At 69.0% G+C, this 57,551-nt stretch carries 54 protein-coding genes and 3 pseudogenes (2 of these 57 cut by a window edge); 36 read left to right on the top strand and 21 right to left on the bottom strand.

All coding sequences use genetic code 11. The features are described 5' to 3' along the window. The 6 genes from ACO0M4_RS10005 to ACO0M4_RS09980 form a co-directional block, all read left to right on the top strand. Positions 1–5,925: the 3' end of a DEAD/DEAH box helicase family protein gene (locus tag ACO0M4_RS10005; RefSeq protein ID WP_430369451.1), read on the top strand. Its footprint begins 10,557 nt before the window's first position; 5,925 of the gene's 16,482 nt are visible here — the last part of the coding sequence; its start codon lies off the left edge, out of view; it ends in the stop codon at positions 5,923–5,925. A 20-nt stretch (positions 5,926–5,945) separates the two neighbouring features. Further along, positions 5,946–6,179 carry a hypothetical protein gene (locus tag ACO0M4_RS10000; RefSeq protein ID WP_430369450.1) on the top strand — a complete coding sequence of 78 codons (234 nt, stop codon included), beginning with the start codon at positions 5,946–5,948 and terminating at the stop codon, positions 6,177–6,179. A 55-nt stretch (positions 6,180–6,234) separates the two neighbouring features. Further along, the gene (locus ACO0M4_RS09995; RefSeq protein ID WP_430369449.1) at positions 6,235–6,867 is read left to right on the top strand and encodes a hypothetical protein; all 633 of its coding nucleotides are present in this window, start codon (positions 6,235–6,237) and stop codon (positions 6,865–6,867) included. A 245-nt stretch (positions 6,868–7,112) separates the two neighbouring features. Further along, the gene (locus tag ACO0M4_RS09990) at positions 7,113–9,269 is read left to right on the top strand and encodes a 2'-5' RNA ligase family protein (protein ID WP_430369448.1); all 2,157 of its coding nucleotides are present in this window, start codon (positions 7,113–7,115) and stop codon (positions 9,267–9,269) included. Between the two features lie 136 nt (positions 9,270–9,405). Beyond that, positions 9,406–10,698: a phage major capsid protein gene (locus ACO0M4_RS09985; RefSeq protein WP_430369447.1), complete on the top strand. Its 1,293-nt coding sequence runs from the start codon at positions 9,406–9,408 to the stop codon at positions 10,696–10,698. A gap of 179 nt (positions 10,699–10,877) precedes the next feature. After that, positions 10,878–11,288, top strand: coding sequence for a transposase (locus ACO0M4_RS09980; RefSeq protein ID WP_430371325.1), 411 nt, complete (start codon positions 10,878–10,880; stop codon positions 11,286–11,288). Here the strand turns inward: ACO0M4_RS09980 and ACO0M4_RS09975 are convergent. Further along, positions 11,266–12,321: a hypothetical protein gene (locus ACO0M4_RS09975; protein WP_430369446.1), complete on the bottom strand. Its 1,056-nt coding sequence runs from the start codon at positions 12,319–12,321 to the stop codon at positions 11,266–11,268. The genes ACO0M4_RS09980 and ACO0M4_RS09975 overlap by 23 nt on opposite strands. Before the next feature lie 287 nt (positions 12,322–12,608). Here ACO0M4_RS09975 and ACO0M4_RS09970 point away from each other — a divergent pair, with 287 nt between their 5' ends. From ACO0M4_RS09970 to ACO0M4_RS09885, 18 genes are all read left to right on the top strand, one after another. Continuing rightward, on the top strand, positions 12,609–13,085 hold the full coding sequence (locus ACO0M4_RS09970) for an IPT/TIG domain-containing protein (RefSeq protein ID WP_430369445.1): 477 nt from the start codon (positions 12,609–12,611) through the stop codon (positions 13,083–13,085). A gap of 123 nt (positions 13,086–13,208) precedes the next feature. Then, positions 13,209–13,676, top strand: coding sequence for a hypothetical protein (locus ACO0M4_RS09965; RefSeq protein WP_430369444.1), 468 nt, complete (start codon positions 13,209–13,211; stop codon positions 13,674–13,676). 342 nt (positions 13,677–14,018) lie between these two features. After that, the gene (locus ACO0M4_RS09960; RefSeq protein ID WP_430369443.1) at positions 14,019–14,552 is read left to right on the top strand and encodes a hypothetical protein; all 534 of its coding nucleotides are present in this window, start codon (positions 14,019–14,021) and stop codon (positions 14,550–14,552) included. Positions 14,553–14,572: 20 nt separating this feature from the next. Further along, on the top strand, positions 14,573–14,761 hold the full coding sequence (locus tag ACO0M4_RS09955; RefSeq protein ID WP_430369441.1) for a hypothetical protein: 189 nt from the start codon (positions 14,573–14,575) through the stop codon (positions 14,759–14,761). Between the two features lie 3 nt (positions 14,762–14,764). Beyond that, positions 14,765–15,097, top strand: coding sequence for a hypothetical protein (locus ACO0M4_RS09950; RefSeq protein ID WP_430369440.1), 333 nt, complete (start codon positions 14,765–14,767; stop codon positions 15,095–15,097). A 1-nt stretch (position 15,098) separates the two neighbouring features. After that, positions 15,099–15,629, top strand: a complete 531-nt coding sequence (locus ACO0M4_RS09945; RefSeq protein ID WP_430369439.1) for a hypothetical protein — start codon at positions 15,099–15,101, stop codon at positions 15,627–15,629. A 41-nt stretch (positions 15,630–15,670) separates the two neighbouring features. Next, on the top strand, positions 15,671–15,910 hold the full coding sequence (locus ACO0M4_RS09940) for a hypothetical protein (RefSeq protein WP_430369438.1): 240 nt from the start codon (positions 15,671–15,673) through the stop codon (positions 15,908–15,910). A 3-nt stretch (positions 15,911–15,913) separates the two neighbouring features. Then, on the top strand, positions 15,914–16,357 hold the full coding sequence (locus ACO0M4_RS09935; protein ID WP_430369437.1) for a hypothetical protein: 444 nt from the start codon (positions 15,914–15,916) through the stop codon (positions 16,355–16,357). Positions 16,358–16,449: 92 nt separating this feature from the next. Then, positions 16,450–17,043, top strand: coding sequence for a hypothetical protein (locus ACO0M4_RS09930; RefSeq protein WP_430369436.1), 594 nt, complete (start codon positions 16,450–16,452; stop codon positions 17,041–17,043). Positions 17,044–17,377: 334 nt separating this feature from the next. After that, on the top strand, positions 17,378–17,893 hold the full coding sequence (locus ACO0M4_RS09925; protein ID WP_430369434.1) for a hypothetical protein: 516 nt from the start codon (positions 17,378–17,380) through the stop codon (positions 17,891–17,893). Between the two features lie 273 nt (positions 17,894–18,166). Further along, complete coding sequence (locus tag ACO0M4_RS09920; protein ID WP_430369433.1) at positions 18,167–22,156, top strand: hypothetical protein; 3,990 nt, start codon at positions 18,167–18,169, stop codon at positions 22,154–22,156. Further along, the gene (locus tag ACO0M4_RS09915; protein ID WP_430369432.1) at positions 22,146–23,087 is read left to right on the top strand and encodes a hypothetical protein; all 942 of its coding nucleotides are present in this window, start codon (positions 22,146–22,148) and stop codon (positions 23,085–23,087) included. Before ACO0M4_RS09920 ends, ACO0M4_RS09915 begins: the two co-directional genes overlap by 11 nt. A 79-nt stretch (positions 23,088–23,166) precedes the next feature. Next, the gene (locus ACO0M4_RS09910) at positions 23,167–24,138 is read left to right on the top strand and encodes a hypothetical protein (protein WP_430369431.1); all 972 of its coding nucleotides are present in this window, start codon (positions 23,167–23,169) and stop codon (positions 24,136–24,138) included. 3 nt (positions 24,139–24,141) lie between these two features. Then, complete coding sequence (locus ACO0M4_RS09905; RefSeq protein ID WP_430369430.1) at positions 24,142–25,344, top strand: hypothetical protein; 1,203 nt, start codon at positions 24,142–24,144, stop codon at positions 25,342–25,344. Positions 25,345–25,386: 42 nt separating this feature from the next. Further along, positions 25,387–26,871: a hypothetical protein gene (locus tag ACO0M4_RS09900; protein WP_430369428.1), complete on the top strand. Its 1,485-nt coding sequence runs from the start codon at positions 25,387–25,389 to the stop codon at positions 26,869–26,871. A gap of 312 nt (positions 26,872–27,183) precedes the next feature. Then, positions 27,184–27,594 carry a hypothetical protein gene (locus ACO0M4_RS09895; protein ID WP_430369427.1) on the top strand — a complete coding sequence of 137 codons (411 nt, stop codon included), beginning with the start codon at positions 27,184–27,186 and terminating at the stop codon, positions 27,592–27,594. Positions 27,595–27,668: 74 nt separating this feature from the next. Continuing rightward, on the top strand, positions 27,669–27,992 hold the full coding sequence (locus ACO0M4_RS09890; protein WP_430369426.1) for a hypothetical protein: 324 nt from the start codon (positions 27,669–27,671) through the stop codon (positions 27,990–27,992). Positions 27,993–28,269: 277 nt separating this feature from the next. After that, the gene (locus ACO0M4_RS09885) at positions 28,270–29,103 is read left to right on the top strand and encodes a hypothetical protein (RefSeq protein WP_430369425.1); all 834 of its coding nucleotides are present in this window, start codon (positions 28,270–28,272) and stop codon (positions 29,101–29,103) included. A gap of 442 nt (positions 29,104–29,545) precedes the next feature. On the opposite strand, the gene ACO0M4_RS09880 is transcribed toward ACO0M4_RS09885, so the two are convergent. The 8 genes from ACO0M4_RS09880 to ACO0M4_RS09845 form a co-directional block, all read right to left on the bottom strand. After that, positions 29,546–29,914: a hypothetical protein gene (locus ACO0M4_RS09880; protein WP_430369423.1), complete on the bottom strand. Its 369-nt coding sequence runs from the start codon at positions 29,912–29,914 to the stop codon at positions 29,546–29,548. A 724-nt stretch (positions 29,915–30,638) separates the two neighbouring features. Further along, complete coding sequence (locus ACO0M4_RS09875) at positions 30,639–32,249, bottom strand: hypothetical protein (protein WP_430369421.1); 1,611 nt, start codon at positions 32,247–32,249, stop codon at positions 30,639–30,641. A 138-nt stretch (positions 32,250–32,387) separates the two neighbouring features. Continuing rightward, positions 32,388–32,801 (bottom strand): hypothetical protein, encoded by a 414-nt coding sequence (locus tag ACO0M4_RS09870; protein WP_430369419.1) that lies wholly within the window; start codon positions 32,799–32,801, stop codon positions 32,388–32,390. Positions 32,802–32,870: 69 nt separating this feature from the next. Beyond that, a complete protein-coding gene (locus ACO0M4_RS09865) occupies positions 32,871–33,851 on the bottom strand; it encodes a hypothetical protein (RefSeq protein WP_430369418.1) in 981 nt (326 codons plus the stop codon). Between the two features lie 140 nt (positions 33,852–33,991). Next, positions 33,992–34,792 carry a hypothetical protein gene (locus tag ACO0M4_RS09860; protein WP_430369417.1) on the bottom strand — a complete coding sequence of 267 codons (801 nt, stop codon included), beginning with the start codon at positions 34,790–34,792 and terminating at the stop codon, positions 33,992–33,994. A gap of 18 nt (positions 34,793–34,810) precedes the next feature. Continuing rightward, positions 34,811–35,818: a hypothetical protein gene (locus ACO0M4_RS09855; protein ID WP_430369415.1), complete on the bottom strand. Its 1,008-nt coding sequence runs from the start codon at positions 35,816–35,818 to the stop codon at positions 34,811–34,813. Beyond that, entirely contained in the window at positions 35,815–36,105 is a 291-nt protein-coding gene (locus ACO0M4_RS09850; protein ID WP_430369414.1) for a FaeA/PapI family transcriptional regulator, read from the bottom strand. Before ACO0M4_RS09850 ends, ACO0M4_RS09855 begins: the two co-directional genes overlap by 4 nt. Positions 36,106–36,177: 72 nt before the next feature. Beyond that, complete coding sequence (locus ACO0M4_RS09845; protein ID WP_430369413.1) at positions 36,178–36,759, bottom strand: hypothetical protein; 582 nt, start codon at positions 36,757–36,759, stop codon at positions 36,178–36,180. A 226-nt stretch (positions 36,760–36,985) separates the two neighbouring features. Between ACO0M4_RS09845 and ACO0M4_RS09840 the strand changes: the two genes are divergently transcribed. The 5 genes and pseudogenes from ACO0M4_RS09840 to ACO0M4_RS09820 form a co-directional block, all read left to right on the top strand. Continuing rightward, positions 36,986–37,222, top strand: coding sequence for a hypothetical protein (locus tag ACO0M4_RS09840; RefSeq protein ID WP_430369412.1), 237 nt, complete (start codon positions 36,986–36,988; stop codon positions 37,220–37,222). Between the two features lie 245 nt (positions 37,223–37,467). Next, positions 37,468–38,109, top strand: coding sequence for a ParB N-terminal domain-containing protein (locus tag ACO0M4_RS09835; protein WP_430369411.1), 642 nt, complete (start codon positions 37,468–37,470; stop codon positions 38,107–38,109). Positions 38,110–38,120: 11 nt separating this feature from the next. Next, positions 38,121–38,765: a hypothetical protein gene (locus ACO0M4_RS09830; protein WP_430369410.1), complete on the top strand. Its 645-nt coding sequence runs from the start codon at positions 38,121–38,123 to the stop codon at positions 38,763–38,765. 96 nt (positions 38,766–38,861) lie between these two features. Continuing rightward, entirely contained in the window at positions 38,862–39,905 is a 1,044-nt protein-coding gene (locus ACO0M4_RS09825; RefSeq protein WP_430369408.1) for a peptidoglycan-binding protein, read from the top strand. Between the two features lie 63 nt (positions 39,906–39,968). Further along, positions 39,969–40,337 (top strand): annotated as a pseudogene (locus ACO0M4_RS09820) (single-stranded DNA-binding protein); the annotation flags it as partial. Positions 40,338–40,466: 129 nt separating this feature from the next. Here ACO0M4_RS09820 and ACO0M4_RS09815 read toward each other — a convergent pair. The 3 genes from ACO0M4_RS09815 to ACO0M4_RS09805 form a co-directional block, all read right to left on the bottom strand. Beyond that, on the bottom strand, positions 40,467–41,963 hold the full coding sequence (locus ACO0M4_RS09815) for a hypothetical protein (RefSeq protein ID WP_430369407.1): 1,497 nt from the start codon (positions 41,961–41,963) through the stop codon (positions 40,467–40,469). A 64-nt stretch (positions 41,964–42,027) separates the two neighbouring features. Next, entirely contained in the window at positions 42,028–42,330 is a 303-nt protein-coding gene (locus ACO0M4_RS09810) for a hypothetical protein (RefSeq protein ID WP_430369406.1), read from the bottom strand. A 67-nt stretch (positions 42,331–42,397) separates the two neighbouring features. Continuing rightward, positions 42,398–43,063 (bottom strand): RNA polymerase sigma factor, encoded by a 666-nt coding sequence (locus ACO0M4_RS09805; protein WP_430369405.1) that lies wholly within the window; start codon positions 43,061–43,063, stop codon positions 42,398–42,400. Between the two features lie 263 nt (positions 43,064–43,326). Between ACO0M4_RS09805 and ACO0M4_RS09800 the strand changes: the two genes are divergently transcribed. From ACO0M4_RS09800 to ACO0M4_RS09790, 3 genes are all read left to right on the top strand, one after another. Continuing rightward, positions 43,327–43,539 (top strand): hypothetical protein, encoded by a 213-nt coding sequence (locus ACO0M4_RS09800; protein WP_430369404.1) that lies wholly within the window; start codon positions 43,327–43,329, stop codon positions 43,537–43,539. 147 nt (positions 43,540–43,686) lie between these two features. Beyond that, positions 43,687–43,941, top strand: coding sequence for a hypothetical protein (locus ACO0M4_RS09795; protein WP_430369403.1), 255 nt, complete (start codon positions 43,687–43,689; stop codon positions 43,939–43,941). A 125-nt stretch (positions 43,942–44,066) separates the two neighbouring features. After that, on the top strand, positions 44,067–45,305 hold the full coding sequence (locus ACO0M4_RS09790) for a tyrosine-type recombinase/integrase (RefSeq protein ID WP_430369402.1): 1,239 nt from the start codon (positions 44,067–44,069) through the stop codon (positions 45,303–45,305). 201 nt (positions 45,306–45,506) lie between these two features. On the opposite strand, the pseudogene ACO0M4_RS09785 reads toward ACO0M4_RS09790, so the two are convergent. Both ACO0M4_RS09785 and ACO0M4_RS09780 read right to left on the bottom strand, forming a co-directional pair. Continuing rightward, a pseudogene (locus tag ACO0M4_RS09785) lies at positions 45,507–45,887 on the bottom strand (transposase); the annotation flags it as partial. A 25-nt stretch (positions 45,888–45,912) separates the two neighbouring features. After that, positions 45,913–47,157: an IS110 family transposase gene (locus ACO0M4_RS09780; protein ID WP_430369401.1), complete on the bottom strand. Its 1,245-nt coding sequence runs from the start codon at positions 47,155–47,157 to the stop codon at positions 45,913–45,915. A gap of 287 nt (positions 47,158–47,444) precedes the next feature. Between ACO0M4_RS09780 and ACO0M4_RS09775 the strand changes: the two genes are divergently transcribed. Further along, positions 47,445–47,780 carry an ArsR/SmtB family transcription factor gene (locus tag ACO0M4_RS09775; RefSeq protein ID WP_430369399.1) on the top strand — a complete coding sequence of 112 codons (336 nt, stop codon included), beginning with the start codon at positions 47,445–47,447 and terminating at the stop codon, positions 47,778–47,780. 2 nt (positions 47,781–47,782) lie between these two features. Then, on the top strand, positions 47,783–48,502 hold the full coding sequence (locus tag ACO0M4_RS09770) for a cation transporter (RefSeq protein ID WP_430369398.1): 720 nt from the start codon (positions 47,783–47,785) through the stop codon (positions 48,500–48,502). A gap of 137 nt (positions 48,503–48,639) precedes the next feature. Here ACO0M4_RS09770 and ACO0M4_RS09765 read toward each other — a convergent pair. The 3 genes and pseudogenes from ACO0M4_RS09765 to ACO0M4_RS09755 all read right to left on the bottom strand — a co-directional run. Then, positions 48,640–49,635 (bottom strand): annotated as a pseudogene (locus tag ACO0M4_RS09765) (IS1380 family transposase); the annotation flags it as partial. 168 nt (positions 49,636–49,803) lie between these two features. After that, positions 49,804–50,121 carry a hypothetical protein gene (locus ACO0M4_RS09760; protein ID WP_430369397.1) on the bottom strand — a complete coding sequence of 106 codons (318 nt, stop codon included), beginning with the start codon at positions 50,119–50,121 and terminating at the stop codon, positions 49,804–49,806. Between the two features lie 39 nt (positions 50,122–50,160). Beyond that, the gene (locus ACO0M4_RS09755) at positions 50,161–51,597 is read right to left on the bottom strand and encodes an MFS transporter (RefSeq protein WP_430369396.1); all 1,437 of its coding nucleotides are present in this window, start codon (positions 51,595–51,597) and stop codon (positions 50,161–50,163) included. A 54-nt stretch (positions 51,598–51,651) separates the two neighbouring features. On the opposite strand from ACO0M4_RS09755, the gene ACO0M4_RS09750 reads away from it, so the two are divergent. Beyond that, a complete protein-coding gene (locus ACO0M4_RS09750) occupies positions 51,652–52,011 on the top strand; it encodes an ArsR/SmtB family transcription factor (RefSeq protein WP_430369395.1) in 360 nt (119 codons plus the stop codon). Positions 52,012–52,018: 7 nt separating this feature from the next. On the opposite strand, the gene ACO0M4_RS09745 is transcribed toward ACO0M4_RS09750, so the two are convergent. The 3 genes from ACO0M4_RS09745 to ACO0M4_RS09735 all read right to left on the bottom strand — a co-directional run bounded on the left by ACO0M4_RS09745 (position 52,019) and on the right by ACO0M4_RS09735 (position 56,177). After that, on the bottom strand, positions 52,019–52,306 hold the full coding sequence (locus tag ACO0M4_RS09745; protein ID WP_430369393.1) for a hypothetical protein: 288 nt from the start codon (positions 52,304–52,306) through the stop codon (positions 52,019–52,021). A 916-nt stretch (positions 52,307–53,222) separates the two neighbouring features. Continuing rightward, entirely contained in the window at positions 53,223–54,245 is a 1,023-nt protein-coding gene (locus ACO0M4_RS09740) for a DNA-directed RNA polymerase subunit alpha (protein WP_430369392.1), read from the bottom strand. A 705-nt stretch (positions 54,246–54,950) separates the two neighbouring features. After that, positions 54,951–56,177, bottom strand: a complete 1,227-nt coding sequence (locus tag ACO0M4_RS09735) for a S1 family peptidase (RefSeq protein WP_430369390.1) — start codon at positions 56,175–56,177, stop codon at positions 54,951–54,953. A gap of 137 nt (positions 56,178–56,314) precedes the next feature. Here ACO0M4_RS09735 and ACO0M4_RS09730 point away from each other — a divergent pair, with 137 nt between their 5' ends. Beyond that, the gene (locus ACO0M4_RS09730; protein WP_430369388.1) at positions 56,315–56,848 is read left to right on the top strand and encodes a cell wall hydrolase; all 534 of its coding nucleotides are present in this window, start codon (positions 56,315–56,317) and stop codon (positions 56,846–56,848) included. 39 nt (positions 56,849–56,887) lie between these two features. On the opposite strand, the gene ACO0M4_RS09725 is transcribed toward ACO0M4_RS09730, so the two are convergent. Further along, positions 56,888–57,551, bottom strand: the 3' portion of a protein-coding gene (locus ACO0M4_RS09725) for a hypothetical protein (RefSeq protein WP_430369387.1). 683 nt of this gene lie beyond the right edge of the window; only the last 664 of its 1,347 coding nucleotides appear in the window; its start codon lies off the right edge, out of view — the gene reads right to left on this strand; its stop codon occupies positions 56,888–56,890.

The raw sequence follows: 57,551 nt of genomic DNA, 5'->3' as shown, positions 1-57,551 counted from the left end.
GAGCCGCCGCTTCCCGAGGACCGCCAAGGCGATGAGGAGCAGCGCGACGACAGCGCGACGGAGCGACGGAACAACGAGGCACCGAGGCGGCGTCGCGACCGGGACGGCCATGACAGGGATGGCCACGCGCCGGATGCTCCCAACGACGTCCCTCACACCCCGCTGGACGAGCACCGGCAGGACGACGCATCCGGTGACGACGGCGAGCGTGGCAGGGGCCGGGGGCGCCGCAACCGTCGTCGCCGGCGGGATCGCAACCAGCCTGGCGACGGTATCGCCGGCCCTGGGCGCCCCCACGTTCCGCACCTCCCCCAGACGCCGGGCGACAACGGTGGTCAGGACAACGGCGGCGGACAGGAGCGCCGCGGCGAGTCGCCCGAGCTGACCGGACTTCGCGACAGCTACCGCTCCGGCGAGTCCCTGCCCAAGAACGTGGCTACCCCCGAGCACCGGGACTTCTTGCGTCGTCTCGCGGACAATCCGACGCTCACCCTGTCCAGCGGCGGAGGGCTGGTGACGTGGACCGACGACCACGACACGCTCGCCGACGGTCGCCCCGCCCAGTGGTATTTCGCTCACGCCCGCACGGGAGCGAGCATGGGTGGCGCCGGGAACACCTCCGTCAGCACGCACAGTCAGGCCGAGGCGCGTGAACTCGCCGACCGGTACGAGCGACTTGCCGGGTCCGACGGCACGCCGTTCGACTGGAACAGTGAGCTGGATCCGACGTCGGTGCGCTCCTGGCGCGACGGGCGGGGCCGAACCTTGCCGCAGGCCATGCGCGCTGAGCGCGATGCCTTCGAGGCCGGTGCAGTGCGTGAGGAGCCGTCAGGTCTGCCGGAGGACCTGACGAACCTGTCGGCCCCCGAGCTGGAGTCGTTGACGCGCCAGGACCTCACCGCGGAGGACTGGGAGCGCCTCGCAGGCGAGATGGATCGGCGCTTCCCGCCGGCCGAGCGGCTCCAGGCTGTCCTGACGCCGCAGCCGCCCGTGACCGAGGAGGAGCGTGCCGCGGAGAACGCGGCGATTGATGAGGCCCTGGGCTTCGGTAGCACCGATGTGGCGTCCGAGATCGTACGGCCGAAGCGCCGGTCCAAGGATCAGATGCTGCATGACGAGTACCAGCTCTGGCACGAGGAGCGCTTCAATCGGGCCGAGGAAGCGATGCGCGGCGGCTCGATGGTCAACCGCGAGGGCCAGCGCCGCGGCTACACCGATGAGGACGTCTTCAACGGCGGGTTCCTGTCGTCCAACGACAACTGGCGCCGCTACGCCTCCGACGAGCTGATCGACTGGTTCGATGCGAACGGCGGGCGCGTCACCTACAACCAGTGGCGCGAGACCATGCGCCGGTCGGAGCGCGTCGATCGGGACCAGCACGACGCAACTCGCGATCAGCACGAAGGAGAGCAAGGCAGCACTCGAGAGGCGGCGAGCCCTTCTGGCGGCGGTGAGGCCGCGTCGGGCGAAGGTGGTCGGCGGGCGCCGGCGGACGATCCCGAGCGCCGTGTGCCGGCGGCACGGCCGGCGCCAGCTGCGGGGTCACCCAACGACGTGTCCCAGCCCCGTTTCGCGGACGCCGCTGCGCTGCGCACGCATCTGCGCGAGGGGCCCCTGGACGAGCCGAGCGCGTCCGGCACGGTCCCCTCGCGGAAGCAGTTGGACGAGTTCGCGCAGAGCCCTGCGCTGGAGATGAGCCCTGGCGGCCGCCTGGTCATCGCGCCGGACCGTCCCGACCGGCGCGACGGCCGCGCGTGGCAGGTTCTGGCGCCGGGGTCGATGGAAGTGCTGTCCGTCGCGGCCGATCGCGATCAGGCGGTCCGGTACGCGGACGCGCTGGAGGGCATCAGGGACCGTGAGGGCACCCCGTTCCCCTGGGACGCCCGGGAAGTTCTGGAGCGGGCCCGCGCCTTCCGCGGACCGCAGGGCGAGTCTCTCGGGGAGTCCGTCGCCCGTGCCTTGGTAGCCACGTTCGGTTCCGAGGACGGCGGCGGCTTCGACCGGGCCGGTGCGCAGCGGGTGCTGGACGACGCTGAGACGCTGCGCAAGCACTACCCGGCTTGGCGGGCTGCCCAGGAGCAGGCCGGATACAGCATTGCGGTGCACGATCCGCGTCAGGTGCAAGCCGGTGACGAGGTCGCGTCGGTGCGTGTCGGAAGGGACGGCGCCGCGCCCCTTTCCACGGAGCGGGGAACCATCGCGCAGGATCATGTCGCCCACGACTCCCCGGGCTCGGTCGGCGGGCGTGGTCTGCCCTTGGGCCTGCTCGGCGGCTACACCGCTGCCACCGGGCAGGGTGAGGACCGCGGCGTCTACGACCTTGATGGCACGAAGATCGGGGACCTTCCCGGCCGCGGCGGGCCCGTGCACCTGGTCGACGATCCGGCGCGGCCCCGGGCCATGCGGCGGCCGCGTCCGGGCGAGTCGGCTCCCGGCGGCGCGCAGCGCCGAGGAGCGGCAGACACGCCGACGGCGCGGCCGCGCCGGGCCGTCGCTTCACCGACATCGGCAGCATCCGCCGCGGCGGCGCAACCTGTGCCGGAGCCGATCGGCGGCCGCCCGGCCGAATGGGTGGGGGTCGATCAGCTTTCGCTCGGCGACGTCGTCCGGATCGAGGGCACGACCCGCAAGGGCAAGCCGCGGACGCTGTCGGGGTACGTGATTCAGGCTCCGCAGCGGCGTGAGGTTACTCAACGGGGCCGCAGCACCGAGATGTTCATGACGCTCGTGTCGCAGACCCGTGACGGCAGCAGCGGCGATAGGTCGCCGGTGTGGACCCCGGTCGATGCGTCGGCGGCCCGAGCAACGGCTGAGCCTGACCTCGACCGGCCGGACGGCGCGCTGGTCACGGGGGCGGAGAGCGACGTGCTCACCGGCCAGCTCTCGGACCGCGTCGTCAGTGACCCGGCCGGGCACGGCCTGTTCCCCGGCACGCTCGTCCGGGACGGCGCAGGCCGCGAAGGCGTCGTCTCGGGAGCCAACTCGGCTACGGCGTCGGTGCACTGGTCGGACGGCAAGGAGGAGCCGGGGCTCGCTCCGACGTCGCTGACGGTCATCGACGGTGGGGCCGCCCGCCCGGCCGGCTGGACGCCGGAGGGCCAGCGGGTCCGTGAGGGGCACGCGGTCAGCGACCGCGCTGGCAACCTCCTGGGCACGGTGGAGGAGGTCGACGGTGACACCGCGCGCGTCGCCACCCGGGACGGCATGAAGCCGATGCCGGCGGCAGACCTGCGGACCGTCGGCGAGGTGCGTGACACCGATGGCTCGCACGGCGCCGGCCACGTGTCGGTGGATCCGACCACGGCCGGTGATCTCCACGAGGGCGACGTCATCGTCCACGAGGGCGACTCGGCTCCGAGCCCGGTGACCGTGGTCGGGCACCAGGAGAACGGGGACCGCGTCCAGCTCGACGTCGCCGATCCGCGGACCGGCGAGGTGCAGCACGTCGAGACAGCGGCGGACGCCCCCATCACCCGCCTCGTCGATCCGTACGGGCAGCCCCCCGCCTCCGACGGCCCGTCCGACGAGGACGTGCAGGTGCTCGACCCGGTCCCGTCCGTCGATCCGGTCATCGGCGACACCGTCGACCCATGGCTCTCGCCCGAGGAGCGGGACGCTATCGCCGACCACGGCGCCGCTCCGTCTGACGACGAGGAGGTGCAGCAGGCCGTCGCCCGCATCGGTCGCGACCTGCCCGTCACGCCCGAGCAAGCGGCCGCCCTGGCTGACACGCTGCGTGCCACGTCGTCTCCGAGCACCGCCGACGGCCGGGCCGCGCGCCGGGCCGCTGACCACCTGGACGAGGCAGCCGGCCGCGCCGGCACGGGCGCAGAGACCCGCCCGAGGCCGGGGACAGTGGATGACCTGGGGGTCGGTGACACGGTCGGCTTGCCCGACGCCGATGCCCCCGACAGCGTCTCCGCCTACACGGTCGTGGGCATCGACGACCTGCTGGGTGGTGTGCGGCGCATCACCGTGGAGGACGCCGCCGGCGCCCGCCACAGCCGCACACTGTCCGGCGATCAGCCGCTGTGGCAGCTTCCGGAACTGCCTGCGGCGGAGGGCATCGACGCCCCGCGCCGGGACCCCAACGTCCCGGTCGCCGTCGGGGAGATCGTCGCGGCTCACCCCGACCAGGTGGCGCGAGCGGTCGTCGAGTTGGCCATCGCCGGTACCGCTGCCCCGGGCAGCATCCACCAGTTGCGGCAGCAGATCGCCGAACGCGTCACCGCTGAGGCCCTGTTGAGCCCGATGCAGCGGGCCCGTCAGGAAGCGGTCGACGCGCTCAACGCCGCCGAGATCCGGGGCAGCGAGCGCGCGGACGCCTTCCGGCAGCTCAAGCGAGAACGGCTGCGTGCCCGCGCGGTCGCCATCCGGGCCGTCCTGCGCACCATCAACGACCTGGAGCCGCTCGACGGTGAAAGTGAGCAGGACACGGCCAACCGTGCCGCGGACCTGTTGCGGCTGATCCCGGAGCAGATCGCGGGCCGGGGCCGGTCTGCGGACACCGGGGAGACCGGGCAGAGCGTGGCGCGGCACGTCGATGACGCGCTGGCCAACGCCGTCCGCGCGGCCGTGGGTGCCAACCTGAGTGACGCCGATGCCGTGCGGTTGGGACGGCTGCTGTCGGGGCGGATGGACGCGACCCGACAGGCCACGGCCCGCCGGATCCTGCGGCACCTGGAGCCCGCCCAGCGGGAGCGGCTGCTGCCGCAGGTCCTCGCGCTCCTCGTCCGGATCGCCCGGCGAATCGCGGACGTGGTCCGCGCGAACTTCAAGGCCGCGGGGCGGATCTGGAACGCCGAGTCGTTCCGCCGGTTCCGAGAGCGCCTGGTCGAGCGGGTGAAGTCCTGGCCGGAGTCGCGTCGCCTCCACCGCCTGTCGCAGGGCGGTGACCTGCCCTCTCCGAACGCCGGTGCGGGCCTCGGTGAGCGCATCGCGCACTGGGCGCGGCTGCTGCCGGCGCCCGGCCGGTTCGGGCAGACGTCACGGCGGGCCCGCTGGTACCAGCGCACCGCCCGGCGGGCCCTGTCCGCCGGAGAACTGCCCGCCGTCCAAGACGGGGTGCGCTGGGCGCCGGACCGGGCAGCGGACCGCGGCCCCGGGGCGACGGCGATGCGGCATCTGGCCGCGCTCCGCGCGGCCGGCGCCGATCTGGACAGCGAAATCAACCAGCGGCTCGCTGACGCTCTGCCGCAGCTCGGCGACGACCCGCACACCAACCTGCGGTTCGCCTCCGAGTACGCCAGCACCACCGAGCGCCGGGCCCGGGATCTCGCTGCACACCCGGTGGGGCACAGCGTCGCCCCGGACTACCCCCTGGAGTTGGCGGCCGCCCGGGCGGAGGCTGCGGACGCCCGTGCGGAGATGGACCGGATGCGGACGGCGTACGCGGCCGCGTTGCCGGACGTCGTTGCCGAAGCACTGGCTTTGGTGCGGGAGATGGGCCCCGAGGGCGCGTCGGCTCTGGTCCTGTCGCCTGACAGCGACCGTGACGCGGCCCGTGCGGTCGCCGACGTGCAGCGGCTGGTCCCCCGGGACTGGCTCGCCCCCGCCGGGCGACGGTTGCTGACCGCACGGAACGCACAGGTCGGAGGGTACGACGCGGCGGGCCGGACCGCGTCCGTCGCCGACCTGGGCGACGGCGGCCGCGGCACCGCACTGTACGCCCTGCTGATGCACCTGCAGCAGGCACAGCCGGACCTCCTCGCGGCCCAGGAGATATACCGGTTCGCCCGCACCCACACCGGCCGCATCGGTGCCCGCCGCCGTAGCGCTATCGACGAGCTGCTCGCTCGCCTGTTCAGCGGCGGAGGCCGGGCGGATCTGATCGTGCCGCTCGCTGTGAAGTCCCTGTTCGACGGCGACTGGTACGAGGACGATGACCTCAGGGCCTTCGTGCTCGGGCTGCTCGCCACTCGGTAAGGATCGGTAAGGAGAAGACGATGATGGTGACCGGGATCATGGACGATGGATGCCCCTACCAGGTGCAGATCACCGGGCGATCCGACCGGCCGGTGGTCGGCTCCGCCCGGGTCCGCGCGTTGGTCGAGCAGTACACCGGCACGCCGGTTCTGCTCCACCCGCTCGGGCCGCTGCGGGACCTGGACCCGGGTGACCCTCAGACGGTACTCGCGCTGCTACGGGGCCACAGCCGTGTGGTGGAGCATCGTGCGTAGCCGGCGGCCGGCCCTCGCCGGGACACAAGGCGGCCGCGGCCCGCACTCTCCCGGCGTGACGATTCACTACGCGTACTCGATCAAGGCGCTGCCCGCCGCGCCGCCTGAGGATGCCCCAACGGCTTCTCCCCCCGAGGAGCCTCAGCCGCCTGCCCACGACGACGCTCGGCCGTGGGCGGGTGATGCGTACGACGGCGGTGACGAAACCGATCCGGCGGCCGCGTTCGCCCGCTTCGCCGGGACGGACGGCACGGACGGCGAGGAAGCGTGGCTGGACCGGGCGCCGGACGGCACGTTGACGGGCTGGGTGCGGGACCGCACAGGGCAGGTGTGGCGCTACTCGGACGACAGGGCCTGGGCATTGGACGTGGACAGGGCGCAGATGCAGCGCGTCGGCGCACCCCACAGTGACAATGCTCCGAGCGGCACGCCAGGGACGGCCAGGCCGGGAAGCGGCGAGGTGCCCGACCCGAGCAGTGACAGCTCGGCGAACGAGCCGCCGGCCGATGCGCCCGCGCTGGAGGATGATGTGTCGGCGGCCGCCGACGAGGCGGTAGACGTCACCGGCTTGGATGCGGCCGATCCGAACGTGGGAGAGTCGACGGACGACCCGCAGGATGACCAGGACGACGACCCTGATGTGCCGTTCCCTGGCGCGAGGAAGCCCAAGAAGAAGGGAGCGAAGTAGTGCCGCTCGATCGCACAACCGCGCTCACTGTGGCTGCTGAAGGACACCGGGCGGCCGCGGCCGGCCAGTCCCTCAGCGACTGCCCCTACAACGCCAACGGGGGCCCGGAGGACCGCTTCCGGGCTCACGTGTGGAAGCGCGGCTACCAGGCCGCCACACAGGCCCCTAGGGGCAGCGCAGGACGGTAAGGCTCCGGCGGGGGCACGGTGCGCGGGTTGTCCGCCAGCGCCATGGAGGTCCCCGCCGTGCCGAGCCCACCCCGAAAGCCGCCGCCGATCCGCCACGGCACCGTTCGGGCCATCTTCGCCGTGACCGGCGTGACGGACGAGGTCAACGACCTCATCCTGCCGGGCGCCTTCACCAAGACCCTCGCCACCCGCCGGGTGAAGACCGTCTTCCACCACGAGTGGAAGGACCCGATCGGGGTCGTCCTCGACATCGAGGAGTGGCAGCCCGGTGACCGCCGCTTCGCCTCCGTTCCCGGGGGTGCCGTCTGGCCCAAGGAGGCTGGGGCGCTGGTCGCCACCGTCGCGTTCAACCTGCGCACGCAGCGCGGCCGCGATGTGTACGAGCAGGTCAAGCAGTGGCACGAGTACAGCGAGGCGCAGTTCTCCATCGGCTACAAGGTCCCCGCCGGCGGTGCCTCCCGCCGCCACGACGGTGTCCGGATCATCCACGCTCTGGACCTGTACGAGGTCAGCCCGGTCCTGCACGGCGCCCACCCCATGACCCGGTCGTTGGAAGTCAAGGCAGCGCCAGCCGACGGATCCGTCGAGCGCAAAGCCGTCTGGTCCCCTGTCCAGTTGGAGCACAAGGACGGCGAGCCGCAGGTGGGCAGCGGCGCCATGGTCGCTGTCTATCCGCCGCGGGACGTCGCCGAACGCCTCGCCCAACCCGACGGCACCGACCCGCGGCACCTGCACGTGACGCTCGCCTACCTCGGCGACGCCTCCGCGCTCGGCGCCCACCCCGACGACCTCGTCAGCGTCGTACGGAACGCCCTGGCCGACGCCAACCCCCTCGAAGGCACCGTTGGCGGCATCGGCCGTTTCCCCGACACCGGCGACGGCGACGTGACCTGGGTACCTGTTGATGTGCCCGGCCTGAGCGAGCTCCGCAACCGCATCGCCGACGCCCTCCGCCTGAGCGCATACGCAGACGCCTTCCACGAGGACCACGGATTCACCCCGCACATCACCCTCGGCTACCGGCTGCCGGACGTATCACCGTTCCCGTCCATCCCCGTTCGCTTCGACGACGTGGTCGTGGTGCAGGGCGACAAGCGCACCCCCATCCCGCTGTCCGGCCCGCCGACAGACACCGATGAACCGGCGCAGGCCCCCGTCGAGGCCAAGACCGCGGCCGCCGTGCGCCTGGAGGCCAAGGCGGGTGGGCTCGACCGCAACCGTGGCAACGCCGAGCAGCTGCGCCACTGGTACACGCGCGAGGGAGGCGCAGCCCGCATCGGCTGGGGCGCCGAAGGCGACTTCGACCGCTGCGTGGCCCTGGCCAGCCAGCACATGTCCCCCGAGGACGCCCGCGGCTACTGCAACCTCCGCCATCACGAAGCCCTCGGCATCTACCCCGCCACCCACGCCGCACAGAGCAAAAGCGCCCGCGCCGCCGTGCTCGAAGCCAAAGCCCTCCCCTTGGAGACCACCATGCCCGCACCCACCCCGTACTCCTACGAGCAGCTCCGCGCCCGCATCGCCGAAGCCGCCCGGTCCCTGTTCGACGACGACGAGCACACCTTCACCGGCGTGGAGGCGACCTACCCCGACCAGGCCATCGTCGTCGTGTGCAGCAGCGGCGAAACGCACACCTACGCCATCCCGTACACGGTCGACCAGTTCGACGTGGACCTGGGCTCCCCGCAGCCTGTCGAGCTCACCACCGTCGCCATCCCGGTAGACGGGGAAAGCCGGGACGCCGACGACGTCGAAGAGGTGGAGGAGCGATTCATGCGGCCATCCGCGCAGGCCATCAACGACGCGACCGCTCTGATCAGCGTCTCCGATGCCACCCCCGACGAGGTCGGCACCCTTCAGCCAAGCGTAGAGCGGCTCTTGGAGGCCCTGGCCAAGAAGGGCGCGCCGATGCCGGCGGCCGCGAAGGACAGCGACCACAGCCACCTCCCGCAGGCCGACGAGGAGGACGACTTCCTTCCCGACGAGGACGTCCCCGCGAACGCCGACGAAGAGCCGCAGGATGCTGTGGACGAGCCGACCTCCACGCCCCCAGTCGATCTGTGGGCAGACGAAGACGGCGCGGAGAGCTGGGACCCGTCCGACGAAGATGGGGAGGACCAGGACGAGGATCCGTACACGCCGATCAAGCCGAAGAACCGCGCAGTGCTGGACGTCGACGAGGTCAAGGCGCAGCTCGCGGCACTGCGCACCTGAGCCCTCGGTGTGCTGACCACGCGACGTTAATGGTGTCGGTGTTCTCCAATGCCCGCGCGCTTCGCGGTCGTCCCGGTGCTGGCCGGGCGAGCGGACGCAGTCCATCGCCACGCCCAGCACTGGGAGATACACCATCATGGCTGACAAGAGCCTGCTCAAGAACCTCCAGTCCCAGCTCGCCGAGAAGTCGGCGGAGGCCGACCGCATTGCGGGGACCTTCAAGGAGGAGAACGGCTCCTTCGTCATCAGTACCGATCAGCGCAACGCCTACGTCAAGGTCGTCCGCGAAGCCGAGGAAATCAAGGGACTCGTGGATGCTGCGCAGGGCGCCGACTCCTTGACCACCTACCTCAACGCGCCGGAGGAGGCATCGGCAGCCGGTCAGTTCTATGGCTCCGGCACTCCTGAAGTAGAGGCCAAGTCCCTCGGCGACCTGTTCGTCGCGTCTGATGCGTACAAGCACGCTGCTCAGGCAGGCTTCCGCGACCGCCCATACGTCCGTGCGGAGATTGAAGGGAAGTCCATCTTCAGCCTGAGCGCCGGCAATGTCACGCACCAAACTCTCGGCTCCGCTCAGAACTTGGGTATCGCCGAGCGCGAATACCGTAAGTTCCATATCCGCGATCTCTTCCCCAAGAGCAGCACGAAGCAGCCGGTCCTCTACGGTGCGCGTGAGACCGGCTGGACCAACAACGCCAGGCAGGTGAAGGAGCGTTACGGCGCCGACGGCACCAGCCCGGCGACCGGAACCGACACGGACACCTGGGGCCGAGCACCGCGGTCTAAGCTCTCCCTTGTCCCCGTGATGTACCCGGTTAGCGAGATCGCCCACCTGCTCGATGCACATAAGAACATCCTGTCGGACGAGCCGCGTCTGAAGACTTTCATCAATTCGCGCATGATCGAAGGCGTCAAGTACCAGGAAGACTGGGACCTTTTGCACTCCGTCGGCGACGGACAGTCTTTGACGGGAATTTTCAACACCCCCGGCGTTCAGCAGTACCACGGGATCAACACCGACCAGTACAGCGTCCAGATCAGGCGCGCGATCACCAAGGCTTTGCTCGCCGAGTACGACCCGACCGGCATCGTCCTGTCGCCGACGATGTGGGAGCACGTCGAAGTCGAGGAGGACAAGACCGGCGCGTTCAGGGTCGCTTTGCAGATCGCGGTCGGCGCGACCAAGAGGGTCTGGCGCCTCGATGTGGTTGAGACGACGGCGATGGCGGACGAGAACTTCCTCATCGGCGCCTTTGGGTTGGGCGCCCAGCTCCACGATCGTGAGTCCGTCTCTGTCACGGTTTCCAGCGAGAACAGCGACAACTTCGAGAAGGGCCTGATTACCTTCCGAGCGGACGAGCGGGTCGCCTTGGAGGTCCCGCGCCCCGAGTCCTTCGTGATAGGCACCTGGACCCAGCCCACCAGCTGATCCTGCTGAAGGGGAGGCGCCGCCCATCGTCCTGGCAGGCGCCTCCCCTTCGCCCTCTTCTGCACGATCTGACACGGAGGCACTCGGTGACGGACAAACAACTCGTCGGACTCGCGGCAAATTGGACGCGCTGACCGAGGCGCCGGCCGTGCGCAAAGGCCCGCCATACAGCGTCGGCTCTGTCCTTACGTCGGTCGACGAGGAGACCGTCGAGCCCGCCGATCACGGACTCGGACCGCTCCCGGGGCGGCCTGACCAGCAAAATCCTCCTTGCCGTCGAGCAGGGGCAGAAACCCCTGTCCGTCGTGATCACGGCCGGTCAGCGGGGGGATTCCCCACAGCTCGAACCGGTTCTGGAAGCGATCCGGGTACCCCGGCTCGGACTGGGCAGGCCGCGCAAGCGCCCGGACCGGGTCCGGGCCGACAAAGCGTACGACTCGCGCAGTAGCCGGTCCTACCTGCGCAGACGCGGAATCATGGCCACGATCCCGGTTCCACCGACCGGGTCCGTAACCGGCTCAAGCGCGGGTCGCGCGGCTGTCGGCCGCCGAAGTTCGACAAGGACGACTACAAGCCGACCATGCTCTTGAAGCACCGCGTGATCTGGTTTACAGCCCCCTTGCACCACGCTTCGATGGCCTGGCAGAAATTCTTGACCTTCTGCCATAGGTCCTGGAACTGGGCGGCGATGGCGGCGACGGCCTGCGAGATGAAGTCCAGCGCTGCCACGCTGAAGGCGGGGGCCCCCTTCTTGATCTCGATGGTCCGCAGGTTCAGCTTCCAGTCGGGCTTGAAGTGAAGGACGTTGAACCGGAAGACGTCGGCTGGATCGGTGGGCTTCGGCACTACCGGCACGATGGGTCCGAGCTGGGTGACCCCGTCCAGAGCCGGCCACGTCGTACCGGTGACCGGGGTGTCGGGTGCGATCAGGCTGTCCTCGTGGCCGGAGCTGTCCTTGATGCCGATGGTGCGCACCATGAGATTCCAGTCGGGGTCGAAGGAGAAGACCCGGAGCCGGTTCACGTCGCCGGTCTTCTCCCACTCGGGCATGGGCATGAATGAGGTGATCAGCCCGATGCCGTCCAGCGACACCCAATCGCCGGCGACGGGGCGGTCGTCCCGCTTGATCGAGTCGGTGTACCCGCCGCCGTGCTTGATCTCGATGTTCCGGTACACCAGCTGGTCGTTCTTGATGTGGAACGCCCAGTAGTGGCTGGCGCCGTCCTTGCCCTGCATGTTCGGGATCGCCAGGAAGGCGAGGAGCTGGCCCAGTCCTGTCAGCGAGGCCCACTCGCTCAGCGGGCGGGCGTTGCGCACGATGCGGCTCTCGCCGTTCAGCCCGGGATCGACCTCGATCAGGAAGTAGTCGGGGTCCTTGACGAGCAGCTCGCCCTCCCCCTTCTCCTTCCCCTCCTTCAGGTAGGACTCGTACCGGAACACCCACTGCCGATTGGGGTTGCCCGGCACCGGCAACACGGCCCGGAGCCCGATGAACGGCACGAGATGCCGAACGGCCACGGCCACCGGGTCGGTGTGCGCCTGGGGGCCGTTGGGATCGACGCGGAAGTACTCCCCGGGATGCCGCGGAGGCCCGTACTGCGTGCGAGAGGAGGTAGCGGTCATGCTGGTGCCCGTTCTTCGGGTGGAGTAGCCGACGACCACACGCTATCCACGCCATGACCAGCAGAGACGATTCTCCGGATGAGCGCCACGCCGATCCGACACCGCCGACGCGACGCCGACGTGCACCACGTTGCGCGCCAGCAGGCATCTTGCTGATCGCGATCCTCAACGAGTGGCTGGACCAGCACTTTCACAACAGGCCCTAGCCCAATGCCGCTCGCAGCACGCGACCCAAGCCGACCGCGGCGCGCACCCTCGCTCGACCACCGCACCGGAAGAAGGACATCATGGGCCTGTATCGCCACGACAGCTCCCGCATCACCAAGGCGACGTTCCCCGCTGCCGCGCTTGACGACCCGCTCGTGCGGGTCACTGAAGACGTCTACATCTCCGAGCCGTACGGGCGCGGAGATGGGCAGCCGGAAGGCTCCAAGCGCTTTCTGCTCTACCCGGCCGGGACGATCGTCCTGCGATCCGCCGTTGACCACCTGTTCACCGCAGCGACCATCGCCAGCATCAACCCCACCAAGGGCCCGGCAGCAGGCGGCATCACAGTCACAATCAGGGGCGACAACCTCGACGGGATCTCCACGGTCAGCTTCGGCGGGAGCGCCGGCACCGACCTCCACATCCGCTCGGCAGGTGAGCTGACAGTGAAGACGCCCGCGGGCGAGGCCGGGCCCGTCACCGTCGAACTCGCCGACGACAGCGGCGGCATCTCCAAGTCCAACGGCTTCACCTACGAGGCTCCGGCCGGAGGCTGACCGGAGCAGCGGCGCCCACATGGTGTGTGTGCCCCCGCGCCATTGTCCCGCACCGTGCGACACAAGCCGATCTTCTTGCGCAGGCTGCGCGCGATCGGACAGATACCTCTTGAGGAGCCACGCATGGCCAGCACGACCCGCACCCGCAAGACTGCCGCGAAGGTAGCCGCCGAGGAGACCCCAGCCGACGCAACCGCCTCCGAGCCCAAGGCAGCCGACTCCGCCCCCGCGGCGCCGGACACAGCCCCGCTGGAGCCGCCGCACGTCGACGATGCCCCGGAGCCTCCGGCACCGAGCCCGTACGTCACACCGACCGAGGTCATCCCAGACGAAGAGAACCTGTCCGACGTCATCCTCGACGACGCCACCAACCAGCCGCCCGCCAACCTCGACGAGGTGTTCGTACCGCTCACCCCGTTCGGCTCGACCCTGCAGTGCACCGTCCGCCTGGTCGAGCGCACGGTCCTCGGACCGCACCGCACCCCCATCACCCGGCTCCTCCAGCCCAAGGGCGCCGTGGTCTCCGAGCGCATCGCCACCCTCATCCGTGAACGTCTCGACGCGCAGGCCGCGCGCACCGGCAACCAGTAAGGGAGACACAGGGTGTCGGTCTACAACCACAATCCGCTGTGGGCCGGGGCACACTGCGACCCGGTCCCGGCCGGCGGCGAGGTATCCCGACTCGACTTGTACGCCACTCCCGAGCTTGACGGACCGGTGGTCGCATCAGTCGCGCCCTCTGTCCGCCTCCGCGCCGGGGTGTACCGGTTCGATCTGCCGACCGTTGCGCCAGGCAGATACTGGGGCGCGGTGACCCTCACCCCGAACTCGGCGGCACAGCCCGTCATGGACACATCGGTGCGTCTCGACCTACCTACCGGCCAAGGACTCGTTGCGTCACCGGAAGCGGTCGGTGACGCACTCGGTGTCCCATTGCCCCTCACGTCCGCGCAGCGCAGCACCTACGAGCAGGAGGTCCGCAACGCGCAGGCCGATGTTGCCGCGTACCTCAACCGCTCCTTGGTGCCAACCGCGACAATGCTGCGCGGCCTCACCCCTCGCTGGGCGGATGCACTTGACGACATCGACGCCTGGTCCCTGGACCTCAACGACATCGCCGAAGTCGTCTCGTACCGAAGCAACAGCGACGGGACGTACGACGTAGACCTGCTCGTGGGGCTCAACGGCGCTAAGGAGGAGGCCGTAGTGCGGTACGTCGTCGCGCACGCCGCCGAGTCCGTACGGCAGCGCCCCGATCAGACCACTGGGCCGGGACGTCGTGTCTCCTCGGTCAGCGCCGAAGGCCAGTCCATCTCGTACGACTCCTCCCCTACCACCGGGCAGGCGGGCGCCCCGCCCACGATCAACAGCCTCAACCGGCTGCGTCGCCTCGTGTTCCAGCCTTTGTCCCGCCCGCCTCGCGCACCTTGGCCGTACTCGTCCAGTCGCACCCAGCGTTGGCGCTGACGAAAGGAGATCGGGCTGCGATGGGCGACCTGTACCAGTCGTACGCCAAGCTGGCGCTCGAACTCACCAATGCCCAGCGGACGGCGTTCTTCGCGAACGGCGACATGAGCCGCGCGAAGAGAGAGAACACCACCACGGCGTTCACGACGTACGTCACAGAGGTGACCGCGGGGATCTGGCAGGCCCTGGTCACCCCAGGGAAGGGCTGAGCCGTGGCTGTCGTCCTGGCCAACCGGATGCTGACGTTGTACGCGCTTAAGCACCCGTGGGTCCGAGACCTGAACGGCGTCCCGGTGCCGCCGAACCCGAGCCAACTGCCGCAGCTGCGCGGTACCTGGCCCGGCTCCGCACTGGAACAGTCAGACGACACTTGGTCGCTACGCCTGGACCCGGTCGCCTGGCCTGTGGAGCCCGGTGATGTCGTCGGCGACGAGACGGGCACGAAGTGGACCATCACGACCGCCCGCCTCCACCAAGTGCCCGGCTGCCCGGCAGTCGACTACGTCCAGGCCACCGGAACCCGAAATCCACCCAAGGTTCCCTGAGTTGGCGAAGTTCACCCCCAACCCCGCACTGGAGACGATGCTCGCGTGGATGATCGCCCCGCACATCCAGCGCATCGCCCATCAGGTCGAGATCGAAGCCAAACGGTTGGCGCCGCCCACGAAGCAGTGGGTCACGGTCGCCGACGACAAGGTCCGCCCCACCCATAACCGGGCCCAAGGCCAAGTCGTACCCGACAACCTTCGGTTCACGATCAACAGCATGGACTGGGACCGCCGGCACCGCGGGGTTGGCCCCCTCACCTACATGAAGGCCCCGCGCGACGAGACCTCCCGGGCCGTGGCCAACCTCAAGAACTGCCGGTGCACCACGCGCACCATCCCCGACGGCATCTCCCGGAACATCCGCACACTGCCGCCCGTCATCACGGGCAGCACCGTCACGGCGAAGGTCGTCGCCAGCGGCGAGTTCGTCGTCGAGGCCGAGGTCGGCACCGTCTACCCCGGCAACCTCGAAGCGACCGGCACCTTCTACATGGCACGCGCCGCCGCAATCGTCGCCGCCCGCCGCTGAGCCCGCGACAGTAACGCGCGCCACTCTCCACCCTGCGCGCCATGACCACGAACATCAAGAAGACCACCACCGCCGCGAACACCACCGACGTGCCGGCCGCCGACACCATCAACCTCGTCGGCCCGCCGCTGCGCCCCGGCCAGAAGCCCGAGAAGGTCACCTTCGCCCACCACCTGCGCGTGGCCGGGAAGGAGGTGACGCCGGGCGACTCCGCGCACGTCTCCCCTGACTACGCCCGCCAGCTCCGCAGCAGCGGCTACATCGCCCGCACCCGAGCCTGACCCGTGAGCGACCCATACCCGATCGCCGGCGCCGACCCGGTCGCCGTCGTCCTGGCCTGGCTCGCCGAGCACCCCAAGGTGGCAGAAGCGCTCGGCGGGCCCGGCCGCGTCTCCGGCATCGCCGAGGCCCCTTGGCCGCACTTGCGCGTCACGACCGGCCCCGGAGGTGACATGCGCACCCTGGAGTGGGCGACCGAACCCGAAGTCACACTGGAAGTCTACGGCGACCCCGGCGGCTGGCCCGGCCCGGCCGCACTCCGCCGCATCGCCCTGACCGGCGCGCTCGCGGCGAAGGAACTCCCCGACGCCCCGGCGAAGCCCGGCCAGCCCGTCGTCAGCTCCGTCCGGCCCTCCGGCGCCCTTATCGACTCCCCCCTCGCCGACGGGCAGCCCCGCCACATCTTCGGCCTGCTCGTCACCGTCCACCCGTCTGCCCAAGCACCCTGATCGTCCCGCGCGGGACGAGCACGCGACGTTAACCCGCTCCACTCTCCATCGTGGCCCGGCCCTGAACCCCGGCCACAAGGAGAGCCCCCGTCATGGCAGGCGAGATCACAAACGCCGCGCAGATCGTCGTTCCAGCCCGTACCCGTGTCTGGCTCGCTCCGGTGGGTACCGAAGCGCCGGCCGATGCCACGGTCACCATGCCCGAGGGCTGGTCCAGCGTCGGCCTCACCACCGAGGATTCGCTGAAGTTCTCGGAAGAGCCCCAGTTCGAACAGGTGAAGTCTGCGCAGACCGACTTCCCCAGCCGGACGTTCCAAACCTCGGACGCGGCCACCATCGAAGTGGACCTCCAGCAGTGGTCCGGGAAGAACTTCAGGTCCGCCTTCGGCGGCGGCGCCATCACCGAGATCACCCCGGCCGGCGGCGGGGCCAGCCCGCCGAAGCACTACAAGTTCACACCGCCGCGCATCGGCGGCCGCACCGAAGTCGCCGCGATCATTGAGGTCATCGACGGCGCCAAGTCCTACCGGTACGTCATGCCCCGCACCATGCAGATGGAGGGCGTGAACACCGATCTGCAGAAGTCGAAGGAAGCCATCCTCCCCCTCAGGCTCGCGGTCCAGGGCGGCGACGACGCCGACGCCTGGTATCTGCTCACCAACGACCCGAGTTTCGCCGCAGCGTAAGGTCGGCCAAGGCCCCTACCGAGCACGGGAGATGTCGCCTTCCTTGATCGGTACGGGCCTCTTGGCTGCCCGAGAGAGCTGCCCGTGCTGCTCCTCCGTGCCTTCTTCTTGCGGCGACGCGCTCTCCCGAAGGCGCCCCGACACCAGAGACATGTCCAGGCTGACCTGGATCAGGCCGATATTCGGCGCCCCATTGACGACTGCGGCCCCGGCCGCGGCGCCGCGGGCGGGCGGGCGTGGCGGTGTTGCCATTTGTCAACACCAGGAGCGCGCGACGTAAGCCGTCTCGGCTCCCTACCTTCCGGCGGAGCTCACACCACCGGAAGGAACGACGATGACCTACGCCCTTGACCTCGACGCACAGCGCCGCGAGGTCCAGTACCCGGACGGAATCCCCGTCAGGCTCCGCGGCGAGCAGTTCCTCTTCCCCGCAGAACTGCCGGCCAAGGCCCTGGATCCCCTGCTCTCGGACGACCTCGACCTGCTCGGCCTGCTCCGTGATGTCTTGGAGGCGACCGAGAATCCGACCACCGCCACCATCGTCGAGCTCATCTTCAAGCGTCCGCACCTGCCGCGCCGGTTCATCAACGCTGTCTACGCGATCCACCGCCTCCTGCTCGGCGACGACGAGTACGAACGGCTGGAGGCGCTGAACCCCTCGTTTCCGGACTACGTGCGTCTCACCACCGGGCTCGCGCGGGTGTACGGCGTCGACCTGGGAAAACTGCTTGGCTTGGGCAGCTCCTCCGAGAACGGTGGGGAGACGTCGAGTTCGACCTCAGCCGGTACCACCGACTCGACGCCCGAGGCATCTGGCGTGAGCCCGGCGAACGCGGCTTCATCGGTGTAAGGCGATTGATCGTTTTGGTCGATGGGCTTCCGGAGGAGTCCAAGGTCAAATCCAGCGCTGTGAAGGGTTGGACGACCCACACCGAGCTGCTGGCCCAAGTCGTCGAGGAGATCAGCATCTTGGCCGCTGATCGACGGCGCGAGTCCCCGCGGTCCATCCCGCGGCCGTTCGACTCGGCTCCCGAGTCGCGGCAAGGCACTCAGGAGTCGTCGGCGTCGCCCACGGCGGGACATCGGCAGATGCTCGCGGCCGCGATGAGAAGAGGGATGGTTCGTGGCTGAGGGAATGCAGGCCGGCCGGCTCGAAGTGCCGGTCGTCGCCGACCTTGCCGGCTTCGCTCGGGAACTGCGAACTCGCGTGGAGGAAGCGGCCGCAGGGGTCTCGGCCAAGATCAAGCTAAAGGTCGACGAGACGGGTCTGCGCGAGAAGGTCGAAGCCGCCGTTGAAGAGGCTTCAGCCGGTGTGAGCGCCAAGATCAAGGTCAAGGTGGACGACTCCCGCCTGCGCACCGAGCTGGAGTCGATCGCGCACCGCATCTCCGGCACCGAGATGCGCATTCCGGTGAGCCCGGACGGTGAATCCCAGCGCCGTGGCGGCGGTCTGCTGTCCCGACTACGCGGTCTGATCAGCAGCGCCCAGGCCGAGGCCGATCGGACGCCGATCGGCGTTCCGGTCCAATTCCAGATGCCTCACCGACGGCGTGGTTCGCTGCGGACCATGGCTATGGGGGCGCTGATCTCCCTCGCTCAGCCGATCGGCTCGGCGTTGACGCAGCTCGGTGCAGGGTTGACGTCGATCGTATCGGCAGCCGCACCTGCTGTTGGCGTGCTCGGCGCGATCCCTGGTCTGATCGCCGGTGCCGGCACCGCGGCGATGGGCGCCCGGGTCGCCTTCTCGGGGTTCGGGGAAGCGTTGAAGCAGACCCTCTCCGCGCAGCAACAGCTCGCCAACGGGACCAAGCTGACGGAGGGGGAGCAGCAGAAGCTCGCTGCGGCGATGGACAACCTGTCGGCTTCAGCCGGTAAGACGGTCGTGGCGGTCGCTGGCGTTCGTGGGAAGTGGCGCGAGCTGCGGGTCAACGTCCAGGAGAGGCTGTTTCGGCAACTCGCGGATGAGGTCCGGCCGCTGTCCAGCGCCGTGTTGCCGATGCTGTCCCGGTCCCTGGGCGATGCTGCCGATCAGATCGGTGGACTGGTGCAACGGGCCAGCCAGTTCATGCGCTCTGGGCCATTTCGCTCGGACTTCCGGCAGATCGCTGGGGCGAGCAGCCGGGTCATCACCAGCCTCGTCAACGCGATCGGCGATCTCGGTCACGCCACGGTCGATTTCCTCGTCGCGGCCGGGCCGTTCACCGAGCGGATCGCTCGGGCAACCGCGCACACCACCGCGTGGTTGCGCGCCGTCGTCTCGGTGGGCCGGGAGACGGGCACGTTGGCCCGGTTCCTGGAACGGGCCGGTGACAAGGCGGCGCAACTGGGCCGGATGACCCGCGACCTGACCGGGGGTCTGATGGGGATGGGGCGGGCATCGACGGCTGCCGGCGAGAGCTTGCTGGGAGGCATGGAGACGCAGCTCGCGCGCTTCAACGTGTGGGCGAACAGTGCGTCCGGGCAGAAGAGCATGGCGTCGTTCTTCGAGCAGGCGAAGCCGGGCTTCCGTGAGCTGGTGGGACTGGTGGGCGATCTCGGCCGCGGGATGGCGAAGATCGCCCGTGACCCGGGGCTCGCCACACTGGTGGCGCAGATCCGGACCGAGCTGGTGCCCGCCCTCGGTGGGTTCTTGGACACGCTCGGCCGGCAGATCGGACCGTTGGTCATCTCGCTGTTCTCCGGGATTGCTCGGGTCATTCAGCAGCTCTCCGGCGCCGCAAGTGGCTTGGCCGCGGTCGGCTTGGCCTTCTCCGGGCTGGTGAACGTGGTCGGTGAGCTGCTGCGGGTGGTGCCGGGCTTGTCAACGGCCGTGGCGGTGCTGCTCGCGTCGATGCTGGCGCTGAAGGTGGCCCGGAGCGTCACCGGGATACTCGGCGGGCTCGGCACGGCGATTCGGTCGGTCGGCACCGCTTCCGTTGGGGTGTCCGGGGCGATCGGCCCGCAGATCAGCACGTGGCAGCGGATGGGCCTGGCCTACCGGGCTGCGGTCCAGGACGCCGATGGCGTCTCGGGCGCGATGCGGGGCGTCAGCGCCGCTGCTGGCGCCGGCGGCCGCGGGCTACGCGGTGTCCTTGGCGGGTTGGTCGGCTTCATGGGCGGGCCGCTGGGCATCGCGGTCACCGTCGCTGGTGCTGCTCTGGCCCTGTTCGCCAACAAGCAGCGCGACGCCGCCGAAGCGGCCGCTCGTCACAAGGAGAACGTCCAGACGTTGGCGGACGCGCTCAAGGAGTCCGCGGGCTCGATCGACGCCAACGTGCGGGCTACGACGATCAAGATGCTGCGGGACAACGGGCTGGCTGAGAGCGCCAAGCGGGCCGGGGTCAGCCTGAAGTCGCTCACCGACGCGACGTTGGAGCAGGGCGGCAGCATCGAAGCGCTGCAGCAGAAGATGCGGGCCCTGGCGAAGGACGAGCCGTTGGCGCGCAACGGTTGGGGGCAGATCGTCGTGTCTGATCGGCAGAAGGCGCTGGAGGCGTTCGCCCGCGATTTGGAGAGCCAGAAGGGGTTGTTGAAGGAGGCGCAGGGCGTCAACCGTGAGAACGCGGAGGCGATGGAGAGTGCCGGCACGCGGGGCCGTAGTGCGTACGCGAAGCTGACGGCCGCGATCAACGAGATGTCGAAGAGCACGTCGGATGCGGACTCCCGGGTCCAGTCCCTCAAGGACGCGCTCGACGGTCTCACCGGCGGCAGTCGCTCCGCGCAGGAGGCTCAGGCCCGGCTCAACGCGACTCTGCTGGACGTCAAGGACAGCATCAAGGCCGGGTTCGAGAAGAACGACGGGTGGGGTGCGACGGACCTCCTCAGCAGCATTGACGGGTCCCTCCAGACGACGACCCGCAACGGCCAGAAGCTCCAAGAGACCCTGTTCAAGCTGAAGGATGACGCCGCAGACACGGCGACGAAGGCGTTCGACTTGGCTCGCGCCCAGGGTGAGGGGCTGCCCGCGGCCTTGGCGAAGGGGCAGGCGGCGATGGAGAACGCCCGCGCTTCCGCGGTCAACATGGCGATGGCCATGGGCCTGAACAAGGACCAGGCGGCCGCGCTCGCCACGCAGATGGGCCTGGTGCCGCAGAACCTCACGATGGTGCTCCAGGCCCAGGGCATCACCCAGGCTCAGGCCGAGATCATCGGACTCAGCTCGCAACTGGCCAACCTCGATGGTCAGAAGACAAAGACCATCACCATCAGCGCGCCGACGGCCGGCGCGACAGCGTCCCTGCGAGCGCTCGGCTTCGAGGTGCAGGCCCTCCCGGGCGGGAAGCAGGTGGCCGTGTCGGCGCCGACCAGCACGGCCCGTGCGCAGCTTCAGGCCCTGGCCGCGGACATCGCGGCGACGCCGGGCAGCAAGAAGGTCACTGTGCAGGCGATCGTCAAGCAGGCGACCGGGGATCTGGAGTACGTCCGGAACTACATCGGGCAGATGACCGGCAAGAAGTTGGTGATGGAGGCGCCGACCGAACTCGCGCAGCAGGAGCTGAAGTCCCTCGGCTTCAAGATCACGAGCCTGAAGGGCAAGAAGGTCGAGATCACGGCGCCGACGGGAACGCCACTGAGCCAGGTGCATGCGATCCAGTCCCGCATCAACGCGCTGACGGGGAAGACCGTGGAGGTCTTCATCAAGTACACGCCGATCGGGAAGCCGTACGTGGACACCAAGGCGGACGGCGGCATCGTGCAGTACGCCCAGGGCGGGATCCATCGGGCTGGCGGGCGCCTCGCGCGGTTCGCCGCCGGCGCGGAGCGGCACATCGCGCAGATCGCGCGGGCCGGCGAGTGGAGGCTGTGGGCCGAGCCGGAGACAGGTGGGGAGGCGTACATCCCGCTCGCCGCGGCCAAGCGGCGCCGCTCGAAGGCCATCTTGGAAGAGGTCACGCGGCGGTTCGGCGGCACCCTGCTGTGGAACTCCGTCACCGGGCCGCAGGCTCTCCACCAGGCCGGCCAGTCCGCGCCCTCCAGCAGCTCCCGTTCCGATGCCCCCGCCGTCAGCCCGGCGCTGATCGGCGGAGACCTGCACCTGACGATGACCCGCGCTGCGGTGTCGCCGGGCGACGCGCTGGCCGACGCGATGTTCGAACTGCGCAGGATCCGCCAGGGAGGAGCGCATGTTGCATGAGGGCGAATGGAACGTGAGCTACCCGGCGTACGGGGTGCATCCGGGCGCGGACCTCACCTTCGGCTCGATGCGGTCGGGCATCTACCTGATCGAGCCGTACGAGATCACCTCGGACGCGGCTGATACCGGCGATGTGCGGCTGCCGGGGCAGGACGGGGTGCGGCTGGGCCAGGACTTCAGGGGGCAGTCCACCGTCACGTTCGAGCTGGGCGTCGACAGCGTGGACGCCGCCGTTGACCAACTGGGCCGGCATGGTGCGAACCTCGCGGCCCTCTCGCGGCTCGCCGGGGTCTGGGATGCCGAAGCGGTTCGCCTACGCTTCGGGCAGCCGGCCGTGCTGCGCACCGTCCAGGGCGCCCGGGCCCGGCGCCTGTACGGCCGGCCCCGCAAGCTGGCTGCTTCGGGCAGCCGGCTGACCCGCCAGGGCTACACCCCGGTCGTCGCCACCTTTACCGCGGTGGACACCAGCGCCTACGACGACGTCGAGCAGTCGGTCCGGGTCGGGTTGCAACCGCCGCCGCACTACGGGCTGGTCGGCCCGCTGACGACGCCGCTGACGATGGTGGGCGAAGGCGCCACGCGGGTGCCCGGCGAGGTCTACATCGGCGGGGACCGGGCCACGTGGCCGGTCATGACGATCTACGGGCCGATCACCAAGCCTGCGATCGACCTGGTCGGCCGGTGGACGGTGGCGCTGGACATGACGCTCCGAGACGGTGAGCGGGTCACCATCGACCCGCGGCCCTGGGCCATGACGGTGCTGCGCAACGGGACCGCCAACGTCGCCGGCTACCTGACGCGTTCCACGCCGCTGATGCGGGACATGCGTCTGCCGGCCGGCGCCCGCCAGGACATCGTGCTGCGCGGCACAGACGCGACGGGCAGGTCGTACGCCACGGTGGCCTGGCGCGACGCCTACTCCTACCTCTGACGCCGCGGCGGCAGACACAAGGGGCCGGCCTGGACCACGCTCCGCACCGATGCGTTCGACCAGTGGAGGTGGAGGACTGATGTGGGACAACGTGCCCTGGTTCGTGGAAGGCGGGGCTGAGCACTCCAGCGAAGTGGCCCGGCTCCTGGCCTACGCCGCGTTCGGCGGCGCGGAGGGAGTGGTGGGCGTCGGGGACCTCCAGGTGCAGGCGCTGCCGGCGCCCGGCTCGGCCGTCCAGGTCACCACGGGGGCCTGCGCCGTCATCAACCGCGCCGCCGGGGCGCCCTACCAGGCATACGCCGGCCGGCTGATCGCGGGCGAGCAGGTGCCGATCGCAGCCACCGGGCCGAGCGCCCGCAGCGACCTGATCGTGGCGCGGGTGGAGAACCCCTACAGCTACGGCGAGTCATGGCCGCAACCGACGGACCCGAAGGTCGGGCCGTACATCTACACCCGGGTCGTGTCCGGGGTGCCGAAGACGACGACGAACGTGCGGCAGGTGCGCTCCGGGGACTCCGCGATCACCCTGGCCCGGATCGACCTGCCGCCGAACACCAGCAGCATCACGCAGGCGATGATCACGGACCTGCGGTCGATGGTGCGGCCGCGCCGAGACCGCCGGCTGCACACCACATTCCCGTCGACCCTGAGCCGGCTCGTGTACTCCGACAACACCTGGAAGCGGTGGCCGATGGAAGCCCGGTGGGACATCGCGGTCCCCGAATGGGCCACCAGGGCGAAGATCGTGACGACCATCGCTGGGCTGCGCCTGTCCTTCGCCAACGTCTTCGCCGACATGCAGCACGTCTTCGCGGGCGTCAAGGGCCAGGACACCGTGATTGACGACGACCAGGGCAGCGGCACCCGACGCAACACCGTCGTGATCGCCGACAACATGTATCTGCCGGCGGCCATCCGCGGCACCACGCAGTCCCTGTACCTCCAGACGCTGATCTCCAAGGCCGAGGCCGGCGACGTGGGCGTCGACGCAGCCACCTCCATCGTCTGCGACGTCGAGTTCGTCGAGTCGCCGGACTCCAGCGAGGTGTGAGCGATGAAGAGCTGGCGATTCATCGCTCAACGCGCTCTGCCGGAGACGATCCTGGACTGGGACGTACCGCTCACCCTGACCTCCAACCCGAAACGGGATCTGTCCGGGCCGGGGTCCCTGACTGCCACCGTCGAGCCCGAATACTCCCGGCTGATCGGCACGGACGGGCACCCGATCCTGCAGGAGTGGGGAACCAAGCTGTACCTGGAGGTGGACGGCATGCTCCGCTGGGGCGGCATCATCACCCGCACCACCTACGAGGGGCCGAAGGCGACCATCATCGCTGAGGGGCTCAGCAGCTACCCGCACGGGCTCCCGTTCGAAGGCATCCTGCGCTCCGGGGAACTCCTGCGCCTGCCCGATCCCAACGCGGGCAGGGACCGAAACCACGACGGCTGGATCGACGGCGAGAAGGGCAAAACGCCAACCCCGCCGCCGCCGAAGCCGATCGCCGGCCCGCGGTTCGACACCTACGACATCTTCCGGTGGATCTGGGCCCACGTGCAGTCCCGCCCCTACGGCGACATCGGCATCGTGCTGGACGCCCACCAGCTCGGCGAGAAGCTGGGGGCCACCGACGGCTCGGACCCCTGGCGGCTGCTGTGGTGGGACAACCCCGACTGCGGCACCGCACTGGATAACCTGGCCCGCACCGCGCCGTTCGACTGGCTGGAGACGCACGCCTGGGCGGGCGGCCCGGACTCCACAGCGATCGAGCACCGTATCCGGCTGGGCCGCCCCCGCCTGGGCCGTCGCCGTGACGACCTGCGCTTCGTCGAGGGCGAGAACATCGTGGCCCGCGCGAAGGCAGAAGCGATGGGCGACGAATACGCCAACGAGGTCGTGGTCTTGGGCAAAGGCGAGGGCCAGAAAATGGCGCGGGCCCAGGTCCACCGGTACGACGGGCGCCTGCGGCGCGTCGCCACCGTCGCTGACAAGACCCTCTCCTCCGACAAGGCGCTGCGCACCCGAGGGGAGCGGGAGCTCGCCGGCCGCACTCAGGCCCTGCAGATCCCCGCGATCCAGGTCCGGGACCATCCCAACGCGCCGTTCGGCGCCTGGCAGTTGGGCGACGACGTCCGTATTCAGGCACACCTGCCGTGGGTCGGAGACGTGGACGTCTGGCATCGGATCGTCGGCGACGAGATCAGCGCGGACGGTCTGTGCACCCTGGCCCTGAAGCGTTCGGACAGCTTCCACTACTGAGCGCGCGACGCAAACCGGCCGGCCCCCGCAGCATCCGGGGCCATGAGCAACGCACTCGACGCCCAGGTCGAGGCCCGGCGCCTGGCCCAGGTGCTGGCCGATCTCGATCGTCGCCTCCAGGCCCTGGAGCGGAGCACCCAGGCCGCCTACACCAGCATCGAGGGCGGCTCGATCGACATCTACGACACCGACGGGCAACTGCGGGGCCAGCTGGGCGTCCAGCCGGACGGCGGCGTCGCGCTGGTCCCGCACAACACCACCCCGCCACCGACGCCCACCACCCCCGCGGTGGAGCCGGTACTCGCGGGCCTGATCGTGGGCTGGGACGGGCAGTGGGAGGACTCGTACGACACCCCCTCCGACTGGTCCCTCATCGAGGTTCACCTCGGGCCGGCCGCGGACTTCGAGCCGGCGGCAACCACGTTGGTCAGCACGATCACCGCGGCGGCGGGCGGAACGATCACCGTAGCCACCGGCGACTACACCACCGCGTGGGTCCGGCTCCGGGCGCTGAACACGGCGCAGGTCGCCGGGCCGCCATCGGCGGCCGCCGCAGGAACACCGCGGCAGGTCGAGGGACCGGACCTCTCCGCGCTCGTGGACCTGGCTCAGTGGCTCAAGGACGAAAGCGTGCCGGGCTCGAAGCTGGTCCGGCAGACCATCGGTACCGACCTGCTCGCCGCCAACGCGGTCGTCGCCGGCAAGGTCGATGCCGGCGCCATCACCGGCCGTGAGGTCCGTGCCGAGACGCTGGAGGGCACGCACCTGAAGGCGGGCACCCTCGATGCCACCCGCATCAAGGCGGGCACCATCACCGCGGACCTCATCGCGGCCACCGCCCTGAACGGGAAGACCATCACGGGGTCCACCGTGCAGACGGGCACCTCCGGGGCCCGCATCGTGCTGGACACCGCTATGCGACTGTTCGACGGGGCGGGCGCGTTGGCGGCTGAAGCAAAGCTCCAGGACGCCCATACCGACGTCGGGTTCGTCGCGTACAACACATCCGGTCTGGGCCGCTACTACGCCATGCTGAGCCGCGGCTACGTCCAGTTCGGCAAGGAGGGCACTGCCTACCGCGGGGTGCCCGGCGCCGACCACATGTTGGCCGGGGGCACTGTAAGCGCCCTGACCCTCAGCTCCGGCAACACCGAGGACTACGGCCAGGCCCGGCTGCTCCTCACGGCCGGCATCAGCGGGCGACGGCCGAGAGCCGAGCTGGCCTCGGACACCCTGGACACCCGGGCGGACCTGGTCGTCAACGGCATGATCAGCTCGGGGAACATCGTCACCGGCACCATCGCGATTACCCCTTCCGCCGCCAGCACTCCTCAGTCGGCGACCATCACCGGTCTGAACGTGGCCGGAACGACGGTCCGCGCGTGGGTGAGCCCGATGAGCTCCGTGCCGGGGACCGGGCTGCTCGGGTGCGCGGCAACGGACGTCACCAACACCGGCATGACGGTCTGGCTGACCCGCAAAGACCTCGTCCGTACCACCGTTCACTGGATGATCATCGGGAGCTGACATGGGAGCCGAGGGCATAGAGCTGACCCCACCGTCGGTCCACCGCGTCGCGCGGTGCCGCACAACGGACTGCCCTGCCAAGGACCAGCCCTTCGAAGTCGAGCTGTACGAGAATGCTGGGGATCCGAAATACGTCGCGGTCTGCGGTCGGTGCGGTGACACCATCACCGACCTCTCCGAAGTCGAACCGGCGGCATAGCAGAGCAGGACACAAACGGCGCGGCCCTGCACTGTACGGCGTGCGGGGAGCCGCGGTCCCTTCGCTGGGTCCCGGCTCCCGTGCACCGATGACCCGACGACGAGGGAGTGCCAGTGGATGGGCTCGTCTCTCTGGCCCCCGTGCTCGCGCCCCTGTTCGGGATGATCGGCGCACTGGGCGGCGCGTGGCTGGTGTACCGGCAAGGCCGACGCAAGACAGACAGCGACGCCCAGGTGGCAGCGGTGAAGACTGTCACCGACGGGTTCACCTCCCTCTTGGAGCAACAGCGCTCATCGGCGGCCCAGACCTTGGAGCGCATGGCGTCGCTGGAGGCCAAGTACAGCGATCTCGAACACCGCGTCGAGCGCCTGCAAGAAGAACAGCGGCAGTGGCGGCGCTGGAAGGCCGCGGCCGTCGACTACATCCAGGACCTGCTCGGTCTCGTCCGCGATGTGCTCCACCAGCCGGCGCCCGAACCCCCCGAAGAGATCGCCGCCGACCTTGGTCAGCGCGACACCGCGTAGCCCAGCACGCGACGTAAGACCGGCGGGACCTACACGCTCTGCCCTCAGTCCCCCCAGCAGAAGGGCAAACCCCTATGTCGTCCACTCTGGACTCGATCACCAACGGCGCCCAGGTCGGCGCCCTCCTCCCGCTGCTCACCGCGATCGTGCAGCGCCCGGCCTGGTCGGCGGAGGTGAAGAAGGTGGTGGCCGTCGTCATCGCCCTGGTCGCGGGCGTAGCCACCGTCGCGGTGGACGGCGGCTGGGAGCAGTTCCAGCACGGCACCCTCACCTTCGCCACGATCGCTGCCGTCCTCGCTGCTTCGCAGGCGACGTACGACCTGATCTGGAAGCCGAGCAAGGTCGCCCCGGCGATCGAGTCGGTGACCAGTCCGAAGCCCGGAGAAGCGACCGGATAGCGCCGTGGATTGATGGCCGCCGCGTGCCGGCGGGTATCATCCGCACGAAGGTGGCCGCCTCGCCGCCGAACTCACTGCGTTGAGAGCAACCGCTGGTTCCGGGTTCTTTGGGGATTCCCTTTCGGCCTGGGTCGGCCGGCGGTACTGCTTGAGACCACTGCGCGCGTGCAGAGCGCCCAGGGCCGGAGAGTGGTTGCTCCTGCGATGACCCGGCACACGGAGTGGGTTCGGTTGCGAGGCGGCCATCGCCTACTACGCACCAGGAGGAGCCGCGGGAATGGCCGACGCGCAGCCACCTGCCGAGAAGGTCACGGCAGAGGTCAAGCGCCTGATGGAGATGTCGCATCTGGCGTTCTTCGAGGCGTGGACCGTTTTCGTACAAGGCAGCACTGACCGGAGAGTCCCCAGGGAGGTCCAGGCGGCTGCGTTCCGCTCACGGGATCTGGCCAGCCGGACGCTTACCGCGGCCGATCGGGCAGCCCGCGAGTTCAAGTCTGTCGTGGTCCGGCATGACGGCGAATCCAAGCGCGATTACCAGGCCCGGATCACCGCCTTCCGTGCCCAGCTCCAGGAAGCCCGACAGCCCGTCGTGGCCGCGGTCGAAGACCTCGCGTTCGACGAGGCCGAGTACCTGGTGCAGCTCGACGACGAGGCGTTCAGCGAAGAGTGGTCGGCCTTCGTCCGACAGGTCGCCGGCCACGCGCGGTCGGGTCGCGACGCTGTCCAGGGGCTCGCCTTCCGCTCACCCGAGGTGGCGCCACGCACACAGGCTCTGGCTATCCAGATGATGCGTGCCCCGGAGAAGTTCCTGCCCGCGGTCGAGGGCGAATCGCGTACGGCGCACGACGCGCGCGTCTCTCAGCTCCGGTCACGGCTGGAGGCCGAGCTGAGATTCCTGCAGTACACGCTGAACTATTCGACGGCTCGGTGGGGCCGGATGCCGGCCGCGCCGAATTTCCGTCTCCAGGCGATGCGGCTACTCGCCGAGAAGTATCCCGAGGAGTTCTCCCGACTACGCAGCGCGGTGCGCGCGGATGCGCAGGCGGCGCGCGACGAGGTGCGCAGAGAGAGGCGCGCCGCGCGTCGGGGGCAGAGCAGGCCGGCGAACTGACGCGCCACCCTCCTCTTGGGCCCGCCCGCGTTGGGCGCGCCCTTCTTCATGTCCGACCGCGCCGCTCGCCGCCGTGGCGCGTACGTCCCTGGGCGTCCGGCGCCGCGCCTCCTAGGCGCGCCTCGCGTGCTTAGGGGTCGTCTCATTTGGTGAGTCGATGGCCAGGCCGGCGCCACAGCGATTGTCGTGCCGTGGGAACGGCACCATGGGGCCCCCACCCATGCGCGTGCGCCACCAGCGCGGCCGCAGGGGCCGCGTCGTCGCGCCGGAGACAGCAGACGTCCTGTGGGGAGTCTGGCCGGGGCCGAACTCCGGCCGCTGGCCGGACTTCCCCGAGAAGCCTGGCCAGCGGCCTTTCGTTCCGACTACGGGTTGAGCGGAATCCCGCGGCCTGGCCCTGATGAGACCAATAGGGTCCCGGCCCGGGCGCTGGGCCCCGGCGTCAACCCCTGTCTTCCCCGCCTTCCTTGCCTCCCTTACCTTCCCTGCCTTCCGAGCTTCCGCCCTTGCCTTCGCCGCCTCCCTTGTCTCCCATGAAGTCGGCACTGTTGTTGCAGCCGATGGACGAGCCCATCTTGGTGCTCTGCGCGCCCGGGGAGCCCTCGCCGCCGAGAGCGTTGCCGAGCACGCCGTTGAGGATCCCGACCTCGCCGAGGACATCGACGTTCAGGTCGTGCGACCGGCACTGGGAGCCCTGCCTGACGTTGAACTCGTCACCGCCCCGCCCGCCGGCGTTGGCGGTACCAGCGCCGAGGAGGCCGAAGCTGCCGAGGACGACGGCCACGACGGCAGCCTTCTGAAGCTTGTGCATTTCTTCTCCAGTGGTCGAACAGGTACAATCCGTGATATAGCGACTTCGTACAGTCATAACAGGGCTAATGCAAAATATGCCGCAGTCACTTAGCGACGCGCCGTAGCCGTCGCGGACGAGTGGCCATCCGAGAGCCGCCCTGCACCCTGAGCAGGCCAAGGCATCGACTGACCTCGACAGGCGCAGACACTCCACCCCAACGGCCCCGTCTGGAGCTGGCGAAAGCGTTGGCCGGGATGCAGCAGAAGCCTCAGATCTCGGAGGTCCCGAGCACAGGCCGACCGGGAGCACCGACTCGAATAGCGTCATCTGCTGCCGCAGACCCGCCAATTGAGACGACCTCTTAGGTGCGCTGCGGTTCGGGCGCGCCTCGCAAATCCGCAGGTCACCAGAGGGCGCGCCTCCTGGTGGCGCGCTTCTGGGAGCGCGGGACGCGCCTGTCGGGTGGCGCGCTACCGAAGTGCTGGCGCGCTCCGGCGGGGCGCGGTTGGGCAGGGGCGCCGGATGCGCTCGGCGGGTGATGCCCGGCGGGCGCGCCTGGTGCGGTACAGGTGGCGCGCCGTGGTGACCAGGGGCGCGCGCCCGCTGAGCATGGCGAAGGCGCGCCCAGGCGATGGCTGGGTCGCGTAGGCGCGCCTTCGGCAGGTGACGTGATGCGGCGGGCGCGCCTCGCTCCCCGGCAGGGCAGTGCGGGCGCGCTCGGCGGGCGTCACCTCACGTCACCTCACCCGACAGTGGCGAGGTCGGTATAGAGGGACGCGAACATGTCGGCGATCTTCAGCTCCGGCTTGCCTGCGAGGCGGTAGGCGTTGGCGATGTCCCGCTCGCCGTGCTCTTCCAAGAGAGCGATCACCATGGGGCGGTTCTCCAGGACATGCGTCCGTAGCTTGGTCATCGGCGGCGGCGTGCCCTCGTTGTTCGCGTCGGAGATCGGTTCTAGGTGCTCCTGCATGGACAGGCCCAGGATGCGGGCCTGGATCTCTGCCTCGGTGAGCAGCACCGACATCACCCTGTTGACCTGCTTCGCGTGGACGGTCCGGGGCCGGGGAAGGTCCTGCGGCTGCTCCGCCTCGGTGACGTCCTCGGGCCGTTCGGTCGTGGACGGCTCGGCGTCCGGGTCCGGGGGCGGCGGAGCGCCCTGCTCATCCGGCTCGGGCTCGGTTGCATCCGACGGAGCATGCTGCTCCTCGTCGCTGGTCTGATGGGGCTGCGTCTGCTCCCCGCCGGACGGGTTGCTGCCGCTCTCGCCTGCCTGCGCTTCCTCGGCTTTGGTCTTGAGGTGGTCGAGCGACTTGGTGATCAGTTTGTCAGCGCTCATCACGCCCCACGCGGTCTTCGTCTTCAGGGCCGTGAGGGTGCGGCGGCCGTGCTCCTCGCGCAGCTCGTGCAGGGCGTGCTCCGGGTCTGTGGGGTGCATGAGGGCGTCGCGGATCATCTGGGCGGCCTGGTCTCCGGTGACGGAATGGGCCTGTCGGGCTGCGGGCAGGAGCGGGACGGAGTGCTGTGGCTGCTGGTTCTGCTCGTGCAGATCGGCGTCGGGACGGAGTTCGTACGTGGAGCGGGACTCTGCGGCGTCTTGGAGGCCGAGGCGGCGCAGCAGGGTGTCCACGGTGAAGTCGTGGAACCGCTGGGTCTCGCCGGGCTTGATCTCCAGGTGCAGGCTGCGCACACCGGTGAGCCAGGCTTCGCCGATGGCGTGGAGGTCCACGATCGCGTCGACGGCCGCGGGCAGGTTCTTCTCCGCCTTCACCTTCCGCGTCGTGTTGCGGGTGGGCTTGTCGTTTTCGAAGGCGGTGACGATCTCGGTGCGGGCGAGCAGCAGGCACGGGCCCTGGTGGCGGCGCAACAGCCACAAGATTTCGCCCCAGCGGTCTTTGGCCCGGTTCCACAGGTCGGAGTCGATGACGACCGGGTCGTCAAGGGTGGGGACGCGGGAGCGGTTGCGCTGCGCCTTACGGATGGCACGGTTACGCGCGTACATGGCGATCTCGTCGCTGAGCATGTCCCACAGGGAGGTCATGGAGTCGATGACCAGCATGTTTGGCTTACCGTCGGTGCGGGGCTGGTGGTTCACCCACCGGATCGTGTCGAGGATGTCCTGGTACGAGCCGTCGTGCTGCACGATCTCGTAGTCGGCGCCGGGCACACGGCCGTAGTAGTCGGCGGTCCCCTCCGTGCCGCCAATCTCGATCCAGTACGTCGTGCCGATGAGGTCGGAGCCGGAGCCACGGGCGGCTTCGTAGCTTTTGCCGGACTTCTCGGGGCCGGTCAGCAGGATGATCGGCGGGTTCGGCTTGCCGGTGGGCTTCCGGCTCTTTCGGGTGCGCTGGGGCACGGTGGTTCCAGCCAAGGAACGGGGCCTTTCACTTCGGGTCGAGTCTTCCGGGTTGCTCTCCCGGATGCTGCGGCGTGCAGGGCCCTACCTTCTCGCCCTGACGTCCGCTGTACCATTTTAGCGGTTCGGGGCTGAGAATCAATCCGCTTGGAGCAGGTCAGAGGCGGGATTCTGCGCTACCGGATCGGAGTCGTCGCGGTGCGCCCGGTACCAGGTGTCAAGGTCGCGCGCATCGCCACCGATCCCCTCGAACGCCTCCGCCGGCACGGCCTGCCACGCGGTGACCGCCTCCGCGTACTCGCCCTGCACCGTCTCAGCGTCACTCCGGTTCAGGGCCTGCGTGATCACCTGCCACGGCGTCCCCGCCAGTGCTTCGCTGAGCACCACCAGGTCGACGAGTGCGTTGGCCAACACCCGCAGCCGCCGCGCCTCCTCAATCCGCTCACGAGCGCCCGCACCGGAGAGGCTGTTTCCCACGCCGTGCCGGGCTAGGTTGGACAAGTCGCGGTACGCGCGAACGACCGTGAGGCGGGCCACGGTCTCGGGGGTCATGAAGCTTCCGATCGTGCCAGCGGCGGGCGCCCCGAATCGGTGCGCCCGCCGCGAAGTAGGTGCGGAACGTCAGGATGCCTGAGCGGAATCGCTACCGGCGTCCAGACCTTCCAGGTTGACGCCGTCGCCGCGCTCCTCCTGCTTCTCAGCCCGGTAGCGGGCGTCGAAGCGCGGACCGACGTTCTTCCGCCCGTTCTGAGGACTCTGCCCCAGTCGGCGGCCAAGCTGCGTCGGGTTCAGGTCCCCGCGCGTACCGAAGCGATCTTCCTCGCCTGCGTCCTTGGCCGCCTGGTAAATGGCGTACAGCTCCTCCTCGGTCAGCACGGTCACCGGTTCGATCTCCGGGGCGATCTCGGCCTCCTGCTCCTCCGGCTGCTGCTCCTCGTCCTGCTGGGCCGGCGCTGATACGTCTTGCGCCGGCACCTTGGGCTTCGGTGCAGGAGTCTTGGCCGCGGGGCGCGGAGTCACCGTTGCCTTCCGGCGAGTGGGCAGTGGGGCGGTAGCACCAAGCAGCGCCCCTGTGCCGTCCACGTCGACCCAGTCCGATCCCGCTCCACGCGCCCGGACGAAGCCGGAGATGTGCAGTCCGAAGCTGCCGCCGAGCGGCACCATCGCCGCAACCGCGCCGCCGACCACGTACACGTAGACCTGATTGTCCGCCATGACCGTCGGAGCGCCGCCCGTGCTCAACCACTCGCTGAGCGCGACCAGAGCATGCCCCACGTTCGCAGCGATCGAGATGCACAGCAGGAATCCGAAGATCAACCAGAGCGACCAGTAGTAGCCGCCCTCGCGGCCGTCCGCGCCGCGTCGCCGGATCGAGGTGACTGCACCGGCGTTGAACGCCAGGAGCAGCTCCAGGGCGACCGCCATGGCGCCGGCAGCGACACCAGGGAAGCCTATGAGCCTTCCTGCCCAGTGGAGTTGGTAGAGGGAGGCGAGCATCATCCCGAAGCCTGCGGCTGCGGCTCCGATGCGCAAGTTGCGGTGCCAATCTCGTAGCTCCCGCTCACCCTGGGTGATGGCACGTATGGTCGGCACCTTCGGCATGGCACGCCTCTTTCGTTCGGGTCTCCCCGAGGGACCTATGCTCGTCGGTCCTCGGGTTGCCCAAACGATATAGCGTCTACGTCTGCCTCGCTGCACCTGATCGTTGACCGCCGCGCCGCCCCCGTTTCAGGGGCTTGAGTTCACCAGTCGAGCGGCTTGCGAGGCGTGCGCCGGTCCGGCCCGACGACCTTGGCCAGGTAGGCCCGGTCTTCGATGCGCGAGAGGAGCCGTTCCCCAAGGACGGCCTTGATGCCGTCGCGCTTGAGGTTGGTCGAGAACACCGTGGGACGGCCGGAGGCGAGGCGCGAGCCGACCAGGTCGGTCGTTTCGCGGCGGACGAACTCCGTCTGCACGCCGTCCATCTCGCCGCACAGCTCGTCGAGGATCAGCAGGTCCGGGTCCTCGACGTGGCGCTTACGGATCTCGAAGCGGCTCAGCCCGTCAGGGCCGCCGTCGGGGCGGCGCCAGGTGAGGTACGTGGAGTGCTGGACGAACCGCACGAGCAGGCCACGCTCCGCGGCCTCGTTCCCGAGCGCGCCGACCGCGGTCGTCTTCCCCGAGCCGATGTTCCCGGACACGATGAAGTGCATGGTGCCGGGCCGCGCCCTCTTCCTCTTGGCCTCGACGAGCGAGTCGAGCCAGCCGCCGAGCGCCTGGGGCCGCTGGTAGTCGTCGAGGTCGGCGAGCCGCCACTTCAGGTAGTCGTCGTGATCAGCGGCTTTCATGCTGTTCTTCCATGCGAGTGCGCGGGCGTTGGCCTGCGGTACGGACACGTCGTCCCACAGTTCGAGGGCATCGCCTTCGTCGGACGGGGTAGGTACGCCGAGCTGCGACAGGTCGGCTCCCCCACGTTCCAGGGCCGCAAGCAGTCGGTCGGTGACCTCAAACAGTCGCTTCGGCTCGCGCTCGGGGATGAAGCGCTGGGCTGCCATAGTGCTCACCGCTCGTGCTCCTTGGCGTCAGGCGGGGACGATGCCGAACTCGGCGTCGTCGTCGTGGTCTTCGGGGGTGCTCTGGGGCGGAGGGGTGGCCATGTCGGTCACGCCCCAGGTCGCGGCATCGCTGTAGGGGGCGGGGCGGCCGCCGTACTGGGCGGGCATCGTTCGGTTGTTCCGCTCGTCGCTCAGCGCCCGTTGGAACTGATGCGCCGTCGGGAAGTGGACGCCCGTGCGCTGGAACGCTTTGGCCACCTGTTTCTGTGTGTACTGCGCGTCCAGGGCCTGTTTGCTGAGCTTGACGAGGGCGAAGTACCAGCCGGACTTCTTCTTGCCGGCGTACGGGCCGAGGTGCTGCGTGGCGTGGTCGTAGTACCAGGTGGCAACCTCCTCCGCGGGCGTCTTCCCCTTAGCCGCTTCCCTCTCTTCGCCGGGCTGTACCTGCGTGTCCGTGGCGCCGTTCGTCGGCTCTCCGCTCTCCTTCTTCGCCGCGGCGCGGGCCGCAGCCGGCGGGGTGGCGCGCGGCTTCTTCTTCGGCTTCGGCTGCAGTTCGGGGTCGGCGGCTGCGCCGTCGTTCGGCGCCGCGGCGGGGGCGGCTGGGCCGGGTGCGAAGCCATCGGGGCCGAGGCTGCCGTCGGCGTAGCGAACGCGGAAGCTGCCGTCCTCCTGCTCCACGACGGGGATATCCAGCTTCTTGCCGAAGGTGACGTAGTCCTGGGCCCACTGCTCGACGGGGTATTCACTGACCGCCGCGCCCATGCCGGTCGTGCCGTCCAGGAAGCGACGTCGCTCCAGTCGGTAGTAGCCGTGAGCAGCGAGTTCGTGGAGGGCCCTACGCACAGCGTCGCGCCCCTCACGCCCCTCGCCACGGGCGAGTTGTTCCGAACGGACGTTCCAGCTGTCGGACTGATCGAGGCAGTACGTGAGCACGCCGAGCGCGCGATAGCTCAGGCGGGTGTCCCGGGCGGTCGTGGACTCGACCTGGACGTAGTGGTGACGGCGATTGCGGCGCACCGCGCTGCGGTCGGTCATGCGGCTGCCTCGCTCGGCCTCTCGGAAAGCAGCCGGAAGTGGGTGTGCCACGTCTTGCGGCCGTGGGCGCCCATCTCGTACACGCGCTGGGACTCGACCATGCCCGCCTCGCGCAGCTCGGAGAGGGGTTCGCGGGCCTGATGGTTGGTCAGGCTGCACGCGTCGGCAGCGTCCTGGACCCTGACCCAGCCCCGGCTGTAGAGCACGAGGTAGCAGTAGAGGCGGAACGCGCGGTCGGAAATGTCCCCGCCAAGCGCGGGAGCGATGTCAACGGTTCTGCTGGACAAGGGGTGATCCTCCGGGAGGGACCCGGCCACTGCACGGGCGGCCGGGCCGTCGTTCGACTACGCGCTGGGCTACTACTGCCCAGGGCGGCAGCCAGGCGCGGCGGGGATCATGGGCACACCGCGCAGCAGAGCGTCGAGTTCTCCGTTGTGAAACGCCTCCAGGACGGCGTCCTGTCCGCTGTCCTTCCAGCGCAGGGACACGGTGCCTGTCGGCTTGCCGCCAGGGATGCGGGCGATGCCGGGGATCACTTCTCCGGTGGTCTCGTCGACGATGGCGCCGGTCGCCTTGTCGTGCTTCGCGAGCTTGAGCATCTTGTCGCGGAATGCGGGCCGGGCCTGGATGATGACCTCGACCTCGTCGCACTCCTCCGCGTAGGCGTTGAACGCGTCCTCGTCGTCGATGACGTACTTGTCCTTGGAGATCGCCACAGTGTGAGTGGCGACCGCGATGCCGTTCACCTTGACGTCAACGGACTTGGTGCTGCTCTCGGGGTTGTCGTACGCGGCGAGGAGCGGCCCCTTCACGGCGGCGATCTTCTCGTCGATGGCGGGAACAACGTGATCCTTGAACAGCTTGGCGAAGGCCGAGAGCAGTGCTGCGTCGCCCAGGGACAGGGTGGGCTCCGGCGTCTGGTCGACGTCGTCGTGCGACATGCGGGGTCCTTTCTCACCCAGGGCACTGCCCAGGGCTTTTCGGGTCTGTCCTGGGCGGGGTGCATCGGGCGTCGCCTGGTAGTACGTCGATCGGCGAAATCTGTGACACCTAGGCCCAGGTGGCTGGGTTGCTCTCCCAGCCACAGCAAATAGTACAGCACGCGTTGCACTCCGTCTCCGCGTGCACAAAGCTCGCGGTCCGAGTGGGGCTCCCGACCGTCCCCACGTGCTGGAATACCCCTCGGAGCAGGTACCGATGAAGGACCTTCAGATCGGTGATGCCCTCCTCTTCGGCCATCGCCGGATCGCCGTGAACTCGCTGAAGCAGGTGAGGACGCCCAGTGGGGCAACTGACGTCCGGGTGAACCTGGGCAGCGGCTTCCCGCTGTTCGGGGACGCCGAAGAGATGGTGTCGATCGCCGTGCGGCGGACCGACGACCATGCCGCCACGACGACAACCTGACCGGGCGACATAAGCCCGTCGCGGCACCTACCTTCCGGCCCGGCTCGCCCGCTCCTGATGACGTCGTCGGAGGCAGACGGGCCCCGGTGCCGCCCCATCCGGAACGAGGGCAGCGCCGGCCCGGCGGCGGGAGCGGTCCGGCCATGACGGCATGCCCCGCTTGCGAGGCGGGGCGCCGCGGTTGAAGTCCGCGGGCTCGCAGACCGCACCCGCCGCCGGCACCTCGAACCGCCGGAAGGACTGTCGTGACCGAGACCGTACCCGCCCCCCGCTACACCACCTACGTTCCGCTGACCGACCTCGCACCCGCCCCCGGAAACCCCAAGCAGCACGAGGTCGAGCGGATCATCGAGAGCATCGCCACACACGGCTTCGTCGACCAGCCCATCGCCGACGAGCGCACGGGTACCATCCTCGGCGGGCACGGCCGCTGTGAAGCCCTGATCGAGATGCAGAGCCGCGGCACCCCCCTCCCGGACGGGATACTCCTGGACAACGACGGCGGCTGGCTCGTGCCCGTTCAGCGGGGCTGGGCATCCCGGTCGGACGCCGAGGCCAAGGCCCTGAACATCAAACTCAACAAGATCGGTGCTGACGGCGGCTGGCAGCCGCGCTCCCTCGCCGCGTACCTCGAAGACATCGTGACCGCCGACGCCGAGCTGTTCGACTCGCTCGCCATTCCCGAGGACGAGCTGGAGACCCTGCTGCGCCAGGTCGATCCCGAGACACTGCCCGGCGCCTTTAACGAGGGCCAGGTGCCAGCGTTGCACCTTTCTGACGACGGTGCGGACGGCCTGGGCGACGACGGGCTCAGCCCGGACGACGAAGGGCGCTCACGTCTGGTCACCTGCCCGGCCTGCGGGCACGCCTTCACGCCCGGCCGCTGAAAGACGGCTACATGTCCAACCGCCGCAAGCCGCGCCGCCGCGACGTCGGGGGGCGCCCCACCCTGCTGTCCGAAACGGTCGAGGGCCGGATCGTCGCCGCGTGCCGCACCGGCATCGCTGTCGAGCTTGCCGTCGAGGCGGCCGGCATCTCCAGCTCGACCTACCGCCGGTGGATGGCCCGCGGCCGCGCCGAGATCGCCGCAAGAGAAGACGGGCAGACCCCGAACCACGAGGAGGACCCATACGTCGCCCTGTTCGAGAAGGTCCGCACGGCTCGCGCCGTAGCCGCGGCCCGCGCCGTTGCCAACATCCGCCGGGTCGCCGACGGTGGGATCATCACCAAGGTCACGACAAGGAAATTCCGCGACCCGGAGACCGGGCAAATCGTTGAAGAGGTCACCGAGGACCGCACCCCTCCCGACTGGCGCGCTGACGCTTGGTACCTGGAACGCCAACACCGGCACCACTACGGCAAGGACGCCGCGCTCGCCGTCGAGATCACCGGCTTGGACATCAGCGAACCTGCTCAGGAGGAACGCGTCGACCTCACGGCTCTCGCCGAGAGGCTGAACAAGACGCTGTTCGCGGTGCAGTATCCCGACCCTCCCCAGTTGGAGGACGGCCAAGTCATCGACGCTGAGGTGGTCGAAGACTGACCGGCCGCCGCCTCGCACGGCAGCGCGCGACACTACCTGGGGCCAACCTGCACGGTACTGCCTCCCTGACAACAGTCACCGGAGGGCACATCCCCCATGCAGATCATCTCCCGCGCCAAGTGGGGCGCGAAGCCCTGGAACGGCACCCCTGCCACCATCCCTCTGTCCCGCCGCACCGAGTTCTTCGTCCACTACGACGGCGGCACCCCGATCACGCGCACCGGCTACTCGATCATGCGCGCGATCGAGAGCGAGCACCTGGGCAACGGCTGGTCCGGGGTGGGCTACAACTTCGTCGTCGACCAGGCCGGCAACGTCTACGAGGGCCGCGGCTGGTCCCTTCAGGGCGCCCACTGCCCGAACCACAACGTCACCGGGATCGGGGTACAGATCGCCATCGGCGGCAGCCAGGAGCCCAGTGCGAACGCCCTCGCCGCGTGCCGCGCGCTGTACGAGGAGGCGTGCAGGAAGACCGGCCGCCCCCTCGCCAAGCGCGGGCACAAGGACGGCTTCGCCACGGCCTGCCCCGGCACCAAGCTCTACGCCTGGGTGCAGGCAGGCATGCCAGCAGGGACGTACCAGCCAGCCCCGGACCCCGGCGGCTCCACAGGCTCCGGCTCGGCCATCACCCGCTACCAGATCACCATCAACGGCCTGACGTACGGCTACGGCGCCAAGGGCTCCCACGTGACCAAGGTCGGGCAGGCACTGGTCGAGCGCGGTTTCGGCAAGCACTACGCCTCCGGGCCCGGCCCGACCTGGACCGACGTCGACACCCAGAACTACGCCGACTTCCAGAAGTCGCTGGGGTACAGCGGCAAGGCCGCGGACGGAGTGCCCGGCGAGGACTCCTTGAAGAAGCTCCTCTGCTCGCTGCCGGGCCAGGCCACCGCCAAGCCCGTGCCACCGTTCCCCGGCACGAGCTACTTCGGGCCTGGCACGAACAACAGCCACATCACGATCCTCGGCAAGCAGCTCGTAAAGCGTGGCTTCGGGGCGCACTACACGTCCGGGCCCGGCCCGAAGTGGACGGACTCAGACCGCCAGAACGTCGCCGACTTCCAGCGCTCCCGCAAGGAGCTGCGCGGTGTCCCGGACGGCATCCCCGGCCCGTTGACCTGGCGTCTGCTGTTCTCCTGATCCCCTTCTCCGGTCGACCCGCCCTGCTGCGGTCCGACCGCCGATTCGAAAGGCCCCGATCCTGTGCCAGGCGAAACCGTCATCACCCTGATCGGCAACCTGGTCGACGAACCTGAACTCCGCTTCACTCCCTCCGGCGCCGCCGTCGCGAAGTTCCGCGTCGCCTCGACTCCCCGCACCTTTGACCGGCAGGCCAACGAGTGGAAGGACGGCGAGAGCCTGTTCCTGACCTGCTCGGTGTGGCGTCAGGCGGCGGAGAACGTCGCCGAGTCCCTTACGCGGGGTACCCGCGTGATCGTCCAGGGCCGCTTGAAGCAGCGGTCGTACGAGGATCGCGAGGGCGTGAAGCGCACGGTCTGCGAGCTCGACGTCGAGGAAGTGGGCGCGAGCCTGCGCAACGCCGCAGCGAAGATCGCCAAGACCGGTACCCGCACGCTCTCACCGGCGGGTCGTCCAGTCGCTGACGATCAGTGGGCTGGCCCACAGCCGACCTACTGATCAACTCGGCAGTTGAACGCGCCGCGCGGGTATGCGGTCTGCCCGCACGTCGCGTCCTAATCCCTAGGTGCTTGGGGCCACCCAGGCTCGCGGCAGCACCAACAACTCTCCGTCCGAGTCGTCATCCTCCGTGGTCGGGACAACTGGCCTCTTGTCCGTGGCGTCTCTGTTGTCCGCCGGCCTCGGTGCTTTCTCGGGCGTTGGTTGTTCGGTGACTGGCGGTTCGGGGTCGTTGGGTGCCGTGGGAGGCTGCTTCTGCTGCTCAGGTTCCGCCGGCCCGCCCGGCTTCACGGGCTTCTCCTCGATGGGCCTTCCCTCGATCGGCTTCTCGTGGATCGGCCTCCGCTCGACCGGCTCCTCCTCGACCGGCTTCGGGTTCGGAGGCTGGTCGGTGCTGGGGGAAGTCTGTCGAGGCGGCCTGGGTACTTCGCCCTTGGAATTTGGTTGCGAAGCCGCGGAATCGACAACCGCCACGGCCTCGGGAGTGCTCGTGCCCGTGCCCGGTGAGCTCGTCGCTGGCCGCCGCTCGATCCCCGCGGCCAGTGCCACGATGTCGTCCCCGTCTGAATCCAGGAGAGATGGGGACGTCCCATCAGTCATACCAAGCACGGCACGAGCTGCCATCGCCACGGGTCTGTCAAACCCGGCCTCCTGTGGCTCGCTAAGGATCCGGCGCAGTTCCTGTTCGTCTAGGCCCAGCGTGCCCAGCGCAAGCGCAGCCAGCCGCGCGGGGAGCGGCTCGACGCTGCCCATCGGCCGGGCGACAGCCGGAACTTTCGGGGGTGTTGGAGCAGCGCGCAGCAACTTGAGGTACACCTCAAGGCGTTCCTTGTCCGTGCCCCACAGAACATACCGGCCCACGCGATCCATGTTGGGATACAGCTCCACGGACGCGTCCTGCTTCGTCCACGTAGCTGCGTACTCAGTGTCTGCGAAGATGCGCAATCCGATGCGTTGTGAGCCGTACGAGAAAGTGAAGATCGTACTGTCCGGACCGGTGGCGGCTTTGGTCGCCATCACGATCCCGTCAGAGTCGGTGCACTCTGCTTCGAGGTTGTCGATGGGGTTGCAACTGATCTTCCCGGCATTGGAGAAGTCCATGAACTGTGAGTCGACGAACGGCTGTGGCCCAGCCTGGTCAGTCGTAGTGGCGTGGCTCGGGGCCGAGGCACCTGCCACTCCAGTCAACGTGTTGCCACCAGTGAAGTGCCCCAGCGCCCACGCGCCGGCGACTGTGGGCACCAGCACCGCAGCCACGGTCCATTTCTTGCCACGCCAGCGAGGGCGCGCCGAGCGAGGCAGCTCTGTCGGGGGCGTCGGGATTTCCACGGCCGGGGCAGCCTCGACCGGACCCAACAGCTCGTCGAAGTCCTTGAACTCCGCGCAGTGCTCTCGCACCAGGCGCTCAACCTGCTCCAGCGGCAGGTCGGGCATCACCGAACTGACCTGTCGCACAGCGGAGTCGAAACTCTGCGGCTTCAGAAATAGATGACGTTGCCCATTGGCGTAGACCAAGCCCACATCCGTGAGCTCGTCGTCATCGGCCTCAGGGGTGAGCACGATGATTTGGAGTGGAGGTACGGACGAACTCACGACCGCTCTCCGGCGTCAGGTATCGCGCTGCTCAACTCTGCCGATCCCTTTCCTTGCTCCGCAGGATCTCGGCTATCCGAGCCGCCGTCCTCTCGGCGCGCTCAGGAGTGATCGATTCGATATCAGTGAGGACGAGGTGGCCGCCGCCAGGCAGCTCCATCTCTTCACGGTGAATCTCCGGCTCTTCCAAGCCGTCGTCTGATCCCGCGTCCTGACGAGTCTCCTGCGGATTCTGCGCCCGAAGGTACTCGCGGAGCATCGCGTCCCTGGCCCCGCGCACCCTCGCCGGACTGCGCCGGTAGCCGGGCCGCAGCGCACCCGCACTCGCCAGCATCCGTTGGGTGTCCTCATCGTGAGGAATGGGCCCGCCATCTAGCGCCCGTTCCAGGCGCTCGCTCTGGTCAGCGCGTCGCGACATGCGCCCTTGCCTCTCGTGTCTCAACCCGTTTACCAACAACGCGTCTGCTCACTGCCGACGTCAGCAGTTCTTCGACCAATTGAGCAGACGTTTCTCCAGCCGGCATCACTGCAGCGAGCTTACGCAATGACCGTACCGTCAAAGTCCGAACAGCTCCGTCGGACTTACCCATGACTTGCGCTGCCTGTCCAGGGCTGAGCCCATCGAAGAAGCGAAGGGTGAGCACCTGCTGTTGCTCGGGCCGAAGTTTATGCATGCAAGTCGCAACAGCATGAGCCAGAGCACGCCTCTCCGCGTACTCCTCAGGCCCCTGGCCGATACGCGGACGGTCAAGTTCGAGCTGATCAGCGCACAGAACCTCTGAGGCGCGCCGCTGGACGGAACGCAGGTAGTCGAGCGCGGTGTTCTTCGTGATTACGCGAAGCCAGGCAAGGAAGTTCGTGCCAGGCCGGTACCGGCTGATGTTCTGGGCCACCTTCAGCCATACTTCCTGGCCGACGTCCTCCGCGACGTGCCCGTCACGGATGTAGCTCCGCGCCCAGTGGTACACGGTGTCGTTCAGCTCGTCGTACAGCGCCGAGATGGCGTCGGCTCCGCCCTCCCCACCTGCTGCTGCGCGCGCGACAAGGGCCTCAAGAATGTCGGTCACGACGTGATGTCCCCCCAAGAGTTGGTGCTGCACGGATCTACCGCGGTGCCGCACCAGGCCACCTTTCACGGTTCCTCGCAGGAGGACGGTCAACTTCCGGCGCGACGCTGGGGCAGCATAACCGGCTATGTCTGAAATTTTCCGAACGGGCTAGCGATACCGCGCGGCATCAGGCGTGATATATCGTGCGAACACGTACTGGGAGAGCAACCCGGTGCCGAACAAGACCCGAACCGGAAGGACTACGTCCTGTGGCTCCCCCCTTGAGCGCAACCGACCGCGTGCTGATGCTCCTGCCATTCGAGAAATGGATCAGCCTCGGAGCAGCCGCACAGTATGCCAAGATCGACAAAGTCGCCGCCATCAGCGTGGTACGCACCGGCCGGCGTCGTGGCGTCTTGCGCACCCGCGGCCAGGGAGTGACGCAGCAAATCAGGCGCATCCACCCCGCACCGCGCCGCACCAGCCAGAGCTGACCGAGTACCCCTTCGAACTCGGCGACACCACCCCATCTCAGGCTTCGGCCCGATCAGTGCCCTGCGTCTGCCTCCTCGCATTCACCACGCGGCACCCACGTCCGGCTTCCCGCGTGTAACAGATTTCGCTGATCTACGTACGTATCGGTGTCGGACCAGTACGCATCCGGCCAGAACGGTCCGCCCAAGGAACCCTACGCACGAGCAAGGAGAGCCATGCCCCGCGGTGGTTCAAACGCATTGCTGAGTTTCGAGACGCTTGCCGAGCGGATGGAAGTCCCCAAGCGCACCGTGCTCGACAACTACCGGGCCTGGGACATCCCCGTCGTGCGCATCAGCGATCGCATTCTTCGAGTCCGGGAGCGCGACTTCGAAGCATGGATCGATGCCCGTACGGAGTGAACCCAACCAAGGCAGTGAAGCCTTGGCCGGTCGCTCCAGCACCGGCTTGCTGGCTTCCTCCCGCCACAGCCCATCTCCTGTAGCGGCATCGCCGCAAGATTCGACCAAGATTCCGAGAGGCCCCCGTGGCACGAAAGCCCACCGTCTACAAACGGTGCGACTGCCCCGACCAAATCCGCCCCAAGAAGGGCGGATGCCAGCACAGTTGGAGCTACAACCTCACGAACAGTGAGGGCCGTCGTACCCGTGCGACTATCCCTGAGTCCGTCGGCATCACCCAGGCCCAGGCGCAAGCAGTCCTGGACGATATGACTCCAGGTGCGGCGCCCGAGCCCATCGCGGCCAGTCTCACCTTCCAGCAGTGGGCAGCCAACTGGCTCGGCAGGCGTCGGGCGAAGGAGACCAGCGTCGAGAAGTACGAGATAGCCATCCGGTTGCATCTCAACCCTCGCTGGGGCAAACACCGCATCAAAGCCATTAAGAAGGCACAGGTCGAAGGCTGGATCCAGGAGATGGAGTCCAACGAAGGGATCGCCAACTCCACAGCGGACTACCACTGGAAGATCTTCAAGATGGTCATGAAGGATGCCCTTCAGAATGGGCAGATCACGGCCAATCCTACGTACGAGGTAGACGGGCCGTACGTGGGCGAGACGAACGCATACGTGTTCAGCCCTGACGAATGTTGGGCGATATACGACGAGTTTCCCGAGCGCTACCGCCTCATCCCCATGTTCGGTTTCGCCTGTGGAAACCGCCAAGCAGAGGCATTCGGCATATGCGATGAAGATGTCGACACCGAACGCCGCCTGCTGACGGTGCGCCGACAGGTACTCACGACCAAGGAGACTGGCTTCAAGCGCCTCCTCGTGAATCGGCTCAAGACAAGCCCGCGCCTCAACGAGAAGGTGGTTCCGACACCCCCGTACCTCCTGGAGGCGCTGGGCGAGCACAGAGAGCGCTATCCAGCAAGGACCACAGAGGCCGTGCTGTGGGAACACAAGAAGAAGATCAGCGAGTGCAAGCGCGGTTCGGCACGTGCGGTCTTCCAGACACCGCACAACAACCTCATCGACCGAAGCCACTTCAATGAAAACTTGTGGAAGCCCGCGCTGCGGAAACTGGGCATCAAGGACGAGGAGGGGGAGCTCCCGACCTTCCATGACCTCCGGCACACTTTCATCTCCACCTGCCTCCAGAACAGAATCCCCGAGCACACTGTGGCCGCTTGGGTGGGAGACTCCGTCGAACAGATCCGGCGCACGTACAGCCATCTCCTGAGGGACCATGGTGAGACGCACGGGGCAGTAGCTGCCAGCCTGACGGCGCGGCCGAAGCCACCGCTCGCTTGCGATGCTGCATGACAACTGCATCTTGTAACGCACACCTCTAACCTCGATCGTTCATGAGTCCTCGTCGGTGTGCTGACGGGGACTCTGTGTTTGCGAGGTGCGGTCTTTTCGGGGCTGGGGCACGTTGAGGGCCCGGTTGTCGCGTCGGATGGGCGCCGGGTTCCACTTTCCCGGTGTGGTGGTGCGGATCGTTGGGGCGGTCGGTGTGGCTGGTCAGCCGGGGCTCGGCAAGGCATTGAGCCGGTCGATTGCCCGGGTGACTTCGTCGGTCCAGGGCCATCGCATGGTGAAGCGGAGCCAGCGGCGGCGGCCGGTGGTGACCAGCTGGGCGGCGGCGGAGAACAGTCGCAGGCGGAGCTTCTTGGGTTCCCAGCGGCGCGTTTCTGCGGTCAGGGCGAGCATCGGCATCCAGGCGAGGAGATCGAGTGCGAGGGAGACGATCTCCAGCCAGATCCGGTTCTGTGCCGTGTCATGCAGGGGCAGGTTGCGCAGGCCGGTGTCGCGGGCGTTTCGGATGCGGTCCTCGCAGCGGGCCCGCCTGCGGTGGCGCAGTTCAAGGTCGGCGAGCTGGCCGCCTTGGGTGTTGGTCGCGAAGCAGACACCTCAGGGGTCTAACGGGTCAAGCTGCGGCTGGGAGTTGAGTGGGGAAGGCGGTGTGTTCGTCGAACAGCTTGCGGTTCTGGAGACAGTAGTAGAGCTGTCCGATCATGCGGTTGAAAAGGTTGCGCTGGGCGGCGGCGTGCCAGTCTCCGTGGTCGTCGCGGCGGCGTCGGTAGTGGGCCTTTGCGCCGGGTGACGCGGTGATCGCGGAGAACGCCCAGAGATAGCCGGCGTGGTTGAGTCGGTCGTTCTTCACCCATCGGCGGTGGATGCTGGACTTCTTGCCGGAGGCCCTGGTGATGGGCGAGGAGCCGGCGTATGCCTTGAGGCCGCGGGCGTCAGCGAACCGCATGCGGTCGTCTCCGATTTCGGCGAGCACCCGGGCGCCGATCTGGACGCCGAGGCCGGGAAAGCTGAGGATGATCTCAGCGTCCGGGTGCTGAGGGAAAGCTTCCTCGACCGCCTTGGCAAGGTCGTCGGCGGCGGTGCAGGTGGCCTCCAACTGGACCAGGAGGGCGAGCATCTGCTTGCCCAGTGCCTCCTCGATCAGCGGGGGCTGGTGGGCCCAGTCAGCCCGGAAGACCTCCCGGAGCCGGTCGGCTTCGGCTCCGATTCCGCGCTGCCGGCCCGCCCGCTTGAGTGCGGCCTGCAGCTGTGTGCGGGTCAGCCGAGCCACGCGAGCCGGGGTTGGCGCCAGCTTGAGAATCTCGTGGGCTTCCGGGCGGCACAGGCCGTTCTTCCATGGCTCGAAGGCCACCAGGGCGGCCGGGTAGTACTCCCGGAGCAGGGAGCGGAGCTGGTTGGAGATCTGCTGGCGGTTCCAGGTGGCGTCCTGCTGGGCGCGTGCCAGCACGGCGACGGCGCGGGCTAGGTCGCTGTCCTGGGACAGCGGCCGGTGGGCGTGCATGTCGGTGCGGAGGATGTTCGCCAGGACCAGAGCGTCGCCGGGGTCGGACTTCTTGCGCGAGACGGAGTGCCGGTCGCGGTAGCGGGCGGCGGCCATCGGGTTGATCGCGAACACCTGCCGCTTGCCAGTCCGCAGCACTGCCACCAGCAGGCCGCGGGATGTCTCGATCGCGATCGGGATGGGGTTCTCCTCGGTGTCGCCGTATTCGGCGAGCAGGTCCAGCAGGATCTTGTAGCCAGAGGCGTCGTCGGTGATGTGCCGCTTGGCCAGTAACTGGCCTCTGTCGTCGACCAGGGCCACGTCGTGGGTGCGTTCCGCCCAGTCGATGCCGCAGTAGATCAAAATCTTCCTCCTCATGGTGCGTTTGCGCTGGTCACGAGCTCACGCGGGCCACGCAGCGACCTAATCCAAGGACTCAGCCGCATCGGCTGGTCCGCCACCTCAGTAGCTGTTCGTGGCACCAGCTCGCCCCACGGGCCTCGATCTATGCAGGAGCTCATTGGCTCGGGCGTTTCAAGAGGTCACCGTGCGGTGGGCTCGCACCACCAACACCAACGCGCAATGAAGCGACAGGTGTTGACTCGCGCAGCGATCCTGTGAATTCACGATTGCATGGATTCACGGATCTGTGTATCTTCGGTGGTGTGCTGACTCTCGCTCCTGACATCGAGGTGCTGGCCCGGTTCGGCCGCGCCCTGGCCGACCCGATTCGCTGCCGCATCCTGCTCGCCCTGCGCGAAGCCCCGGCCCATCCCGCCGACCTCGCCGACACTCTGGAGATCTCCCGCACAAGGCTGTCGAACCACCTGGCTTGCCTGCGCGACTGCGGCCTGGTCGTCACCGTGCCGGTCGGCCGGCGCACCCGCTACGAACTCGCCGACGACCGCCTCGGCCACGCCCTCGACGACCTGCGCACCGCCGTGGTGGCCGTCGAGGCCGACCGCGCCTGCCCCGACGCGGACGAGAAGGGCTGCTGCTGACCATGGCCGCTGAGATATCGCTATCTCTCGGGCCCTCCCCGGCCCGCCGCGACGCCCTCGCAAAGCGAATACGGCTGCTGGTCGCAGCCACCATCACCTACAACGTCATCGAGGCGGTCGTCGCGATCACCGCCGGCACCCTCGCCTCCTCCACCGCCCTGATCGGCTTCGGCCTCGACTCCGTCATCGAAGTCTCCTCCGCCGCCGCGGTCGCCTGGCAGTTCTCCGCCGCCGACCACGCCGTCCGCGAGGCCCGCGAACAGCGCACCCTGCGGATCATCGCGATGTCGTTCTTCGCGCTCGCCGCGTACGTCACCGTCGACGCCGTCCGCGCCCTGACCGGCACCGGCGAGGCCGAACGGTCCATACCCGGAATCGTCATCGCCGCCCTGTCGCTCGCGGTGATGCCGTTCCTGTCCGCCGCCCAGCGCAAGGCCGGGCGCGAGCTCGGCTCCGCCAGCGCGGTCGCCGACTCCAAACAGACACTCCTGTGCACCTACCTTTCCGCCGTCCTCCTGGCCGGACTGCTCCTCAACGCCACACTGGGTTGGTCTTGGGCCGACCCGGTCGCCGCCCTCGTCATCGCCGTCATCGCCGTGAAGGAAGGCCGCGACGCCTGGCAGGGCAAGGGCTGCTGCGCGGTCCCGGCCGCCACCATCCCCGCTCAGCAGCAGGAGACGGACGCCTGTGGCTGCCGCCCCGGCGGCGACTGCTGCAGCTGACGTCAGCCGTCGCTACCTGATTCGTGGCGGCGGCCCCGGGGACGCTGAACGCCACCGCTCTGCTGTGAGGCTTCGAACGCCCAGTCTGCTTAAGGCATCCGCCCACCGCCCACGTGACCGCCGCTAACACCGGATTAGGTCAGTCGCAGTCCGTCGACGTCGGTGAAGCGCAACTGGGCGCCGGGGTGCGACCGTTCCTTGCGGACGATCAGCCGCATCCCCTTGGGCCACGTGCTCAGGTCGGGCATGTCGGTGATCTCCGCGACCCAGGCGCCGGGCCGCTCTGTGCCGCCCGCGTCGTAAGCCGGTGTCCACGCCTTCTTCGGGATCTTCAGGACGGCCTGGTGGATGGCGTCGGTGATGGTCATGCCGACGGAATACGACAGCCACCGGCCCCGGCGGGAGAGCCAGTCGAGGAAGGCGTGGGTGCCGCCGGCAGAGTCCGTGCGGATCAGTGTCTGCCGGCCCCGCCGCAGGTGTTTGGGGAGTTGGGCCAGGGCGAGTTGGGTGGTGGTGATGTGATCGCTCGCGGTGTTGGAGCCTGCGTTGCCGGGCCGCAGCAGCGCGGCCACCGGCTCTCCGGAACCGGCTTGGCCGTGGTCGACGAACGCGACGAGCGGATGATGGCCGAAGGTCTTCTTCCAGGTCGCGGTGGCGTCCTGCTTCTCGGAGTGCGCAAGGACCAGCACGCCGTCGATGTCCACGATCACGTGAGCGTCGGCGGCCGGACCGTTCGCCCCGGCCAGTTCCCAGACCCGCGACCGTACTTCGGCCCGCGCCGACCGGATCGCGGTGAGCGCCTTCGGTCCGGCTGCGGCGAGGGCGTCGATGAGTCGTGAGACCGTGGGGTCGGACGCCACCGGGCCGAACACGTCGGGCTCGGCCCGCAGCATGGCGACATCGGCGAGGCAGTCCCCGCCCAGAGCGACTCCGAGCGCGACATCCAGCAGAACCTTGCCCGGGTCGTGCACTGCCCGCGGCTTGCGCCACGGTGCCAATGCCACCGATATCGCGGTGTCCAGGCCCACCTTGCCGACCGTCTCGACCAGCAGCACCGCCCCGGCCTGCGAGACCGCCCCGCTGCCACCGCCCTCGACACGGACACGCGGGTACAACCCGATACGCTTGCTCACCTGGAGAGTGCTTCTTTCCGTGCAGCCAACAGGACCCTAGACAAGTCCCATCGTTGCAGGTCAGGAGCACTCTCCGCTTATTTGATCAAGGCATGGACGAGCACGCTCATGAAAGCGCGAGGCTAGTGTCCTCCCTTCCTCTTGGTGACCGCTGCTGGCGGCTGGGGATCAGGCGATCAGGATCCTTTCTCGTTGCTCGGTGTCGGTGGTCACGGTGTTGGCCTTCGGGTCGTAGGTCAGCGTGATGCCCTCGGCGCGAAGGCGCTCGATCGCCTCGGACTCGGTGGGTGGTGTGCCGGTCCCTGGTTTCGGGATCTCGCCGTCCTGTGCGGCGGTGATCCGCATGGCGAGGGCTGGCAGGTGGGGGAGGATGTGGTCTTCGCGTACGTAGGCGTTGCGGGGCCGACCTGGCTCTGGTGTGGTGGCGCTGGAGTGGCCGTGGCTGCAGCGGTAGGCCGCGCGGTGGTAGACCCAGCACGACTCCATCCGGCGCTCGCATACCCCGTAGCGCAGCAGCCCTGCCAGCTAGTACGTACGTCCGGGAGCCGTTTTCCGGGTATCGCCCAGGGCGTTCGTCTCGATCGGGTCGCCGACCGGCGTGCAGGTGCCGTGCAGTTCGACGTACTGCACGGCTGCGGGCGCGATGCCCGCCCGCTCGGCGGCTTGGCGCAGCACCGCGCGCTGGGCCTCGCCGTTGGGCACCGTCAGACCGTCTGTGGCACCGTCGTTGTTGAGCGCGCTGCCGGACGCCATGCAGTAGATCGGGTCGCCGTCGGCGAGCGCCGTCTCCTTCGCCGCCCTGCGCTCGGGCGCGGTGAGCAGTGCGAAGCCCGCCACCAGGGCGGCGAGAACGGCGGAGGCAGGGGCCAGCCAGAGCACGCCGGCGACGGAGAGCACCGCGCCGCCGATGCCGGCGCCGAGCGCAGTGCCGACGTAGTTCATCGATCCGTTGAGACTCAGTGCGACGGTGGCCGCGTCGCCACCCACGACGAACACCCGGCTCTGCTGGGGGATGAACAGCGCGGACCCCATCAGACCGAGGATGAACAGTGCCACCAGGGTGGGCACGAACCAGTGCTGGACCACGGCCAGCAGGGCCGATCCGAAGGTGACGATGCCCAGCCCGGTGGTGAGCACGGTCAGCGAGGAGAACCGGTCCGCGAACTTGCCGACCAGCCGGTTGCCCAGGAAGAAGCCCGCACCGTAGACCAACAGCGCCCTCAGGATCGCGTTGCTGCTGCCCGAGGTGCTCACCCCGACGATGGCCGCGGAGTACGAGGAGATCAGGAACGTCGGCGCGAGCACCAGGGCGCTCACCGCGAGCAGGATGAGGATGCGCGGGTTCACCAGCACCGCGAGTCGCTCGCGCATCGTGGTCGCGGGCAGCGTCATCGACGGCATCGCGATGCCCGCGAGCACCGCGGCCAGCGCGGCCAGCACGACGATTGTCCACAGGGTGCCGCGCCAGCCCCACATCTGGCCGATCAGCAGCCCGAAAGGCACGCCGAGGACCGCAGCGAGGCTCGGCCCCGCACCGATCACCGCGAAGGCCCGGGCCCGCTGCTCGGGCGGGGCCAACACCCCGGCCACCGCGAAGGCGTTGGCCTGGAACGCCGCTGCGCCCAGCGCCGCGACGACCCGGCCCACCAGCACGAGCCCGTAGGTCGGTCCCGCGGCCTGGAGCACCATCCCGACGAGGAAGGCGATCATGCCCGCACCGATGACGACGCGCCGATCCATCCGGCCCGTCAGCGTGGCGATGAGGGGCGAGCCGATCGCGTAGGCGACGGCGAAGGCGGTGGTGAGTTGACCTGCGGTGGACGTGCTCACCGCCAGGTCCTTGGAGATGTCGGGGAGCAGGCCGGGCAGTACGAATCCGTCGACACCGAGCACGAACGTGCCGATGGCCAGGATGACTAACCGCCAGATCGGCGATGAATTCGATGATTCTGGAATCGTCATATCGTGAAGGCTAGTCTATGATTCGATGACGATCAAATAATGGAGGGTCTGCGGATGCCACGCACACTGCCCGAGCCGTCCGTCGACTCGTTCGATCTGACGGTCGTCCTGAGCGCGCTCGCCGATCCGGGCAGGCGCACGCTGATGCGGGCGCTCTACGAGTCCGTCGACCCGATCGACTGCGCGATCCTGGTGGCGCGGGTGGACCTGGGCCTGAGCAACCCGACCATCTCCCACCACTACCGGGTCCTGCGTGAGGCGGGCCTGACCAGGACGGTCGCCGACGGTCGCAATCGGGTGGTTCGCGTACGCCGCGAGGACATGGAGCACCGCTTTCCCGGCCTCCTGCAGGCGATCCTCGGAGCCTCCGAACGATCCGAGGGCGCAGGGGAGGTCCGGGAAGAGCGGGCGTGAGCTCCGGTCATTCGGCAGACGCGGCTCCGGCCCATTTCCGCGTGGTGGAGACCACCGTCGAACCATCGACGTCTGCCAGCTTCTCGGTCACGAACTCCTTCGCGAACTGCGAGGTCTGGACGCGGAACGGCGGCACCGGATCGGTCAGCACGCCCAGCGCGGTCATGGCGACCTCCTCCGGAGACTGTGCTGACGCGAACATGCTGGGGATGTGCTCCAGGTAGTTGCGGAATGCGGGCGCGTAATCGCCCGCGGTGGCCAGCATCGCGGGGCGGTCCAGCGCGATGTTGTCCACGAAGGACGACAACACCGGTCCAGTGCCGCCACCCGACACCTGAACACGCGGGTAGGACCCGCTACGACTCTTCACTTGAAGGGTGCCTCTTGCTCGGCGACGTTCTGGACCTAGGCAAGTCCTATCGTCCCAGGTCAGAGGCCCTTTCTGCTTTCCTCGCCATCTGGTGGACAGTCACCTCCGTGAAAGCGCGAGGCTAAGGAGCCGCACGACGCACGCCGCGCCCTCACACGCGCTCTCGTGGCGCCGTGCGCCTGCACTGCGCCGAAGGCTCGGTAGGCAACTCGGCGACAACCCAACTCACCGGACACCCCCTAGGATGCGATCGCCGTTACCGACTCGTCAGGCAGCCCCTAGTGGGCCGCCAGCAACCCCGCGACGATGCCCACGACCAGCACCACGCCGAGGCCCAGTGCCACGCGCTTGGGATCCACTCCCGTGGAATGGCCTGATGGCCCACGGTGCCGGAAGAAGGGGATCCAGGCGAAGCCCTGCGAGTCCCCGGTGTGATGGTGGTGGTTGCCGTGGTGGCCCAACCCACCGCTGTGATGATGCCCGCTAAATCCACCCCCGTGGTGGCCGCCCCCGCTGAATCCTCCGCCGCCGTGCATGCTGTTCACCTCGTTGTTCGTGATCTGTTCTTCATCGCCCCCTGCCCGGGTCCCGGCGGCCTACACCTGAACGGCCGAGGTCGCTCCGCGCCTACTCGCTGACTGCGCATCAGGCACATGACCAGTCGGACAGCCACTAAGCCGGCGATCGCCCCAGCCCCGCTGAACTGCTTGTGGGGGCGGTTGCTGCAGCGCGTCGGACCAACGCGGTTGAGGGGGGAGGGTCTTGGACTCGTTCCGATTCCGGTCCCAACCTCTGGCTGATCGTTGGCTCCAGAGCTGCGTGATGATGCCGTCGGAGCGGTTCAGTAGTGCTCGGTCTCGGCGTACCCAGCATCTGAGTCGTCGCCTGCGCCGAAGGCGTCGGCGGCAGCGGTCGGGGCGAATCCGGGCGGGCTGTCCCTGAACGTAAGGCCCATGCCGGCCAGCTTCGCCTTGACCTCGTCGATCGACTTCGCACCGAAGTTGCGGACATCGAGCAGGTCCGCCTCGGAACGCGCCACGAGCTCACCCACAGAGTCGACGCCCTCACGCTTGAGGCAGTTGTAGGAGCGGACGGTGAGGTCCAACTCCTCGATCGGCAGCGCCAGATCGGCCGCCAGCGCGGAGTCCGTCAGGGACGGGCCCACCTCGATGCCCTCCGCATCAGCATTCAACTCCCGGGCGAGCCCGAAGAGCTCCACCAGGGTCTTGCCCGACGAGGCCATGGCGTCGCGCGGACGCATCGCCTGCTTGGTCTCGACGTCGACGATCAGCTTGTCGAAGTCGGTGCGCTGCTCGACACGGGTCGCCTCAACCTTGTAGGTGACCTTGAGGACCGGCGAGTAGATCGAGTCGACCGGGATCCGGCCGATCTCCTGGCCGACCTGCTTGTTCTGCACCGCGGAGACGTAGCCGCGACCGCGCTCAACGGTCAGCTCCAACTCCAGCCTGCCCTTGCCGTTCAGCGTGGCCAGGACCAGGTCGGGGTTGTGCACCTCGACACCGGCCGGGGGCGCGATGTCGGCGGCGGTGACCAGACCCGGGCCCTGCTTGCGCAGGTACATCACGACCGGCTCATCGTGCTCCGAGGAGACGACCAGCTGCTTGATGTTGAGGATCAGGTCGGTGACGTCTTCCTTGACGCCCGGCACGCTGGTGAACTCGTGCAGCACACCATCGATCCGGACGCTGGTGACAGCAGCACCGGGGATCGAGGAGAGCAGGGTCCGGCGCAGGGAGTTGCCGAGGGTGTAACCGAAGCCCGGCTCCAACGGCTCGATCACGAACCGGGAACGGCAGTCCTCCACGATCTCTTCGGTCAACGAGGGACGCTGAGCAATCAGCATGAGGTGTTGCCTCCAGCCTTCGGCACCCGCCATTCGATGCCGTCCACCGGACGGCATCCCGATGTCGGTAGCGCCAAGGGTAGGGGCGAACGCGGGCCACCGCCCGGATGCCTCGCGCAGGTGATCAGTGGGTGAGGGGCTGGCTGCCTGGTCAGTACCTCACCATCCCCTCCGGTTGGAGATGACCAAGTGGCAGCATCAGGTCGCTGGCCAGCCGGGACCAGATGCCTGCGTGCGGCGGGGTCAATGTCGTCGAACTTCGGCGACCCATCGTCTGGTTCCCGCAGCTGGTAGGGGTTGGGAGAGGCTCACTGGTTCGCCCCGCGGACTGCACTGCCGCATGCCCCCGGGCACGACCAATCACTCAGGCAACGAAGCGATCAGGCGCGCCCTAAACTGCTCATGCGTCCAGCAGCCGCGGCCAACTGCATATCCCCTAGGTTCGGTCGGCTGTCGGCACCCTTCTGTGGCTACTTCCGCGGCTACCTACATAGCCGTGTGGTCCAGTTTGGACCGGTGTGGAACGGGGTTCGGTGAAACCTCCTGCCGCACGGGAATCGGCATCTGACCAGCGTTTTCCCTGGTGCGGCACCACCTTGAATGGGGCAGTACACCTATACAGTACGTAAAGGTGTGGTCATGAACCGGTCCCGGGCGCCCCCGATCTGCTGCGCCACGAGGAGGCTCCCGGGGCCGGGCCGCGGTTCACGGAGTACCGGTCACCAGCTTCAGGTCCCACTTCCGCAGCGGTGCGTCGATCGGCTGGAAGATGGTGACGGTGTCCCCGCCGACGTCGCAGGTCGCGGCGCCGCCGCCGGAGTGCACCCCGACGGCCTTCGGGGCGCTGGGCTGGGTGACGTAGGAACCGCCCGAATCCCCGGCCGCTGAGCAGGCGTTGGTGAAGGACAGCCCGGAGATGACGGTGCTGCCGTAGTCCACGGTCTGGTCGGTGCGGGTGACCTCACCGCAGCGCCAGCCGCTGGTCTGGCCCGAGTGGCAGATCGACACCCCGACGATGGCCTCCTGGGACCCGGTGATGGTCACCGGGCTGCCGCCCTGGCCGGCCACCGACGGGCTCAGCTTCCAGCCCCGCTGGTCGACCGTCACCAGGCCGAAGTCGCCCTCGTAGCCGTTGACGCTGTGCGTCCCGCCCTGGTTGGAGGTCCCCAACCGGCTCCTGTCCTTGCCGTACGCCGGCTGGTTGGCCTTGAGGGTGCAGTGCCCGGCCGAGACGAAGCCGCGGAAACCACCGGGACCGGTCACCGAGAAGCCGATCGAACAGATGCCGTCGGTGCCCGGCATCCAGCGCTCGCCGCCGACGACCGTGCCGCTCTGCTGGCGCGGTGCCTGGTCGCTGCGCTCGACGGAGACCGGCACCCGCGAGCGGACCGCGAGCTGCCGGACCGCGCTCTCGAAGCCGGCAGTGCGGTTGGTGCGGGCGGCGCGGTCGACCCGCACCACCACTCCGTTGGCCCGCTCGTCGATGCCCCAGCCGGTGACGCCCGGAACGCCCCGGCCGGCCCGCTGGGCGATCTGCTGCACCATGCCGCGGAGCGTCGCCCGGCTGTGCCGGACCGTCTTGGGCACCGCGCCGGCGGCTCGCACCCGCCGGGCGTCGGCGGCGTCGGTGACCGCGACGACGAGCCGGCCGAGCGTCTTGTCGAACCACATCCCGGCGGGCGGCGCGGCCAGCACCCGGCGCACCGCGAGGGCGGTGTGCTGGGCCTCGGCCTCCTGCGCGAGCCGGGTCCGGGCCTGCACCGGGGAGAGTCCGAGGTCCCGGCGCATCGCGTCGAGCATGCTGCGCTGCGAGGGTTGGGGGCTGGGGTCGGGCTGCGGCAGGGCCCGCGCCGGACCGTTCGGGGCGACGGCCGCCAGCACGGCGGCCGCGGCCGCGCTCCACAGGGCGGCTTTGGGAATGCGGCGTTCCATCGGGGTCTCCTCGCGGTGTCGAGTACACGTCGGGCCCGGCCGGGACCGGGCTTGGGCACGTGCATGGATCAGCCCACATCGAGACTCCTCGACACCGCGCCGGGCAGCACCGGGAAGACCCCCGGCATCATGGCCCGGTGACCTCCACCGATCGCCCCCAAGTCCCCACTGCCCACGGCCCGGTCGCGTTCGACGCACTGCCCGGTGCGCTGCACAACGTCGCCTACTCGGGCGCCCGCCATCCGGGAGCCGGGACACCTGAATGCCCGTCACGCCCGGCCGGTCCGGGGGCGACCGGCGCGGTGGCGCCGCCGGACCTCACCGGGGGCGCCAACTGCCAGCTCTACGCCTACGCCGTACTGGGCCACTTCGGGCTGCGGGTGCCGCCGCTGCGGTCGGCGGAACTCTGGGCGGACCGCACCGCGACGGGGCCGGCCGCACCGCCGGAGCCGCTGGACCTGGTGCTCTTCGACGCCGGTCCGGTCGCCGGGCGGCCGGCCGGGTACGGGGCGCACGTCGGCGTCCATCTGGGCCCGGACCGGGTGCTGCACCTGTGCCGGGAGGTGGGCCGCCCCGCCGTGTGGGCGTACGCCGACTTCGCGGCGCGGCCGCGGTACGCCCGTTTCCTGGGCGCCAAGCGGGTGCTGGCGGGCGGCTCCCGGGAGGGGTAGCCGGAGGGGGCGGGGCGGGTGCCGGCTCGCCCGGGACGGTCAGAATCCGCCGCCGAATCCCCCGTCGCCGCCGCCTCCGAAGTCCCCGCCGCCGTCGCCGAAGCCACCGCCGAAGTCACCCGGGTCGAAGTCGGCGCCCGTGACGTCGCCGCCCTCCGCGCCCTGGTAGCCGCCGAAGTCGGAGCCGTAGGCGGGGCTGGCCATCATCAGGTGGCCGAGCGTGGTGCCGACCAGGAGGCCGGGGAGCAGCCCGCCGCCGAAGTAGCCGCCGGCCCAAGGGGCGTAGGTGGGGCCCGCGTCCCAGTAAGGGCGGTCGCCCTCCGGGGTGCGGACCGTACGGGCCAGCGGCTCGCGGCCGTCGTCCAGTCGGCTCTTGTCGGCGGCGCAGACCGGGACGGTGCGCTCGGCACCACCGGGCGGGGCCCAGGCGGCGTCGACGACCGACGGGCCGTGCCGGGGGTCGAAGAAGCAGGGCAGCCGACGCTCGGGCAGCGGCCCGCCCGCACGGCGCGCGGCGAGGGTGGTGAGCGCGAAACGGCCCTCCTCCAGCTCCTTGGTCACCGCCTGGACGTCGCCGGGGTGCTCGGCGGCGGCCATCGCCGATTTGGCGTCCTCGTAGGTGTCCAGGGCGCGGGCGTAGTCGGCGCGCATCGCGTCGTCGGCGCCGGGCTCGCCCGGGTCGAAGTCCAGCCGGTCCAGTTCC

The sequence above is a fragment of the Streptomyces sp. RGM 3693 genome (genome assembly GCF_050471125.1).
Lineage (GTDB): Bacteria > Actinomycetota > Actinomycetes > Streptomycetales > Streptomycetaceae > Streptomyces.
This window is presented reverse-complemented; position numbering and strand designations above follow the sequence as displayed.

Bases quoted from the DNA above. Each gene is read 5' to 3' on its own strand.
- ACO0M4_RS09915 (WP_430369432.1), top strand. From the start codon at position 22,146: ATGTTGCATGAGGGCGAATGGAACGTGAGCTACCCGGCGTACGGGGTG.
- ACO0M4_RS10000 (WP_430369450.1), top strand. From the start codon at position 5,946: ATGATGGTGACCGGGATCATGGACGATGGATGCCCCTACCAGGTGCAG.
- ACO0M4_RS09870 (WP_430369419.1), bottom strand. From the start codon at position 32,801: ATGACCCCCGAGACCGTGGCCCGCCTCACGGTCGTTCGCGCGTACCGC.
- ACO0M4_RS09825 (WP_430369408.1), top strand. From the start codon at position 38,862: ATGCAGATCATCTCCCGCGCCAAGTGGGGCGCGAAGCCCTGGAACGGC.
- ACO0M4_RS09910 (WP_430369431.1), top strand. From the start codon at position 23,167: ATGTGGGACAACGTGCCCTGGTTCGTGGAAGGCGGGGCTGAGCACTCC.
- ACO0M4_RS09770 (WP_430369398.1), top strand. From the start codon at position 47,783: ATGGCCGCTGAGATATCGCTATCTCTCGGGCCCTCCCCGGCCCGCCGC.
- ACO0M4_RS09780 (WP_430369401.1), bottom strand. From the start codon at position 47,157: ATGAGGAGGAAGATTTTGATCTACTGCGGCATCGACTGGGCGGAACGC.
- ACO0M4_RS09925 (WP_430369434.1), top strand. From the start codon at position 17,378: ATGACCTACGCCCTTGACCTCGACGCACAGCGCCGCGAGGTCCAGTAC.
- ACO0M4_RS09905 (WP_430369430.1), top strand. From the start codon at position 24,142: ATGAAGAGCTGGCGATTCATCGCTCAACGCGCTCTGCCGGAGACGATC.
- ACO0M4_RS09845 (WP_430369413.1), bottom strand. From the start codon at position 36,759: ATGTCGCACGACGACGTCGACCAGACGCCGGAGCCCACCCTGTCCCTG.
- ACO0M4_RS09735 (WP_430369390.1), bottom strand. From the start codon at position 56,177: ATGGAACGCCGCATTCCCAAAGCCGCCCTGTGGAGCGCGGCCGCGGCC.
- ACO0M4_RS09810 (WP_430369406.1), bottom strand. From the start codon at position 42,330: ATGCTGGCGAGTGCGGGTGCGCTGCGGCCCGGCTACCGGCGCAGTCCG.
- ACO0M4_RS09985 (WP_430369447.1), top strand. From the start codon at position 9,406: ATGGCTGACAAGAGCCTGCTCAAGAACCTCCAGTCCCAGCTCGCCGAG.
- ACO0M4_RS09865 (WP_430369418.1), bottom strand. From the start codon at position 33,851: ATGCCGAAGGTGCCGACCATACGTGCCATCACCCAGGGTGAGCGGGAG.
- ACO0M4_RS09885 (WP_430369425.1), top strand. From the start codon at position 28,270: ATGGCCGACGCGCAGCCACCTGCCGAGAAGGTCACGGCAGAGGTCAAG.
- ACO0M4_RS09750 (WP_430369395.1), top strand. From the start codon at position 51,652: ATGCCACGCACACTGCCCGAGCCGTCCGTCGACTCGTTCGATCTGACG.
- ACO0M4_RS09900 (WP_430369428.1), top strand. From the start codon at position 25,387: ATGAGCAACGCACTCGACGCCCAGGTCGAGGCCCGGCGCCTGGCCCAG.
- ACO0M4_RS09740 (WP_430369392.1), bottom strand. From the start codon at position 54,245: ATGCTGATTGCTCAGCGTCCCTCGTTGACCGAAGAGATCGTGGAGGAC.
- ACO0M4_RS09930 (WP_430369436.1), top strand. From the start codon at position 16,450: ATGGCAGGCGAGATCACAAACGCCGCGCAGATCGTCGTTCCAGCCCGT.
- ACO0M4_RS09855 (WP_430369415.1), bottom strand. From the start codon at position 35,818: ATGACCGACCGCAGCGCGGTGCGCCGCAATCGCCGTCACCACTACGTC.
- ACO0M4_RS09975 (WP_430369446.1), bottom strand. From the start codon at position 12,321: ATGACCGCTACCTCCTCTCGCACGCAGTACGGGCCTCCGCGGCATCCC.
- ACO0M4_RS09755 (WP_430369396.1), bottom strand. From the start codon at position 51,597: ATGACGATTCCAGAATCATCGAATTCATCGCCGATCTGGCGGTTAGTC.
- ACO0M4_RS09955 (WP_430369441.1), top strand. From the start codon at position 14,573: ATGGGCGACCTGTACCAGTCGTACGCCAAGCTGGCGCTCGAACTCACC.
- ACO0M4_RS09890 (WP_430369426.1), top strand. From the start codon at position 27,669: ATGTCGTCCACTCTGGACTCGATCACCAACGGCGCCCAGGTCGGCGCC.
- ACO0M4_RS09970 (WP_430369445.1), top strand. From the start codon at position 12,609: ATGGGCCTGTATCGCCACGACAGCTCCCGCATCACCAAGGCGACGTTC.
- ACO0M4_RS09760 (WP_430369397.1), bottom strand. From the start codon at position 50,121: ATGGAGTCGTGCTGGGTCTACCACCGCGCGGCCTACCGCTGCAGCCAC.
- ACO0M4_RS09965 (WP_430369444.1), top strand. From the start codon at position 13,209: ATGGCCAGCACGACCCGCACCCGCAAGACTGCCGCGAAGGTAGCCGCC.
- ACO0M4_RS09940 (WP_430369438.1), top strand. From the start codon at position 15,671: ATGACCACGAACATCAAGAAGACCACCACCGCCGCGAACACCACCGAC.
- ACO0M4_RS09880 (WP_430369423.1), bottom strand. From the start codon at position 29,914: ATGCACAAGCTTCAGAAGGCTGCCGTCGTGGCCGTCGTCCTCGGCAGC.
- ACO0M4_RS09830 (WP_430369410.1), top strand. From the start codon at position 38,121: ATGTCCAACCGCCGCAAGCCGCGCCGCCGCGACGTCGGGGGGCGCCCC.